The 41,477-nt window shown below is 39.7% G+C and carries 45 protein-coding genes; 12 read left to right on the top strand and 33 right to left on the bottom strand.

The genetic code is table 11. The features are described from left to right. Positions 1-197: 197 nt before the first annotated feature. Both recA and H4J63_RS11855 read right to left on the bottom strand, forming a co-directional pair. Positions 198-1,241: a recombinase RecA gene (recA, locus tag H4J63_RS11860; RefSeq protein WP_002958952.1), complete on the bottom strand. Its 1,044-nt coding sequence runs from the start codon at positions 1,239-1,241 to the stop codon at positions 198-200. 67 nt (positions 1,242-1,308) lie between these two features. Further along, complete coding sequence (locus H4J63_RS11855; protein WP_024597314.1) at positions 1,309-1,797, bottom strand: CinA family protein; 489 nt, start codon at positions 1,795-1,797, stop codon at positions 1,309-1,311. A gap of 21 nt (positions 1,798-1,818) precedes the next feature. Here H4J63_RS11855 and mutS point away from each other — a divergent pair, with 21 nt between their 5' ends. Further along, entirely contained in the window at positions 1,819-4,404 is a 2,586-nt protein-coding gene (mutS, locus tag H4J63_RS11850; protein ID WP_182196716.1) for a DNA mismatch repair protein MutS, read from the top strand. A gap of 91 nt (positions 4,405-4,495) precedes the next feature. Here the strand turns inward: mutS and rpoS are convergent, their stop codons facing one another. From rpoS to H4J63_RS11795, 11 genes are all read right to left on the bottom strand, one after another. Beyond that, the gene (gene rpoS, locus H4J63_RS11845; RefSeq protein WP_024604081.1) at positions 4,496-5,470 is read right to left on the bottom strand and encodes an RNA polymerase sigma factor RpoS; all 975 of its coding nucleotides are present in this window, start codon (positions 5,468-5,470) and stop codon (positions 4,496-4,498) included. Positions 5,471-5,505: 35 nt separating this feature from the next. After that, positions 5,506-6,330 carry a peptidoglycan DD-metalloendopeptidase family protein gene (locus H4J63_RS11840; protein ID WP_182196713.1) on the bottom strand — a complete coding sequence of 275 codons (825 nt, stop codon included), beginning with the start codon at positions 6,328-6,330 and terminating at the stop codon, positions 5,506-5,508. Between the two features lie 41 nt (positions 6,331-6,371). Beyond that, positions 6,372-6,950 (bottom strand): YqaA family protein, encoded by a 579-nt coding sequence (locus tag H4J63_RS11835; RefSeq protein WP_182196711.1) that lies wholly within the window; start codon positions 6,948-6,950, stop codon positions 6,372-6,374. A gap of 9 nt (positions 6,951-6,959) precedes the next feature. Continuing rightward, positions 6,960-7,598, bottom strand: coding sequence for a protein-L-isoaspartate(D-aspartate) O-methyltransferase (locus H4J63_RS11830; protein WP_002958958.1), 639 nt, complete (start codon positions 7,596-7,598; stop codon positions 6,960-6,962). After that, positions 7,588-8,352, bottom strand: a complete 765-nt coding sequence (gene surE, locus H4J63_RS11825; protein WP_024600608.1) for a 5'/3'-nucleotidase SurE — start codon at positions 8,350-8,352, stop codon at positions 7,588-7,590. Before surE ends, H4J63_RS11830 begins: the two co-directional genes overlap by 11 nt. Then, positions 8,333-9,385 carry a tRNA pseudouridine(13) synthase TruD gene (gene truD / locus H4J63_RS11820; RefSeq protein ID WP_182196708.1) on the bottom strand — a complete coding sequence of 351 codons (1,053 nt, stop codon included), beginning with the start codon at positions 9,383-9,385 and terminating at the stop codon, positions 8,333-8,335. The genes surE and truD overlap by 20 nt, the downstream gene beginning before the upstream one ends. Beyond that, positions 9,382-9,879 carry a 2-C-methyl-D-erythritol 2,4-cyclodiphosphate synthase gene (gene ispF / locus H4J63_RS11815; protein WP_182196705.1) on the bottom strand — a complete coding sequence of 166 codons (498 nt, stop codon included), beginning with the start codon at positions 9,877-9,879 and terminating at the stop codon, positions 9,382-9,384. The genes truD and ispF overlap by 4 nt, the downstream gene beginning before the upstream one ends. Next, positions 9,876-10,577 (bottom strand): 2-C-methyl-D-erythritol 4-phosphate cytidylyltransferase, encoded by a 702-nt coding sequence (gene ispD / locus H4J63_RS11810; protein WP_182196703.1) that lies wholly within the window; start codon positions 10,575-10,577, stop codon positions 9,876-9,878. The genes ispF and ispD overlap by 4 nt, the downstream gene beginning before the upstream one ends. After that, positions 10,567-10,854, bottom strand: coding sequence for a cell division protein FtsB (gene ftsB / locus H4J63_RS11805; RefSeq protein ID WP_002958963.1), 288 nt, complete (start codon positions 10,852-10,854; stop codon positions 10,567-10,569). The genes ispD and ftsB overlap by 11 nt, the downstream gene beginning before the upstream one ends. Before the next feature lie 37 nt (positions 10,855-10,891). Next, the gene (locus H4J63_RS11800; protein WP_002958964.1) at positions 10,892-11,527 is read right to left on the bottom strand and encodes a hypothetical protein; all 636 of its coding nucleotides are present in this window, start codon (positions 11,525-11,527) and stop codon (positions 10,892-10,894) included. A gap of 75 nt (positions 11,528-11,602) precedes the next feature. Then, positions 11,603-12,082, bottom strand: coding sequence for a DUF2947 domain-containing protein (locus H4J63_RS11795; protein ID WP_002958965.1), 480 nt, complete (start codon positions 12,080-12,082; stop codon positions 11,603-11,605). A 60-nt stretch (positions 12,083-12,142) separates the two neighbouring features. On the opposite strand from H4J63_RS11795, the gene H4J63_RS11790 reads away from it, so the two are divergent. From H4J63_RS11790 to H4J63_RS11780, 3 genes are all read left to right on the top strand, one after another. Further along, positions 12,143-12,382, top strand: a complete 240-nt coding sequence (locus H4J63_RS11790; RefSeq protein WP_039486721.1) for a DUF1653 domain-containing protein — start codon at positions 12,143-12,145, stop codon at positions 12,380-12,382. Between the two features lie 52 nt (positions 12,383-12,434). Then, the gene (locus H4J63_RS11785; RefSeq protein ID WP_010554437.1) at positions 12,435-13,283 is read left to right on the top strand and encodes a MoxR family ATPase; all 849 of its coding nucleotides are present in this window, start codon (positions 12,435-12,437) and stop codon (positions 13,281-13,283) included. Positions 13,284-13,549: 266 nt separating this feature from the next. Next, on the top strand, positions 13,550-14,737 hold the full coding sequence (locus H4J63_RS11780; RefSeq protein WP_182196700.1) for a VWA domain-containing protein: 1,188 nt from the start codon (positions 13,550-13,552) through the stop codon (positions 14,735-14,737). A gap of 79 nt (positions 14,738-14,816) precedes the next feature. Here H4J63_RS11780 and H4J63_RS11775 read toward each other — a convergent pair whose 3' ends face one another. The 7 genes from H4J63_RS11775 to tkt all read right to left on the bottom strand — a co-directional run bounded on the left by H4J63_RS11775 (position 14,817) and on the right by tkt (position 20,976). Then, positions 14,817-15,554 carry an HNH endonuclease signature motif containing protein gene (locus H4J63_RS11775; protein WP_182196698.1) on the bottom strand — a complete coding sequence of 246 codons (738 nt, stop codon included), beginning with the start codon at positions 15,552-15,554 and terminating at the stop codon, positions 14,817-14,819. Positions 15,555-15,666: 112 nt separating this feature from the next. Further along, entirely contained in the window at positions 15,667-16,029 is a 363-nt protein-coding gene (locus H4J63_RS11770; protein ID WP_259365629.1) for a GNAT family N-acetyltransferase, read from the bottom strand. A gap of 18 nt (positions 16,030-16,047) precedes the next feature. Further along, positions 16,048-16,503: a GNAT family N-acetyltransferase gene (locus H4J63_RS11765; protein ID WP_182196695.1), complete on the bottom strand. Its 456-nt coding sequence runs from the start codon at positions 16,501-16,503 to the stop codon at positions 16,048-16,050. A 71-nt stretch (positions 16,504-16,574) separates the two neighbouring features. Then, the gene (locus tag H4J63_RS11760) at positions 16,575-17,750 is read right to left on the bottom strand and encodes an NRAMP family divalent metal transporter (protein ID WP_165723901.1); all 1,176 of its coding nucleotides are present in this window, start codon (positions 17,748-17,750) and stop codon (positions 16,575-16,577) included. A gap of 202 nt (positions 17,751-17,952) precedes the next feature. Continuing rightward, on the bottom strand, positions 17,953-18,309 hold the full coding sequence (gene hpf / locus H4J63_RS11755; RefSeq protein WP_007376058.1) for a ribosome hibernation-promoting factor, HPF/YfiA family: 357 nt from the start codon (positions 18,307-18,309) through the stop codon (positions 17,953-17,955). Between the two features lie 177 nt (positions 18,310-18,486). Beyond that, a complete protein-coding gene (locus H4J63_RS11750; RefSeq protein ID WP_002958974.1) occupies positions 18,487-18,801 on the bottom strand; it encodes a pyrimidine/purine nucleoside phosphorylase in 315 nt (104 codons plus the stop codon). A 183-nt stretch (positions 18,802-18,984) separates the two neighbouring features. Beyond that, entirely contained in the window at positions 18,985-20,976 is a 1,992-nt protein-coding gene (gene tkt / locus H4J63_RS11745) for a transketolase (protein ID WP_182196692.1), read from the bottom strand. A gap of 304 nt (positions 20,977-21,280) precedes the next feature. Here tkt and metK point away from each other — a divergent pair, with 304 nt between their 5' ends. Beyond that, complete coding sequence (gene metK, locus H4J63_RS11740; protein ID WP_002958976.1) at positions 21,281-22,432, top strand: methionine adenosyltransferase; 1,152 nt, start codon at positions 21,281-21,283, stop codon at positions 22,430-22,432. A gap of 95 nt (positions 22,433-22,527) precedes the next feature. Here metK and H4J63_RS11735 read toward each other — a convergent pair whose 3' ends face one another. Further along, positions 22,528-24,516 carry an LTA synthase family protein gene (locus H4J63_RS11735; protein ID WP_182196690.1) on the bottom strand — a complete coding sequence of 663 codons (1,989 nt, stop codon included), beginning with the start codon at positions 24,514-24,516 and terminating at the stop codon, positions 22,528-22,530. A gap of 293 nt (positions 24,517-24,809) precedes the next feature. Between H4J63_RS11735 and H4J63_RS11730 the strand changes: the two genes are divergently transcribed. Genes H4J63_RS11730 through serA form a run of 4 tightly spaced genes read left to right on the top strand, consistent with a single transcriptional unit; the run spans position 24,810 to position 27,916 of the window. Further along, a complete protein-coding gene (locus H4J63_RS11730; protein WP_182196687.1) occupies positions 24,810-25,355 on the top strand; it encodes a hypothetical protein in 546 nt (181 codons plus the stop codon). Positions 25,356-25,373: 18 nt separating this feature from the next. Further along, complete coding sequence (locus tag H4J63_RS11725) at positions 25,374-25,970, top strand: 5-formyltetrahydrofolate cyclo-ligase (protein ID WP_101164181.1); 597 nt, start codon at positions 25,374-25,376, stop codon at positions 25,968-25,970. Positions 25,971-26,023: 53 nt separating this feature from the next. Then, positions 26,024-26,677 carry a ribose-5-phosphate isomerase RpiA gene (rpiA, locus tag H4J63_RS11720; RefSeq protein ID WP_182196684.1) on the top strand — a complete coding sequence of 218 codons (654 nt, stop codon included), beginning with the start codon at positions 26,024-26,026 and terminating at the stop codon, positions 26,675-26,677. Positions 26,678-26,686: 9 nt separating this feature from the next. Continuing rightward, on the top strand, positions 26,687-27,916 hold the full coding sequence (gene serA / locus H4J63_RS11715; protein ID WP_024600597.1) for a phosphoglycerate dehydrogenase: 1,230 nt from the start codon (positions 26,687-26,689) through the stop codon (positions 27,914-27,916). A 65-nt stretch (positions 27,917-27,981) separates the two neighbouring features. Here the strand turns inward: serA and panP are convergent, their stop codons facing one another. After that, positions 27,982-29,607, bottom strand: coding sequence for a pyridoxal-dependent aspartate 1-decarboxylase PanP (gene panP / locus H4J63_RS11710; RefSeq protein ID WP_182196682.1), 1,626 nt, complete (start codon positions 29,605-29,607; stop codon positions 27,982-27,984). 265 nt (positions 29,608-29,872) lie between these two features. On the opposite strand from panP, the gene H4J63_RS11705 reads away from it, so the two are divergent. After that, entirely contained in the window at positions 29,873-31,753 is a 1,881-nt protein-coding gene (locus tag H4J63_RS11705) for a GGDEF domain-containing protein (protein ID WP_024604062.1), read from the top strand. Between the two features lie 6 nt (positions 31,754-31,759). Here H4J63_RS11705 and H4J63_RS11700 read toward each other — a convergent pair whose 3' ends face one another. From H4J63_RS11700 to folB, 8 genes are all read right to left on the bottom strand, one after another. Continuing rightward, positions 31,760-32,431: a tRNA (guanosine(46)-N(7))-methyltransferase TrmB gene (locus H4J63_RS11700; RefSeq protein WP_170071966.1), complete on the bottom strand. Its 672-nt coding sequence runs from the start codon at positions 32,429-32,431 to the stop codon at positions 31,760-31,762. After that, the gene (locus tag H4J63_RS11695; protein ID WP_007584748.1) at positions 32,431-33,198 is read right to left on the bottom strand and encodes an ABC transporter permease; all 768 of its coding nucleotides are present in this window, start codon (positions 33,196-33,198) and stop codon (positions 32,431-32,433) included. The genes H4J63_RS11700 and H4J63_RS11695 overlap by 1 nt, the downstream gene beginning before the upstream one ends. Next, complete coding sequence (locus H4J63_RS11690; protein WP_182196679.1) at positions 33,199-34,128, bottom strand: ABC transporter ATP-binding protein; 930 nt, start codon at positions 34,126-34,128, stop codon at positions 33,199-33,201. It abuts the gene before it with no gap. Further along, a complete protein-coding gene (locus H4J63_RS11685; protein WP_024600592.1) occupies positions 34,128-34,748 on the bottom strand; it encodes a flavin prenyltransferase UbiX in 621 nt (206 codons plus the stop codon). Before H4J63_RS11685 ends, H4J63_RS11690 begins: the two co-directional genes overlap by 1 nt. A gap of 1 nt (position 34,749) precedes the next feature. Beyond that, complete coding sequence (mpl, locus tag H4J63_RS11680) at positions 34,750-36,105, bottom strand: UDP-N-acetylmuramate:L-alanyl-gamma-D-glutamyl-meso-diaminopimelate ligase (RefSeq protein ID WP_182196677.1); 1,356 nt, start codon at positions 36,103-36,105, stop codon at positions 34,750-34,752. A 175-nt stretch (positions 36,106-36,280) separates the two neighbouring features. Further along, positions 36,281-37,081: an undecaprenyl-diphosphate phosphatase gene (locus tag H4J63_RS11675; protein ID WP_182196674.1), complete on the bottom strand. Its 801-nt coding sequence runs from the start codon at positions 37,079-37,081 to the stop codon at positions 36,281-36,283. Beyond that, positions 37,078-37,566, bottom strand: a complete 489-nt coding sequence (folK, locus tag H4J63_RS11670; protein WP_182196672.1) for a 2-amino-4-hydroxy-6-hydroxymethyldihydropteridine diphosphokinase — start codon at positions 37,564-37,566, stop codon at positions 37,078-37,080. Before folK ends, H4J63_RS11675 begins: the two co-directional genes overlap by 4 nt. Next, complete coding sequence (gene folB / locus H4J63_RS11665) at positions 37,567-37,926, bottom strand: dihydroneopterin aldolase (protein ID WP_007584738.1); 360 nt, start codon at positions 37,924-37,926, stop codon at positions 37,567-37,569. A gap of 230 nt (positions 37,927-38,156) precedes the next feature. Here folB and plsY point away from each other — a divergent pair, with 230 nt between their 5' ends. After that, the gene (gene plsY / locus H4J63_RS11660) at positions 38,157-38,768 is read left to right on the top strand and encodes a glycerol-3-phosphate 1-O-acyltransferase PlsY (protein WP_024604055.1); all 612 of its coding nucleotides are present in this window, start codon (positions 38,157-38,159) and stop codon (positions 38,766-38,768) included. An 11-nt stretch (positions 38,769-38,779) separates the two neighbouring features. On the opposite strand, the gene tsaD is transcribed toward plsY, so the two are convergent. The 3 genes from tsaD to H4J63_RS11645 are packed head-to-tail and all read right to left on the bottom strand — an operon-like array spanning position 38,780 to position 40,768. After that, positions 38,780-39,793 (bottom strand): tRNA (adenosine(37)-N6)-threonylcarbamoyltransferase complex transferase subunit TsaD, encoded by a 1,014-nt coding sequence (tsaD, locus tag H4J63_RS11655; protein ID WP_182196669.1) that lies wholly within the window; start codon positions 39,791-39,793, stop codon positions 38,780-38,782. 38 nt (positions 39,794-39,831) lie between these two features. After that, positions 39,832-40,422: a YjaG family protein gene (locus tag H4J63_RS11650; RefSeq protein ID WP_002961040.1), complete on the bottom strand. Its 591-nt coding sequence runs from the start codon at positions 40,420-40,422 to the stop codon at positions 39,832-39,834. Beyond that, positions 40,415-40,768 (bottom strand): DUF2007 domain-containing protein, encoded by a 354-nt coding sequence (locus H4J63_RS11645; protein WP_165744225.1) that lies wholly within the window; start codon positions 40,766-40,768, stop codon positions 40,415-40,417. The genes H4J63_RS11650 and H4J63_RS11645 overlap by 8 nt, the downstream gene beginning before the upstream one ends. A gap of 83 nt (positions 40,769-40,851) precedes the next feature. Here H4J63_RS11645 and H4J63_RS11640 point away from each other — a divergent pair, with 83 nt between their 5' ends. Then, positions 40,852-41,274 carry a DUF2721 domain-containing protein gene (locus H4J63_RS11640; protein ID WP_002961042.1) on the top strand — a complete coding sequence of 141 codons (423 nt, stop codon included), beginning with the start codon at positions 40,852-40,854 and terminating at the stop codon, positions 41,272-41,274. Positions 41,275-41,477: the final 203 nt, after the last annotated feature.

The raw sequence follows: 41,477 nt of genomic DNA, 5'->3' as shown, positions 1-41,477 counted from the left end.
CTTCCTTCAGACCCCACCGTTGGCCAGTGACGCCCTTGCCATTCAGATTATCTTCCCCTTAGTCAGGGTGATAAGGCATCTTTCAGCCTATCGGGTTTGCCAGCTTCGCTGGGCAAACAAAAAAGCGCTAATCATTACTGATTAGCGCTTTTCAAAGCTCGGGTCAGATCAAGCTTAAAAACTCATTTGGGTGCAGTTTAAAGGTCTGGATCGTCGCCTAACTTATCTTCACCGTCTTCAGGTTCAATAGTTGCTTTTAGTAAAAGCATTTCGCGTAACTTACCTTCAATCTCATCTGCAATTTCTGGGTTTTCTTTCAAAAACTTAATTGAGTTAGATTTACCTTGGCCAACCTTGTTGCCACTGTAACTGTACCAAGCACCTGCTTTTTCAACAATTTTATGCTTAACACCTAAATCAATTAACTCGCCTTGCTTAGAAATACCTTCGCCATACATGATGATAAATTCAGCTTGTTTAAATGGCGGCGCTACTTTGTTTTTAACAATTTTAACGCGGGTTTCGTTACCAACAACTTCATCACCTTCTTTCACAGAACCAATACGACGAATATCAATACGTACCGATGCGTAAAACTTAAGTGCATTACCACCCGTTGTTGTTTCTGGGTTACCAAACATAACACCAATTTTCATACGGATTTGGTTAATGAAAATACATAACGTGTTAGAACGTTTAATATTACCAGTAAGCTTACGTAATGCCTGTGACATTAAACGTGCTTGTAAGCCCATGTGCGAGTCGCCCATGTCGCCTTCAATCTCAGCTTTTGGTGTAAGTGCAGCAACCGAGTCAATAATAACGACGTCTACTGCGCTTGAACGTACTAACATGTCACAAATTTCTAGTGCTTGCTCACCTGTATCAGGTTGAGATACAAAAAGGTCATCAATATTTACACCTAGTTTTTGTGCATATACAGGATCAAGAGCATGCTCAGCATCAATGAAGGCACATGTTTTACCTTCTTTTTGAGCTTCTGCGATAACTTGTAAAGTAAGCGTTGTTTTACCAGATGACTCAGGACCATACACTTCAACAATACGTCCCATAGGTAAGCCACCTATGCCTAAGGCAATATCAATACCTAGTGAACCTGTAGATACAGATTCAATGTTTAACGCTTTGTTGTCACCCAATTTCATAATTGAGCCTTTACCAAATTGACGTTCAATTTGTGATAGTGCTGCGTCTAACGCTTTTTGTTTGTTATCGTTCATTTTGTTCTCCAATCCAGCTAATGCGAACAAGTATACTGTATGAAATCACAGTATCAAGCTAATTTTTTCATTTTATCTCATCTATTACACTTTTTAATGCAAATACAATAGCTTGCAGTCTTACTTGAGCCCTATCACCAGTAAATATTTGTTTAAAGGTCAGTACTTTGTCATCAATTTGTATGCCAAACCATACAAGTCCAACAGGTTTACCTTCTGTCGCCCCGCCAGGCCCTGCAATGCCCGATACAGCTATAGATATATTAGCGTTTGTTGCTTTAATAGCACCTACTGCCATTTCATGGACTGTTTGCTCGCTCACAGCACCGTATTGATTTAATGTACTAGCGCTAACATTGAGCAAATCTTGCTTTGCTTGGTTACTATAAGTGACAAATGCACGGTCGATATAAGCTGAACTTCCAGGTGTATCGGTAAGCGCATAACTCACTCCGCCACCAGTACATGACTCAGCAGTAGTGATCCATAAGCATTTATCCGTTAAAATAGCGCCTAATTGCGCAGCAAGTGTTTTAATCTCTTGATGTAATTCCATATTCAGCCTTTGGGTAAATACATGTCGTTTGATCTTTATGCACCACACACTATAAAACAACAAACCCCTATGATGCAGCAGTATCTAAAAATAAAATCAGAGCATCGCGATATTTTATTGTTTTATCGTATGGGCGATTTTTACGAACTTTTTTTTGATGACGCTAAACGCGCCGCTCAATTACTCGATATTTCGCAAACTCATCGTGGTAAAGCTGGCGGCGATCCTATCCCTATGGCGGGCGTACCCTACCATGCGGTAGAAAACTACTTAGCACGTCTAGTCCAAATGGGTGAGTCAGTCGCTATCTGCGAACAAGTGGGAGACCCTGCAACCAGCAAAGGTCCTGTTGATCGAAAAGTAGTGCGTATAGTTACACCCGGTACAATTTCTGATGAAGCGCTTTTACAAGAACGACAAGACAATCTCCTTACCAGCGTTTGGCAAAGTAAAAAAGGTTTATACGGTATTGCTTATTTAGACATTAACTCTGGTCGTTTTAATATTGTCGAAGTAAATAGCGACGAAGCCTTTAGCTCAACTATTCAGCGCCTATCACCAGCCGAGCTTCTGTATAGCGAAAGCTTTGAAAACGTTCATTTAATTGAACATATAAAAGGTGCTCGCCGTCGCCCAGAGTGGGAATTCGACTTAGATACGGCTCAGCACTTATTATGCGATCAGTTTGGTACTAAAGATTTAGTTGGCTTTGGTATTGATAAAGCCCATAGCGCGCTTGTTGCTGCAGGTTGCCTAATGCAATACGTAAAAGATACACAACGTATTGCACTGCCACATATTCGTGCAATTACGCTTGAGTACAACGAACACGCTGTTATTTTAGATGCCGCTACCCGTAAAAATTTAGAATTAACTGTTAATTTATCGGGCGGGTTTGAAAATACACTTGCTCAAGTACTTGATAAAACAGCAACGCCAATGGGTTCTCGCTTACTTAAGCGCCGTATTCATACACCAATTCGTAATAAAGACGAGCTAAATTCACGTTTAAATGCAATTAGCGCTATTTTAGATGCGCAGCTTTGCGGTGAATTACACGAATCATTAAAAGAGATTGGTGATGTAGAGCGTGTTATTGCACGCCTAGCTTTATGTACTGCACGCCCGCGTGATTTAACTCGCCTGCGCAGTGCGCTACAAGCACTTGCACCACTGCATACTTTGTTAGCTGACGCTAACGATCCTCGTATAGCAGGTATCATCAAGCACTCGCCTGAACTCCCTGATTTACAAGCGTTATTAGAACGAGCTGTGATAGAAAACCCACCGGTACTTATTCGTGACGGTGGTGTTATTGCTCCAGGTTACAATAGTGAACTTGATGAGTGGCGTAACTTAAGCAAAGGTGCAACCGACGTACTTGAGCAATTAGAACTGCGAGAGCGCGAACGTACGGGCATTAGTACGCTTAAAATTGGTTATAACCGCGTACATGGCTTTTTTATTGAAGTAAGCCGCGCCAATGCTCACTTAGTGCCAGCCGACTACATTCGTCGCCAAACGCTTAAAAATAACGAACGCTACATTATTCCTGAGCTTAAAGAGCACGAGGATAAAGTACTCGGTAGCCAATCAAAAGCTCTCGCGCTTGAAAAACAACTATACGAGGAGCTGTTTAGATTTATTGCTCCACATATTGAGCAGTTGCAAATGATGGCAGCAGCATTGGCCGATTTAGACGTTTTAAACAATTTAGCTGAGCGTGCATTCGCAATCAATTATGCAAAACCAGAATTGTGCGATAACGACAATATAAGCATTAAGCAAGGTCGTCACCCTGTTGTTGAACAAGTAATGAAAGAACCGTTTATTGCTAACCCTGTTGAATTAAACAGCCAACGTAAAATGCTAATTATTACCGGTCCAAACATGGGCGGTAAATCAACCTATATGCGCCAAACGGCACTTATTGTTTTAATGGCTCACATTGGCAGTTATGTACCCGCTGACAGCGCTAAAATTGGTAATATCGACCGCATATTTACACGTATTGGTGCAAGCGATGATTTAGCATCAGGGCGTTCAACCTTCATGGTAGAAATGACCGAAACAGCAACTATTTTAAATAATGCCACGGCGCAGTCTTTAGTATTAATGGATGAGATTGGTCGCGGTACAAGTACTTACGATGGACTCTCTCTTGCGTATGCAACAGCCGATCATTTAGCATCAAAAATATCTGCTAAAACATTGTTTGCTACGCACTACTTTGAATTAACAGAACTTGCTGAGCAAACTACGGGCCTTGTAAACGTACACCTTGATGCAATAGAGCATAACGACACGATTGCGTTTATGCATACAGTTCTCGACGGTGCAGCAAGTAAAAGCTTTGGTTTACAAGTAGCCGCTCTTGCTGGAGTGCCAAAAGCTGTGATTGCACAAGCAAAGCAAAAACTTAAGTTGCTTGAAAATCATCAAAGCGTTACTGCACCAAATACAGAACAACAAGCCTTTACTTTTAATAACGAAATTGCACAAAGTACACCTTCAGAAGTTGAAGAGCAGTTAAGCGCAATCGACCCTGATAATTTATCGCCACGCCAAGCGCACGATTTGTTATATAAACTAAAAGCATTGCTGTAATTTATATCATCTAATTTACAAGCATAAAAAAAGCCGAAGAATAAACTCTTCGGCTTTTTAACACACATAGTCTCTTAAACTATTTAACTAGTTACGAAAACTGATTAAACAAGCTATCTGTACTTAAACCTTCTTGTTGCAAAATGTCTTTTAAACGACGTAATGCCTCTACCTGAATTTGTCTTACACGCTCACGTGTTAAGCCTATCTCACGACCTACATCTTCAAGTGTTGATGGCTCATAACCAAGCAATCCAAATCGACGTGCCAATACTTCACGTTGTTTAGGGTTTAATTCTCCTAACCAGTCTACAATATGTTTATTAATATCATTATTTTGTACTTCGCCTTCAGGGCCAGCACTTTTTTCATCTGGGATGATATCAAGTAGTACACTGTCGTTTTCGACACCAATAGGCATGTCTACTGATGCAATTCTTTCGTTTAAACGTAGCATTTTAGTAACGTCTTCAACGGGTCTATCTAGGCAAGCTGCAATTTCGTCAGCTGTTGGCTCATGGTCAAGCTTTTGAGTTAACTCACGTGCTGTACGCAGGTAAACATTAAGTTCTTTAACTACATGAATAGGTAAGCGAATGGTACGCGTTTGGTTCATAATGGCACGTTCAATTGTTTGACGTATCCACCATGTAGCGTAAGTAGAGAATCTAAATCCACGCTCAGGGTCAAATTTTTCAACTGCGCGAATTAAGCCTAAATTACCTTCTTCAATTAAATCGAGTAGAGCAAGGCCGCGATTATTGTAGCGACGTGCTATTTTAACAACCAAACGTAAATTACTTTCAATCATACGTTTACGTGAGGCTTCACAGCCTCGAAGTGATTTGCGAGAAAAAAACACTTCTTCTTCAGCACTAAGCAAAGGAGAAAAACCAATTTCGCCTAAATAAAGTTGAGTTGCGTCAAGATTTTTAGTTACTTCTTCTTTAGCAAAGATTTCATCGTCGTCCATTTTATCTAGTAGAGCGGTGCTTTCATCAACATCGATGTCACCGAATTTTTCGTCAGTCATAGTGTGTTTGTCAAGTTTTGCTGCGCTAGCCATGAGCCTTCTCCCGAGCAATTATCAATACCTGAAAATTAGGGTAGATACTTAGCAGGATTGACAGCTTGTCCTCGGTAGCGAATTTCAAAGCGAAGCGCGGTGACCGGAGATTCTGAATTACCAATTTCTGCTATTTTTTGTCCTGCCTTAACCTTCTGCTTTTCTTTAACAAGTAATTTCGAGTTATGTGCATAAGCACTTAGGTAATCATCATTATGTTTCAATATGATTAAACTACCATAACCTCGAAGGGCGTTACCCGCGTACACTACAGTTCCTTGTGCCGCAGCTAAGACTGAAGCCCCTTTGCGATTAGTAATCTGTAAACCTTTATAACCGTTTTCCTTATTAGAAAAGCGTTTGGTAATTTTGCCCTGTGCAGGCCAAAACCACTTAACTTTACTGCTCGACAAACGTTTAGTATTACTAATTTTGTTACTGGCTTGTTTCTGAACATACTCTCGTTGTTTTGGGGGATCAAGCTCTTTCTTTAAAATTTTGTTATTTTTTTGTGATTTTTTTATAGACTTTTTACTCGAATTCGTATAATTTGCATCCCTTTTTGTTTTTTCGGGCTTAGGGAGTAAGGAGATGTTTTGCCCAGGGAAAATTGTGTAAGGTGATGGAATTGAATTGTTTTTTGCAAGTAATCTAAAGTCTTGCCCAGCACTAAAGGCAATAGAGTAGAGCGTATCTCCTTTTTGTACTTTATAGCTAGTCCCATTAATGTTAACAGTATGACCTAAATCATTAACATTATTATTTAAGCTACTAACAGGTGCAGGAACATGGCGAGAAGAGCAACCAAAGAGAAAAATACTAATAAATATAGTTATATACAGTAAACACTGTTTATTCATTGTATTTTTCCCCTAAATTAGAAAATTGATATTTTTAACGCTTAACGCAATAAAAAGTAAGCTAGCGCAATTAATACCACTAATCCCCAACCAAGTATTTCAATATACTGACGTAATTTTCGCTCCATTTGAGCTCCGCCCCACTTCATTAAGGCTGAAACTAAAAAGAATCGCGCACCGCGCCCAATGGCTGATGCTATTAAAAATGGCAAAAATGCCATTTGTAAAACGCCTGCGCCAATCGTAAATACTTTATATGGTATAGGCGAAAAACCGGCTAAAAACACAACCCAAACACCGTAATCCTTAAACCAGTTTAGTGCTATATCAAACTTTTTTTGCCAGTGCATTTGTGCAATCAATGGCTCTACAACGGGTTCAAATAGCCAAAAACCAAGTAAGTAACCAACCACTCCACCAATAACCGATGCTATTGTGGCAAAGCTTGCAAATCGCCATGCTTTGTTTGGTTGCGCAAGCGACATAGGTGCAAGCATTACATCGGGTGGTATCGGGAAAAAAACTGATTCTGCAAAGCTCATAGCAGCTAAGTAACGTTCCGCATGACGGTGTTTTGCCCACACTAGGGCCATATCGTATAACTTGGTAAACAACTTCAAAATGAATTCCTATTCAATATCGCCAGGTACTAACGGCACAAATCTAACGGGAGCAATAACATGCTCTTTATAATTATCGCCTTTGCGGATAACCATTACTAATTTTTGATCGCTCTCACCAATTGGGGCTAATAACACGCCACCATCGGCCAACTGAGCAAGTAAGTCTTGCGGAACTTTAGAGGCCGCAGCAGTCACTATAATACCATCAAACGGCGCTTGTGATTGCCAGCCTTGCCAACCATCGCCATGCTTCATGGTTACATTATATAAATCGAGTTGCTGCAAACGTCTTTTTGCCTGCCACTGAAGTGTTTTAATACGCTCTACCGAGTAAACCTTTGTAAACGTTTTGGCCAATATTGCAGTTTGATACCCAGATCCTGTACCTATTTCTAGCACTTTATTGCGCACACCAGCTAAACGAAGTAGCTCTGTCATGCGCGCTACTATGTAAGGCTGAGAAATTGTTTGCCCTTGCCCAATAGGGAGCGCTGTATTTTCATAGGCTTTGTGTTTTAGCACATCATCTATAAAAATATGGCGCGGAATATCAGCTATAGCACTAAGTACTTGCGTATCTTCAACACCTTCACGCTTTAGTAAGTCAGAAAGCGCTTTAGCACTGCGGGTATAATTAGCGAGCACGATTAATCTCCAAATCGGCTAACCATTCTCCTACTGCCTTTAAGCTATCTTTAGCTGTCATATCAACACTCAGTGGCGTAACTGAGGCATAGCCATTATTGATTGCGTAAAAGTCGGTGCCTTCACCAGCATCGCTTTCGGTGCCAAGCGATCCGTACCAATAAATATCACGCCCCCAAGGATCGGTTTGTTTCGTCATCGTTTCAGCTTTATGACGAGCACCTAAACGTGTTACTTGCACCCCTTTTAATTCACTTAATGGAATATCTGGCACATTAATATTTATTATTTGATCTTTTGGAAGCGGATGCGAAGCCAAGCCTTTAATAATATTTACGGTAACAGCAGCGGCTGTTTCAAAATGATCGCCATTATGTGAGCAAAGCGATACCGCAATTGCAGGCAGACCTAAATGGCGACCTTCAGTTGCAGCGGCAACAGTACCGGAATAAAGCGTGTCATCACCCAAATTGGCACCATGGTTAATACCTGCAACAACAAGGTCGGGCTTTTCATCAGCTAACTGATTTACACCTAAATGTACACAATCAGTGGGTGTGCCATTAACTGACATAAAACCGTTTTCGAGTGTAGTTGCTCGTAGCGGGTTCATAAGTGTTAAAGAATTACTCGCGCCACTACAGTTGCGATCAGGTGCAACAAGGGTTACATCTGCAATTTGTATAAGCGCCTGATATAAAACCGCAATGCCTTTGGCATTTACGCCATCATCGTTACTTAACAGTATCTTCATTTATGCCATTATCCTTATCTTTGCGCTCTCGAGGGCTAGCATCAGTGTAATCCACCAGCTCACGTAATAATGCGGTTGCAAAACACCCTTTTGGCAAACCAAAGCTTAGTTTTAGTGTGGTTTCATCAAGTGTTTCAACAGTTAAGTTTTGTGGAATTAAGCGCAGCATTCGGCGCTCATTTTTAAGGCCTAACTCACCTAAACCATCACACCATGTTTGGAAAGGTTCGAGCCATACTTTTTCTTGCTCGGTTAGGCCTTTTTCACTTTTACCCACCATAGGTGCCGACATCATAATATCGCCAGTGGCTAATCGCTCTATGTTTTCGTCGTTAATTGCATCTTCAAAAAATGCATTACTGCCGCTGAGCATAAATACTTCACGGTGCATTGTTTTAGCTAAACCATGCTCTTTTACACGTAAGCTCACTAACTGATTAAATACATGCGATCGTGCTGCTGAAATAATAATACCGCGCAACTTTTTATCGCGAATACGCTCACCGGCAAACATTTTTTCAGCCATAACTAAGTTATGACCGCCATGCCCAAAGCGCTGTTCGCCAAAGTAATTAGGCACACCTGCGCGTACTGCGTTAATACGACATAAAATATCAAGAGGCTCAGTCACGTTACGAAGCGTAATAGTGAATTTATTACCCTTGTGGCAGCCCGTACGTAATTTACGATCGTGGCGCTGTTGCGACACAATAAAAATGCTCTCACTATTTAAATCACTAAAATCGATAGGCTTTTTAATCGGTACTTTCACACTAAACCACTGCGAGCACACACCGTGGCGATCTTTCATGCCAGCGTAACTTACGTCTCGTGGTGAAACACCCGCACGCTGCGCAATTAGCTTGGCAACATATTGCGTATTTTCGCCTTTTTTAACCACCTGCAAACACACATGTTCGCCACTACCAGTAAATTCTATACCAAGATCTTCATCAACCATAAAGTCTTCAGCAGTGGTTTTAAAATCAGCTTTAGAAAGCGGAGCACCGTATAAATAATTTAAATCGCTCATGCGTTTGTTGTACTCGCAAGATCTTTATTCATAATAACCACTGCATGGCTCGAAATACCTTCCCTGCGCCCTTCAAAGCCTAGTTTTTCGGTAGTAGTGGCTTTAACATTAATTTGCGAAAGGTCGCAATTTAAATCGCTGGCTAAATTAGCGCGCATAGCTTGAATATGTGGCAGGATTTTTGGCGCCTGTGCAACAATAGTCACATCGCCATTGCCAATTACATAACCTTGCTCTTTAGCTAAGCTCACCACATGGCGAAGTAAAATACGGCTGTCGATATTTTCATACTCGCTTGCCGTATCTGGAAAGTGCTTACCAATATCACCCATTGCAAGCGAGCCTAAAATAGCATCGCATAATGCATGAATAGCAACATCACCATCTGAGTGCGCTAAAAAGCCCTGTGGGTAATCAATTTTTTCACCACAAATAGTTAACGGGCCTTCGCCGCCAAATTTATGTACGTCAAAACCATAGCCAATTCGTATCATAATGCACTCTCGTTTTGTTGTTTGTGTAATAAAAACCCAGCCAAATCTAAATCCTCTGGCGTGGTTATTTTAATATTATCGCTGCGGCCTGCTACAAGCTTTACCGGTTTACCCGCCCATTCAATTGCACTTGCTTCGTCTGTAATAGTTACCCCACTTGCTAATGCGTTTTGAAGCGCACTTTTAAGCTCGTTATATTTAAAAAACTGGGGGGTAAGTGCTTGCCATAAATCGTCTCGTGGCACCGTTTGTTCGCTGTACTCGTGGCCGCGTTTTATAGTGTCTTTTACTTTGCTAGCTAAAATACCGCCTTCATCAGCGTTAATGCATTCATCAATTAAACGTTCTATATCACTGATATTAACTAATGGACGAGCAGCATCATGCACCAATACCCATGTTGGTGGGTTAGGCGCTAAAAAAAGCAAGCTATTGAGCACCGAGTCGGCTCGCTCTTTTCCGCCACTGGCTCGCACAATGCGATTATCAAGCAGTGGGAGTTCGTCAAAATAGGGGTCGCTGTCGCTAAGAGCAACAACAATAGTACGTAATTGAGATAATTGGGAAAGTTTAGCTAAGGTGTGTTCTAAAATAGTTTTACCGGCTAATTGTATATATTGCTTAGGCGCATTGTGCTGCATTCTACTGCCAACACCCGCTGCAGGTACAATTGCTGCAATAGTCTGTTTATTTGTCATATTGTTTGCCCGGTAAAACACGAATAAATGTTTCGTCCGGTTTAATCATTCCCAATTCGTTGCGTGCACGCTCTTCAATGCCTTCTTGGCCAAGCTTTAAGTCTTCAATATCTGCTTTAAGTACTTTATTACGTTTAATGAGTTTTTCGTTGGTTTGATGATGCGACGTTACTGCACCTTTTAGCCGTGTGTAGTCTTGTAAACCATTATGACCAAACCATAACCTGTATTGTACAAACAGTGCTAAGCACAGTAAGCCAACTTGAAAAATACGCATTTAACACTCCTTATTTTAAATTCCAAATACCTTAACTTTAATACGCTAAGGGGCGCTTTAAATTGCGCCAATTAATACTACCCGCTAAAAGCATTTCGCGTAGTGATAAAACACGCGGCATACAACGCTTCGAAAATTGCCACTGATGCCCGCAACATGCAGCGGTTAAACTCACTTTACTTGGCTTTATTAGCTGAGCATTTTGCTGCTCTAGTCCATTTCCTAAAAAATCAAACCATCCAAGCTCGTTACAATGCAGCTTATTTTCGCCTAACTGATCGATACTGTCTATTCTAAGACGCACCTGATCGTAGCCATGCAATATAACAGGCACTATAAGCCCCACTTTGGCATACGTTTGATAAAAAAGTTCATTAGCTTGAACATTCACATCGGGTGGGGTCGGTTTTTGCTTTTCAAGCCACGTACCATTTTGTGCATCAAGCGTAAAAGGCGTGTCACCATTGGCAACTAACGTTGCCGCTCGCTCAATATAATAAGGTAGGCTTTTTAACTGGCGGCGCAGTTTATCGGCATTAGGCTCTGCAACTAATCGCTGAACCTCACGCTGATAAAACGCATTGCACAATTGTGCATACAACACTTTTTGTGCATCAGTTTGCCAAATTTCAACTTGCTGTTGAGCACCAAGTGACTGATTTTTAGCGACCAAAAGCTGTACTCAAAAATATCCAGGTAAATGTTTTATAACACAGTATTGAATATTTTTTAAGCGCAGCGCACTATTTTAAGCGCTTGGCTTTTCACCTAATTTTGCTTTACCTGATTCTAAAAATTGCACAACCGTATTACGCTTTTTACCAATCAATAAACTGCCATCAGCTAAAAACATAAAGTTTTGCCAATTGCGTTTAAATACATCAAACGTCGTTTCGATAATATTATCGCGTGCCATACAAAAATAAACCGTGGTGTTAGCTTCCCAATCTAAAAACGTTAAGATTGCTTCTGGTGGTAACGCATCGCCATTTTCCCACGCATCTTGCCAATCTACTTCTTGGCTAAAGCTTTTTTCTTGACCACACCAATCGGTGTCTTCAAAAAAATCAGGGTGATCAAACTCACGGCTCACCATGGTTGTCCAAAGTACGGCTGCGCGCTCGTCGCTCATAGGCTTTATTTTTGCTGCGTCTTCATCAGATACAGGTAAATCTTTGTGGCGAAAAACCCACGCCTTTTTGTAATCATCTAAAGAAATATAGTTCATAGTATTGGCAAATTAGTTAACATTAAAAGTGCAAAGCCAAATTATACAAGAGATCAAAACATGACTACAGCAATAAAACCACTTTCCCTAAAACCAGGCATATACCAACACTACAAAGGCCCGCAATATAAAGTTATTCATGTTGCCACCCATAGCGAAACCGAGGAACAGCTTGTGATTTACCAAGCACTTTATGGTGAATTTGGTATATGGGCGCGCCCACTTAGTATGTTTTTAGAAACTGTTGAAAAAGAAGGTGAGGTCATACAGCGTTTTGCTTATATTGGACCTGCTGCTTAACTATGGCATTATAACAAAATAACTTACTGCTCAGACCAGACAAGGGTACACCGTGCAATTTAATTCAACTGACAATTACATAGCGAGTAGCGCGCTTAAACAAGCTGTAAATGCTGCCATTATGCTCGAAAAACCACTTTTAATTAAAGGCGAACCTGGCACAGGTAAAACCATGCTGGCTGAGGAGTTGGCTAAAAGCTTAGATACCACGCTTATTCAGTGGCATATAAAATCGACTACTAAAGCGCAGCAAGGTTTATACGAGTACGACGCGGTTTCGCGCCTGCGCGACAGCCAATTAGGTGACGAGCGTGTACACAATATTGGCAACTACATCGTTAAAGGTAAGCTTTGGCAGGCATTTACATATGCAGAGCTCAACGGTAAACGCCCAGTGCTTTTGATTGATGAAATAGACAAAGCCGACATAGAGTTCCCAAACGACTTACTACTTGAGCTTGATAAAATGGAGTTTCATGTTTATGAGACTAACGAGCGCATTGTCGCAAAAGAGCGCCCTATTGTAATCATCACATCAAATAACGAAAAAGAATTGCCGGACGCATTTTTACGCCGCTGCTTTTTTCATTATATTGATTTTCCTAGCAGCGACGAAATGCAGCAAATTATTGACGTGCACTACCCTAACGTTAAACAGGATTTAGTACGCCAAGCACTTGAAGTGTTTTTTAACCTGCGCGAAGCAAACGGCCTTAAAAAGAAACCTTCCACCAGCGAATTACTCGACTGGTTAAAGCTTTTAATGGCTGAAGACATAGACGCTAAAACACTGCACGACAAAGCTAAAAAAGGCGGTTTAATGCCCATGTTTGGCGCATTACTCAAAAATGAGCAAGACATCAGCCTAATCGAAAAACTCGCGTTTATGAGCCGTCGCTAGGGCCTGTTGACCTTTCAGGATTAAAATTTGTTCTAACTAGGGACGATTTAATCGTGGCGCGAGGTTTGTAACCTAGTGGGCTAAGTAAAAGCCGAGCAACAAAGAGTTAATCGTCCCTAGGACGAACCTTCAGGCAGCGCGTGTTTGGTATTTATGCTGTGTTATCGCCTATTTATGGGGAACAACCACACTACATAGGCTCTGCCTTGCCTAAATACCAAACACACTGCTGCAAATTTAACCTCGAAAGATAAACAGGCCCAAACATGTTAGTACAGTTTTTTTTCACGCTGCGTAAATACCGTTTACCGGTAAGCCTGCGCGAGTTACTCGACTTAATTAACGCCTTAAAAAAAGGCGTTATATTTGCCGACGTAGACGCCTTTTACCATTTAGCACGCACCATAATGGTAAAAGACGAAACCCATTTTGATAGGTTTGACAAAGCCTTTAGCGACTATTTTAGTGGTATTGCCGATCTTGATTTGCTCGAGAGCTTAAAGCAGCAACACAACTTGCCTGAAGACTGGCTACGTAAAGAGTTTGAAAAAAACCTAAGCGATGAAGAAAAAGCCCAACTTAAAGCCATGGGCGGGCTCGACGAGCTTATGAAAACCTTAAAAGAGCGTTTAGAAGAGCAACAAAAACGCCACGCTGGCGGTAATAAATGGGTAGGTACTGGCGGCACATCACCTTTTGGGGCATACGGCTATAACCCAGAAGGTGTGCGTATAGGGCAAGACGGCAATCGTAACCGCCAAGCAGTAAAAGTGTGGGATAAACGAGAATACAAAAACCTCGACACCGACAGAGAAATTAGTTCGCGCACAGTTAAACTCGCCCTTAAAAAGTTACGTAAGTTTGCCCGCACAGGCGCAAGCGACACGCTTGATTTAAACGAGACTATTCGCGCTACTGCAAAACAAGGCGGCATGCTTGATGTAAAAATGGCACCCGAACGCCACAATGCAGTAAAAGTATTGATGCTGTTTGATATTGGCGGCTCAATGGATGACTACATCCACACCTGCGAAGAATTATTTAGCGCAGCCCACAGCGAATTTAAACACCTAGAGTTTTACTACTTTCATAACTGTTTATACGAGCACGTTTGGCAAGACAACGCGCGCCGCCATTCAAACGTAATAGACACCATGACACTGATTAATAAATTTACCAGCGACTATAAAGTAATATTTGTTGGCGATGCCACTATGGGACCTTACGAAATAGCCTACCCTGGCGGCTCCGTAGAACACTACAACGAAGAGCCCGGCAGTGCCTGGTTACAACGTATAACAAACCACTTTGATAAAGTCGCCTGGCTCAACCCACAACCCGTTGAACACTGGCCTTACTATCAATCAATTGGCTTTATAAAAGAGCTAATGAACAACCGCATGTATGCGCTGAGTTTAGATGGGATAAGTAGAGCGATAAAAGAGCTGAGTTAAAGTTTGACTCAGCTATATTTGTATTAGAGTAGTTTGAATCATCAATTTAAAAAAGTAATAGTAGCTTTAGTTATTTACATCAAAAAGAAATACCAACATTACAATTATCTGCAACACATCCAGATAACTCTGAAGAACCTCCATCAGGAAAGGTTACTTTTAAATAATCACCATTAGCTTCAAAATAGAAGCCTGCAAAAACCATATCCAGACGCGAAACCAAAATATCACACTGCTCAGTGATAGTTAGTACAAGATGTATTTTTCGATGTCTTTCTCTAATAGTTATACAAGGGCCTTTAACTTCTACATCCCAGAGAGAAGAATTAGCTTTCCACTCATTATCTTTAATTTCTAGTGAGACTTCTCCATTAGAGTCTGTAAATAGACCAGATAGCAAAAATGGTTGACCTAAGTACTCTGGTTTTTTTAATTGAAATAATGGGTAATTTGCAACTTGAATAGGGATTTTACAGTTGCTTAACTTTACACCACCAAAAATTAAAGAAGGATTACGCTCTGGGAAATCAAAAAACTCATTAGAGTAACCTTGTTGTAAACACTTTGGCATCCGCATTGCTAATTTTACACGTGACTTTGACCACATTTTTGTAGTTACCTTTGAATGGCATTGTGGACATAGGAGGGTCATATTAGCCGGGTCATGTTTTTTTGCATCTTTAAACTCAGGATCTACATGTTCATATTGAATTATTCCTAATCCACAAATAACACACCCGAACCCACATTGCTGACGAATCTCTCGCTTTATTTCTGCTGGAATTACTCTACTCAAACCAAATTTATTAACTTCCATATTATTCTGATCCAGTTAAATTATTATATTAAAGACATTTTATTTTTTCTGTAGAATTTTATTTACTTAATAAACTTACACATTCCTAATCCTAAAACATCTCCATCACGCTTTACATAACCATATTGTGTATAAAACTTTCTTTACCGTGAGCACTTAATAAAGCTATTGTCGCGCCATTAGAGCAGGTGTTGTTTAGGTAGTTTTCAATGTGGGTCATAACTAAATGACCTATGCCTTGTTTTTGATAACTTGGCGCAACAATTACATCTTGAATATAAAAATACATTGCGCCATCACCGATTATTCTACCAGTGCCTATTAACTTATCAGTATCGTATACGGCAACCCAAAAAAGTGAGTTTTCAATGCTTGCTTTTAATGTTTTATCGTCAGGGTTTTGCCACTTTGCTTGTGCGCGTAAATTAGTAAATGCATCTAATCCTGGAGCTGTATGTCCAATTTTGTATTTCATAATCTCCCTTACTCACTTTTAAAGCGCTTTACTCATAAACAAGCTGTACGGATCTAACTCATAATCACCAAATGGTTCGCATTCTTTAAAACCAAATTGAGCGTAAAGCTTTTGTGCGGGCAAAAATGCCTCGGCAGTGCCTGTTTCTAAACTTAACTTTTTATAACCTCGCAAGGTCGCTTGCTCAATAATATGCATGAGCAATTTAGCAGCGATGCCTTGGCGTAAATAGTTGCTTGATGTGCGCATTGATTTAATTTCGCCATGCGTTGTATTTAGTGCTTTTAAAGCGCCAACACCCGCTAAATTATTATCAATCCATAAGCTATAAAAAGTTATATCGGGCTGAGTGAGTTTACTCACATCAAGTGCATGTACGCTCTCAACGGGCGAGTGTTTTAACATATCGTTATGATGCGCTTGTAGTAACTTTATAACGTGTGGGTTTGAAAGCTCACCTATTCTAATATCCATTTATACCTCGTTTAATCCTAGAATTTAATGCTTGAGGGCTTTAATTAAAACCCTAAAGTAAGTGGCTCTATTTAGGCTGCTAGTTTCCATACTACAAACGCAACAGCAAAGCCTACTAAATACACTAGCCCTAACCACGTTAAGCTGCGTAATAGCACGCTGTGCTTTATAGCAGGCTCGGAGCGCACAAGGCTAAAGTTAAGCCATGCAAAAACAGGCGTTGTTACAAATGAAAGTGTCATTGCAAAGGTAAGCATGGGGCCAAGGGCTGATTTAAAAAATAAAATAACGGCCATACCGGCAAGAGCTTGTAGTATTAACCAAATATTTAGACTGTGTTTTGATTGCCCAAAGCCAAGTAGTTTATGGGATTCGTTAAGCGTACGCGCGTAGCCATCAAGCACGGTAAGTGTAGTGCCAAACATACATAAAAAAGCGATTGCTGATACAAGCGGCCTTGCCCACTCGCCTATTGTTAATGCGTACATATCAATAAGCTGCTTGGCAAACGCGACACCGCCGAGTTCTATACTACTGGTTTGCCCGTACTGCACTAATACACCTAAGCTAAAAAATACCAAGGCTAAGCCAGCTGTAAGCCAGTAACCTACGTTAAAATCGAACAAGCCTTGGCTTTTAGAAACTGTTTGCTGCGCTTGCTTTTCTTTTAGCCATAAAGAACTTAATGCAGATATTTCGATAGGTGCTGGCATCCAGCCCATTAAAGCCACCATAAAGCTAAGCATGGCAAGTTCATACGGTGAAGGTCCCACATAATCAGCAGGTGCCATTGGGCCGTTACTAAATGCAATGGCAAGGGCAATCAAAGTAGCGAGCGTAAGCAGCCCCATAATGCCTTTGGCAACGTTATCTAGCGCTTTAAAGTGTCCAAGTAGTAATATAACTAAACATACACCCAGCAGCATCCAACAAAGTAAGGTTACTTCGATAACCACAGGTAAGGCGTAATGCAGTAAGCTTGCGGTAAGCAGTAATACGCCAGCGGTATTAACAACAGCGGCTACAATGTTTAAGCCAATAAAGCTGTAAAAATAAAACGGGCCTTTACTCTTATAGCCCTCCACTAGGCTATTTTTAGTCGCGAGTGTGTATTCCATACCAAAGCGAAAAAACGGATATTTTAAAACATTAACAACGAGGATAAGCCAAAATAGTTGCCAACCAAATATTGCTCCAGCTTGCGTAGAGGCAACTAGGTGAGATCCGCCAATAGCGGCTGTTGCCATGAGTATTCCAGGTCCAAGCGCACCTAGTCGAGACTTCCATACTGCTTTTGTTGTGTGCATTAATTTCTCAAAATATGTGTGTTATACGCTGCTTTTATTAATTTTTTTGATTAATAAACTGCAAGAACGCATAACTTACCTAAATTACAGGCAATAAAAAAGAGCCATACGGCTCTTTTTTACAATACTTTGGAACTAAATTTTATTTAAGATCCATCTCTTGGATGATCTCGTGTGCTATTTCAGGTGTAGTGCTAACAGGCTTTTCGTGTAAGTTTGCTTTTATCTGCCCTTTTCGATGTTTTAGTGCCGCATCGAGTTTTTTAGCTGCGCTTGCAATGGCTGGGTACATAACTTCGTTTTCCCCTTTTACCGATATGCGCGTGCCTTCGTAATTAGTGCTAATTTCAGCTTGGATTTTATGATGCTCTTTTGACAAAATAATATCGAGTGCAATAAGCGATGGAAAGTGGCTCTCGATTTTTGAAAATTTTTCGTTGATGTGCTCTCTAATAGAGTCAGTAACTTCAACATGGTGACCAGAAAGATTAATTTTCATAGGGTATCCTTTTATTTGTTACCTCATAAATAGTATTGGGGGCTATTTAGATTAACACAAGGAAAAAAGAGAGATATTTGAGGTTTATTTGCGGTTTTTGGTGATTTAAATCATGCGTTGTGCAAAGTTTATGCAAAGCCCATAGTGCATGGGCTTTCAGACGTCTAGCTGTATTGATTAATCTGTGTACGAACAACAGTAGTCAGCAAAATCAGATACTTTTACTTTAAAGCTTACATTTGCATCAACATTAAACGATTCACCCGCGTTAAATGTTTTCCACTCACTTGCCCCTGGTAATAAAATATCCCATTGGCCAGCTAAAAGCTCCATGCACTCTTTTTGGTTTGTATCAAAAACAAACTCACCAGGTTGCATAAAGCCTAACGTTTTCGCTTCGCCATCACCTAAAATAACGGTACGGCTCGACACTTTTCCGTCAAAATATACATTGGCTTTTTTTACTACACTCACGTTATCGAACTTCGGCATTTTTAGCTCCTGCTATTAATTTAAGATTTTTATTTATAAATTTTATCGCACTACCTTGCCTGATAGCTTACTTTCTTACAAGGAAAGCAGCATTGTTCAAGGTGAAGTTGCTTCATGTAAGGGCATAAAAAACCCGCAGCATGTGCGGGTTTTTCAATTACTTACTTTATTTAATCAAAGCGATTAAAAAAGCTCGTTTGCTTTGCTTACAATGTTTGCCACTGTAAAACCAAAGTGCTCAAACAACTCGCCTGCAGGCGCTGACTCACCAAAGGTAGTCATACCTACTACTGCGCCATTTAGACCTACGTACTTGTACCAGTAGTCAGCAATACCTGCTTCTACTGCTACGCGGCGTGTAACAGATGCCGGTAATACGCTTTCTTTATACTCTGCGCTTTGATCTTCAAAGGCATCAGTACATGGCATAGATACAACACGTACCTTTTTACCTTGGCTGCGTAGCTCAGTTGCTGAATCTTGTGCTAGTTGCACTTCAGAACCCGTTGCAATTAAAATAATTTCAGGATTGCCGTCACAGCTAAGGATGTAACCACCCTTTTTAACGTCTGCTAATTGCTGTGCGTCACGCGCTTGTTGCTCAAGACCTTGGCGAGTAAAAATTAACGATGTAGGACCGTCTTTACGCTCAATAGCTTGTTGCCATGCAATTGCCGACTCAACTTGGTCACATGGGCGCCAGTTGTATAAGTTAGGCGTTAAACGCATGCTTGCAATTTGCTCTACTGGTTGGTGAGTTGGACCATCTTCACCTAAACCGATTGAATCGTGCGTGTATACAAAAATGCTTGGTTGCTTCATTAATGCAGCCATACGTACGGCATTTTTTGCATATTCAACAAACATTAAGAACGTAGCACCGTAAGGAATAAAGCCTTTATGAAGGGCAATACCATTCATAATTGCCGACATACCAAACTCACGTACACCGTAGTAAATGTAGTTACCGCTTGCATCGTCGTGTGTTAAACCTTTAGAGCCATCCCAAATTGTTAAGTTTGAGCCTGCTAAATCGGCTGAGCCACCCATAAATTCTGGTAATAACGGACCAAATGCGTTTAATGCATTTTGCGATGCTTTACGAGACGCTGGGTTTGCAGGGTTTGCTTGTAATTGCTCAATGTACGCTTGAGATTTTTCAGCCCAATCGCCAGGCAGTTCGTTATTAATACGACGCTTATATTCAGCTGCAAGCTCTGGGTATGCTTTTGCGTATGCTGCAAATTTTTCGTCCCAGCTTGATTCAAGCTGCTGACCTTTTTCTTTGCTATCCCATTGTGCGTAAATATCATCAGGAATTTCGAACGCATCGCCAGTCCAACCTAAGAATTCGCGAGACGCTTTAATTTCGTCATCACCTAGTGGAGCACCGTGACAATCGTGGCTACCAGATTTATTAGGTGAGCCGTAACCAATAATTGTTTTACAACAAATTAGTGATGGTTTATCGGTAACACTTTTAGCTTCTGCAATTGCAGCACTTATAGCATCGCTGTCGTGGCCATCAACACCACTAATTACATGCCAACCGTATGCTTTAAAGCGAGCTGGCGTGTCATCTGTAAACCAACCTTCTACTTCACCATCGATTGAAATGCCGTTGTCATCCCAAAATGCAACAAGTTTACCCAGACCTAATGTGCCTGCAAGTGAACCAGCTTCATGAGAAATACCTTCCATAAGGCAGCCATCGCCCATAAATGCATAGGTAAAGTGATCAACAATATCGTGACCTTCGCGGTTAAACTGTGCAGCTAGCGCTTTTTCAGCAATTGCCATACCTACGGCATTTGTGATCCCTTGACCTAATGGACCCGTAGTAGTTTCGATTCCTGGTGCATAGCCATATTCAGGGTGACCTGGTGTTTTAGAATGCATTTGACGGAAGTTTTTAATTTCGTCCAGTGGTAAGTCGTAACCACTTAGATGCAATAGAGAATAGATAAGCATTGAACCGTGGCCGTTTGAAAGAATAAATCTGTCACGGTCAGCCCACTCTGGATTTGTTGGGTTGTGTTTTAGATAATCGCGCCATAATACTTCTGCGATATCAGCCATGCCCATAGGGGCTCCAGGGTGACCAGATTTGGCCTTTTGTACTGCGTCCATTGACAAGACGCGAATAGCATTTGCAAGTTCTTTGCGAGATGGCATGAATTCTCCTACCTTTATGTGTATTTGCGCGGGTATTTATGTGTTTGTTTATGCACCCAAGTAACTTGGGTTTGTTTATATCGACCATTCTTACTTATTGTGGGGGCTGTGTGCAATTAAAAACCCTATAAAAGTGAGGCATTATGAATATTTTTTAAGACCAAAAAGTTATTAGTAATTTTATTTAGACGTCTAGGCGTAAAAACACTATGCAAGGTGTTTTGTTTTCGATAAAATACGCCCCTTAATTTTTTAGCGCTAATACCGACGTTTGTGAAGCGCAATATTTGTGAGCAGAATTACAATGGCAAAACATTTATTTACTTCTGAATCAGTTTCTGAAGGTCATCCGGATAAAATCGCCGATCAAATCTCTGATGCGGTACTTGATGCTATCCTAGAGCAAGACTCTCATGCCCGTGTTGCGTGCGAAACTTACGTAAAAACAGGTATGGTTATGGTTGGTGGTGAAATCACTACTAGCGCATGGGTTGATATTGAAGAAATTACACGTAAAACAGTACGTGAAATTGGCTACACGCATTCAGACATGGGTTTCGATGCAGATTCATGTGCAATTTTAAACACTATTGGTAAACAGTCTCCTGACATTAACCAAGGTGTTGACCGTACTAGCCCAGAAGAACAAGGTGCTGGCGACCAAGGTCTTATGTTTGGTTACGCATGTAACGAAACAGAAGTACTAATGCCTGCGCCAATTACTTACTCACACCGTTTAGTACAGCGCCAAGCGCAAGTACGTAAAAGCGGCGAGCTTAACTGGTTACGTCCAGATGCAAAATCTCAAGTTACTTTTGCATACGAAAATGGTAAGCCAGTAGGTATTGATGCAGTAGTACTATCTACTCAGCACAGCGAAGACATTTCGCAAAAAGATTTAGTAGAAGCGGTGATGGAGACTATCATCAAGCCGGTACTTCCTGCAGAGCTTATTACAAGCGCGACTAAATTTTTCATTAACCCAACGGGTCGCTTTGTAATTGGCGGACCAATGGGCGATTGTGGTTTAACAGGTCGTAAAATCATCGTTGATACATACGGTGGTATGGCTCGTCACGGTGGTGGTGCTTTCTCTGGTAAAGATCCATCAAAAGTTGACCGCTCAGCTGCATACGCTGCACGTTACGTTGCTAAAAACGTAGTTGCGGCTGGCCTTGCTGATAAATGTGAATTACAAGTTTCTTACGCAATCGGTGTTGCAGAGCCTACATCTATCAGCGTTGAAACATTTGGTACAAGCAAGCTAGAAGAAAGCCGTTTAATCGAGCTTATTCGTGAACACTTTGACCTACGCCCTTACGGCTTAATTCAAATGCTTGATTTAGAGCGCCCTATCTACCTGCCTACAGCGGCTTACGGCCACTTTGGTCGTGACGAATTCCCTTGGGAACGTACAGATAAAGCAGACGCACTTCGCGCAGCTGCTGGCCTTTGATTGGCTAAGTAAATATAAAAAAAGCGCCAATTGGCGCTTTTTTTATATGTAAACTAATTGAGCAAAAGCAGCTTTAAAAGCTACTTTTAAATCTATTAATCCATTCCTTTAGTAAGTAACTGCCACGCTGTAGCCATATACTTATTATAAGCTTGCTCTGTTGCTACATCAATTGGTTCAAAAGGCTGCGGCTTAAGTGGTACTAAGTTAATCCGATCCTCTGGTTGAACTTTTTGATACTCATACATTGACGAAAAATCACCACGCCAAAGCTGTTCTGGTTTACGCACAGTTTGAAAACCAAATACAGTACGATCTTTAGGTTGATTTAATAGCGACTGGCCCATGCTATAAAATGTCGTATTTTGCGGTGCTATTAAGTTTAATAATGTAGGTGCAATATCCATATGGCTCGCTAATTGATCGCTCGATACCCAGTTTGGATTTACACCTTTACCATAAATAACAAGCGGTACATGTGTTAGTTCATATAGATCAGGGCGATGATGTAAATAACGGCGACTATAGTGATCACCTGTAATTACAAATAATGCATCTGGGTAGCGCTGCTCCATTTTACGAACAAATTGACCAAGCATTTTATCGGCATACCATAAATGCCCTAATACGTAAGGGTCTAATAAGTCATCATCTAAAGCTTGAATTTCCTTTGGATAGTCAGCAACTGATTTTAAAGGATACCCATACTTATCTAAATCTAAGTTAAATGGCCCGTGATAACTCCCACTCATGATTAAGTTAAAACTTTTTTCATCTGTTTTAGTATCGGCTAAATCAAATAACTGACCATCATCAATTCCCCACACACCAGCACTTCCTTTACCTCCAGTGTCTGCAGCCGAAAATACTTTATCAGCTCCTTGTGAAAGCACATATTCGCCTATATTTTGCCATGACAGCAAGCCGCCATAATAAAATCGACTTTGATAACCTAGTTGCTCAAGTTGATTAAATATTGATAACTTACTCGCTGGTTTTTGTGGTCCAATACGGCTCATGTTAACGCCCGAAAACGCTATACCAGACATAAGGCTAGATAGCGAATTCATAGTACTGCTTGCTGCAGGTAATACATTATTTAAATATATACCTTTACTAGCTAAATTACGTAGTTCATTAGTTAAATTGAGCGATGTATATTTTTGCTGTAACGGCCAAGCATCATAACTTTCCATAACAATAAAAAACACTTGTGAAGGTGCCGCTAACATTGGCGCACTGGTTTTTTTCTCAAGCGTCGCTAAAGGGTTATCTATGTCAGGTGCATTTTTTCGTAAGTAAGGATTGTGACCATTTAAACCAAAACTTTGTAAATCATTATAATCTTTAATGGCATATATAAAGCTTCGAAACGGGTTTATTACAAGATTATTTACAAAAGCATCTGTCGTTACTGCTGACCATTTTCGAGAAGCAGGACGAGTTTCAAATGATCCTCTTATTGCACAAACAAATAAAACAATAATCAATGCAACTAAAATCGTACGCTTTAATATATTCGTGGTGAAAAGATGATTGATAGCACTATAGCTTTTCCTATCAACTAGTTTATTTATTTTAAATGCTATCGCTAATAAAATAACTAAACTAAGCAGGCTCCCCCACGGTTTATATTGCTCGATTACAGTTAATGCAATAGCTTGTTGATCGTCATTTAGCCCTTCAAACATAAAAAAGTTAAACTGGCTTCCATATTCAGCAATGTAAGTAATACTCGTTATACATAGTATTGTTGACGTAATGAAAAATATTCGGCTTGTATATATACGTGCTTTTCTAACCCATCGTCCTAAACGCAGAGGCTGTAAAATACAGTTTAAAATAAAAACAATACTAAAACAGACTCCCGTCGCGGCAGAATCAAATGCTAGACCCGCTTTTAATGTCGCGATTATTGAATCAATATCTAGTTCGGAAGTAATACGATCACTAAAATGAATTAAAAAGAAAATCCGAAAACCCATAAAAAGTAGTACACCAGCAAACCAAAGAGTAGCGATACGTCCGCTTTCTTTTACAAATTCTAGCCAGCGACTAGATGGAAGTGTGTGTGTGTTTAGCAAAATCCTGTACCTAATATATTATACCCCTAGGAAAACAATTTTACTTGTTTAAGCTATTTCAACAAGGAAATAGCTGTAATCACTTGTAATTAAAGAAAAAATTTTACATATAAAATATTCCATTCACATTTAATTGCAAGTAATGGAATATTCTATTGAAATACTAATCAACTTTTTCTATAAGTAATCTTTTGGGAAATAGATACGTTTAACAATTTTATTTTACATAGAGATACATTTATAAAGGGGTTCGGTTTATACTCGCTTCATTATAAAGCTTTAGGGATAGTTAAATGGCCGATAACTTTCGCGTTATATTTGCAGGACTTGCCGATAACGTTGACATAAAAACAGCATGTACAAATTTAGCTACAAAATTAAAAACGTCAGATGAAAAAGTAGCTCTTTTTTTTAAAGGTAAGCCACTGTTTGCGCCAAGTAATAAAGACAAAGCATTAAAACAAGCTAAGTTACTAGCAAGCTTAGGCATTAAAAGTAAGCTTCAAGCTGTTTCAAACGCTATTCAAAATAGCTCTGCCCCTGCTGCAAACAACCAACGTGATGAACGTATTTTTGATGCACTCGATTACATCACTAGCAGCTTAATTCGCCTTGAAGAAAAGTTAGACGAGCTAGAGCAACGCCTTCCTGAAGCTCAATTAAAAGCACCAGACGAAAATGTTGACGAATGGCAAGATGACGACCTAATGCTAGATGAGGATTTAGCGCCTCCTAAAAAACGCAGTAACTTACTTTTATATTCATTGATTGCAACTGCCACCATTTTGCTAGTAGTACTGGCTGTTTTTTTAATTTTTCCCGATTTATTCTCTTTTTAAGAATGGCTAATTAATTTAATGAGTAATAAACGCGCAAAAATAAGAGCAGAAATTCGTAACACCCGTAAAAACTTGTCAAATAATCAGCAAATAATTGCTGCGCAATCGCTAAAAATGAATTTTATTCAACATTTAAAAAGCGAAAAAACAACGAATTCAAAGCATATTGCCATTTACTTAAGTAACGATGGGGAGTTAGACACTTCATTGTTAATTAAAGAATTATGGAGTTTAAACCATACCGTTTACCTACCTATAATACACCCATTCAATGGCGCTAATTTACTCTTTCAGCGCTATGAGAAAAACTCACCCATGAGAGCAAATCGCTATGGTATCTTGGAGCCTAAGCTGAACTGCTCTCAAATATGCCCATTACCAGTGCTTGATTACCTCCTTATGCCATTAGTTGCATTTGATAAACAAGGTAATCGCCTAGGAATGGGAGGTGGGTTTTACGACCGGACTTTGGCGCGTTTACACGAACAAAATTGGCAAAAACCACAACTAATTGGCCTTGCACATGAATGCCAAAAAGTTGAGGCCCTACCAATCGAGTCGTGGGATGTACCACTTAAAACCATTATCACCCCAGATAAAACATACTGTTGGTAACAATTAAATTTGATTACTAACCGCATATTTCTGACATACATGAGCACAAAGCAATGACACAAGACGAATTAAAAAAAGCAGCTGCTTGGGCAGCACTCGAGTTTGTAAAAGAAAACACCATTGTAGGTGTGGGTACAGGCTCTACTGTTAATCACTTTATTGATGCCCTTGGCTCAGTAAAGGACACTATTGTAGGCGCTGTATCAAGCTCAGAAGCCTCAACCGCGCGCCTACAAGCGTTGGGTATTGAAGTATTTGAGCTTAATAACGTTGCTGCTTTAGATGTATACGTTGACGGCGCTGACGAAATAAACGCTCAAAACGAAATGATTAAAGGCGGCGGCGCAGCGCTAACACGTGAAAAAATAGTAGCGGCAGTTGCAAAACAATTTGTGTGTATTGTTGATGACACAAAACTGGTAGATACATTGGGCGACTTCCCGCTTCCGATAGAAGTTATTCCAATGGCGCGCAGCTACGTTGCACGAGAATTATTAAAACTTGGTGGTGACCCTGTTTATCGCCAAGGCGTAGTTACCGATAATGGTAACGTGATATTAGATGTATTTAACTTAAAAATTACCAATGCTAAACAACTTGAAGCACAAATAAATTCAATTGTTGGCGTAGTTACCAACGGCCTATTTGCGATGCGAGGTGCTGATAAAGTGATTATCGGTACCAAAAATGGGCCACAAATTAAATAGGATGAGGTTATGAGTAAGGTATCGTTAGCAAAAGACAAAATTAAAATTCTCTTGCTTGAAGGTGTTCACCAAAGCGCTGTTGAAACGCTAAAACGTAACGGTTACAGCAATATCGATTACGTTAAAACATCCTTACCTGAGGACGAGCTTAAAGAGCGCATTAAAGATGTTCACTTTGTAGGACTTCGTTCTCGTACTCATATTAACCAAGCCGTATTAGACTCAGCTGACAAACTAGTTGCTGTTGGGTGTTTTTGTATTGGTACAAACCAAGTTGATTTAGATGCAGCACGCGAACGCGGTATTGCTGTATTTAACGCACCATTTTCTAATACTCGCTCAGTTGCTGAACTTGTACTTGGTGAAATTCTACTTTTATTACGCGGTATTCCAGAGCGTAATGCAGCGGCTCATCGTGGTGGCTGGTTAAAAACAGCAAATGGTTCGTTTGAAGCACGTGGTAAAACTTTAGGTATTATTGGCTACGGTCACATTGGTACTCAGCTAGGTATTATGGCTGAAAATATCGGTATGAACGTTGAATATTACGATATCGAAGATAAGTTATCACTGGGTAATGCAACACAAGTTCATAACCTAACTCAGCTGTTACAACGCTCTGATATTATTAGCTTACATGTACCAGAAACACCGCAAACTAAAAACCTTATTGGTAGCGCAGAACTTGCTGTTATGAAGCAGGGGTCTATTTTGATCAATGCCTCACGCGGAACTGTGGTTGATATTGATGCTCTTGCAGAAGCGCTTACAGAGAAAAAACTAAGTGGTGCAGCAATCGATGTGTTCCCTACTGAGCCAAAATCTAACGATGAAGAATTTGTATCGCCACTGCGCCAATTCGACAATGTTATTTTAACGCCGCACATTGGTGGTTCTACACAAGAAGCACAAGAAAACATTGGTATTGAAGTAGCGGGTAAACTGGCTAAATACTCAGATAATGGCTCAACTATTACTGCGGTTAACTTCCCTGAAGTATCGCTGCCTGAGCTTGCTAATCGTAGCCGTTTATTACACGTACACCACAACCGCCCTGGTGTACTAACGCAAATTAACCAAGCGTTTGCACAGCACGGTATTAATATTGCTGCGCAATACCTACAAACAGACGCATCTATTGGTTATGTAGTTATTGATGTAGATACAGATCAATCTGAAGTAGCACTTAAAGAACTAAGCGCTGTTGAGGGTACAATTAGAGCACGTATTCTGCATTAGTAATTAATCAACTATTCTAATATCAAAAAGGGTCACTTCAAAGTGACCCTTTTTTTGTATTTAGTTTACATGTACTTTCTCAAGTATTTTTTGAATACCGGATCTGTTGCAGCCAACTCTTTTTGCTCAGCCAATATATCTTTTAAAATAGCGCCTGAGGTAAGCGGGTTTGCAAGTACCACTCTAAATACAACGGTAGGTTGATTGTCGTATTTAGAAGGCGTTAAACGAGTACGTGATACAAATGAGCGACCAGACTCTCGCTGACGTTTTTGCATACTGGCAGTAAAACGATTCAATGAAGCAAAAATATCTAACCGAGTTGCAGCATCTGCATCGGCTATTGCTTGTTTAATTTGCTTAGGTACATAACGATACGTTAATAAGCACAATTCAGGTTCTGAAATAAGCTCAAAGTCTTCATCAGCTTTAATTAAATCAGCAAAGTAATGTGCTTTTTTGATGCTTCGATCAATCAGCATTTCGTAACCTTTACGACCAATAACACGTAAGCAAGCATGTACTAACATTGCCATACCAGGTCGGCTGCCTTCAAGCGTGTGGCTACCTAAGTCTTTTGAACCTTTACGTAATATGTACTCAGCGTGATGCTCTATTGCATCTGTGGCAGCGGGATCTTTAAATAAAACTAAGCCCGCTCCCATTGGTACATACATTTGTTTATGTGCATCGATGGTAATTGAATCTGCTCGCTCAATCCCTTTTAGTAAAGGGCGATGCGTGTTCGATAAAAGGGTCGCTCCTCCCCATGCAGCATCTACATGAAAATGGCAGTTAATGTCTTGTGCTAAGTCGGCCATTTCATCAAGTGGGTCAATATTACCGGTTTCGGTTGTACCCGCTACCCCAATAATCGCCATTACTTTAATGCCTTGCGATTCAAGCTCACGTGCTTTTTCGCGCATAGCTCCTACATCAACTTTATTCTTTTCGCAGGTTTTAATACCAATTAAGTTATCGCGACCAATACCGAGTAAATCAACTGATTTACCTAATGAGTAATGTCCGCGTTCTGATATTAATACTGCTAAACCTTTATAGCCGTAATGCAGCATACCGGCAATTAGGCCTTGTGCGCCAATACCTCTAAAATCACCATCGGGTTTTAATAAGCGGTTTCGCGCAATCCAAAGCGCAGTAATATTAGCAACCGTTCCACCTGAGCAAAATGCACCTAATGAGGTTTTAGCACTGTGCATCCATTTAGAATAAAACGAATCTTCTTGCCCATAAGCTAAATGATGCATCATTCCAAGCACTTGACGCTCAAGAGGCGTAAACGCTTTAGACGTTTCTATTTTTACTAGATTTTGATTTAGCCCTACCATCAATTTTGATAGCGGTAATAAAAAATGCGGCAAGGCAGAGGTCATATGACCAATAAAGCTAGGCGCAGCTGTATGCACAGAATGCGCAACAAGTTGCTCCATTATGTCTTGGGCATAAGCAGATACAAACGTTGGATCCTCTGGGATCACTGCCGACTGAAAATCTTTTTCGATTTCATGTAATGGTTTTTCAATTGCCGCTATATTTTCGTTTAGAAAACCTGCTAAATTACTCGAAATTTCAAGCTCGATTTTGCTTAAAGTTGAGTCTGGCGCTTCAGGTACAGTAAATATACGCTTAAGGCTTTCTTTAGAGGCGACGGCACAACGCTTTTGATCCATCTCAATACCTAGTGTGTGTAGCTAAAACACGCGCTTACCCATCAAAAACGCCTATTTTTTTAGGACATTTAGAGCAATCGTGTTTCTTTAAAAATTGCGCTAACTTTACTGCAATATAACTAAAATGTCTCGTTTAAACCTATAAAAGCAATCAAAGCGATGACAAAAAAATGATAATTTAATTAAAACTCTACCAAACCTAATTATTTATTGGGCATTTACTTATTTTGGGTATAATAAATTTGATAACAAAAAAGGGACACATATGCCAGAAGGAAGAGTCAAAGTTAGTTGGATAGTGGCAGGCTTTAGCTTGTTTTTAATAAGCTTGCTTACCTACGTTTACTACACTTACCAAACTACGCGTGCTGAAATAATGCAGTCGGTTGATAATCGCTTACTTAATGCCGCCACCAGCGTTAAACATATCTTAGGTGAAAATTACCTAAGTGCGGTTAATCAAGGCGACAACATAAGTTTTTCTTACTATCAAAATAAGAGTAAACAGCTCTCTGAGTTCGCTCAAGCACTTGATATTGCTTATGTGTATTCAATGATTTTAAAAGACGGAAAGGTTCTTTTTAGCTCATCAAGCTACACGCAAGACGATCAGAATAATGGCAAAGTAACTCAATTTTTAGATCTCTACCCTGAAGCTACCGATGCCAATATAAGTGCTTTTTATTCAACAGAACCTATATTTGAAATATCGAGCGATCAGTGGGGCCACTTTAAAACTATTTTTATTCCTTACGTTGACCCTATTAACGGCAATACCTATTTAACGGGTGCCGATATAACTATTTACAATTTAAACGAACAACTTAAAGAAAGTGTGTCGAAAGCTGCTGCAATGGCTAGCTTCTTCTTTTTTATCGCAATACTTGTTGCCGCTATATATATTTATTTACTAAAGCGCTCTTTAGCAACTGACTCTAGTACTGGTTTTTCAAATCATATTGCTCTTGAGTACTTTATTAAAAAAAGTAATGCACATCACATGCAGTTAGCCGTTATTTGGGTTAATGAAATAGAAGATATAAACAGTTTCTACGGCACTGAAGTGGGTGATAAAGTAATGAAAAACTTACTTATTCACTTTAAGCTCAGAAGCTCTGCGCATTGCCATATATACAGGCTAGCAACCAATAAAATAGTATTACTCGCGCCAAAAGAAATGAGTAATGACGAATTTACCGAGCTCGTAAAAACATATAACTTTAATACCCCAGTGTTAACTGATCCTTTTATTTATATAACCCTATGTGCAGGTATTGCCAGTGGTAATAAATCGCTACTACTTGAAAACGCTCATATAGCAGCGCTGCAAGCTAAACAAGGCAGGCATAATGTAGTTAACTACTCAAAAGCGCTACACGATGTAAAAACGCAATATCAATACAATGTAGAAATGGCTAAAGAGGTGCGTGAAGCGTTTGATAACAACCGTATAGTGCCTTACTTTCAACCCATTATTGATACTAATACCAATAAAGTTGTTCAATACGAATGTTTAGCTCGAATGGTAACAGCCCAAGGTGAAGTATTAAAACCTGATGCATTTTTAAATGTTGTTACTCGCTCAAGAATGGACGGCATACTGACCCGTACTATATTTTCACAATGTGTTAGTCGCTTTAGAAAAACAGATATTTGCTGGAGTTTAAATATAACTGCACAAGATATGCTCGACCCTAATTTAAGTGAGTTTATTGCGGACGAACTTAAGCGTTATCCGCATCCTGGTAATATCACACTAGAGCTTTTAGAAACCCAAGCTATTGCTAACTTTTCTGAAGTAAAAGCATTTATTGGAATGGTTAAAACGAAAGGCGTTAAGGTTATTATTGATGACTTTGGTAGTGGTTATTCAAATATATCAAACGTACTTAAGCTTGAAGTAGATGGTATTAAGCTCGATGGCGCACTAATAAAGCAAATAGTGAATGACAAAGACATCTACTTGTTTATTGAACATATAGCCAGTTTTGCTAATCAACTTGGTTTACAATTAATGGCAGAATCCGTAGAAAATGCAACCATAGTAACCGCACTTAAAAAGGCGAATGTGACACTAATGCAAGGCAACTATTTTGCCCACCCAGTGCCACATGTTAATACGGTTACAGAGGAATTAGCACTTTAACTTACTTTAGCAAGGTAAGTTTATAACGAGTCGGTGGCTTTGCTGGCCACTGGCCCAGTATTTACGCTCAAAAGGCGTAATTGCATCGTTTGACTCATAAAGTGTTACATCGCAAGGGTTGCCTGTTAATTCAAGCGCCCGAGCAAACTCCTTAACGTAAATATCCCAATTGCTGCGCACTTCTAATTTTCCACCTAACTTAACGATAAATGGAAAAATAGCTGCGCCATGCCAGCGCCTACGAATATGCTTAGATTTAGGCCACGGGTTTGGATACAACAAATAATGGTGCGTAGGTTGCCAATTAGCAGCAACCGCTAAACGCCAAAAGTCATTTAAGTCTGCTTGCACTAAGATGTACTGACCACTGTCGGTTTGCTTATATTCAACATCGTGCTTATCTAAGCGGTGCGACGATTTATCAATACCGATTACAAGTGCATCAGGATGGCGCTTAGCTAAGTTAGCTGAGCTTTCACCTACGCCACAACACGAATCTAAAATAAGCGGGCCACTAAAGGCTTGTACTTTGGCATTAACCTCGTCAAATGCGGCTTGGGTATGAGCTGCAATTGGCTTTTTAAATTCAGCATCTAAGTGCTTATTTACTATTTCATCAAGCTTTTCGTGAATACCCGCTTGATTAGATACAATACTACGTGAATTTGCATCACTCATTAGTGTCTTAGCCCCACACCTTTTTTGATCAATGTAAGCGCCAATGTAAATAACGCTGTTATAAATACTAAAATAACCCCAAGAGCCACGCTCAAATCAACATCCGACACACCTAAAAAGCCATAACGAAATGCGTTAACCATATAAATTATAGGGTTGATTTGTGATACATTCTGCCAAAACTCAGGCAGCAACGTAATTGAATAAAATACACCGCCTAAGTAAGTTAATGGCGTTAGTATAAAGGTGGGGATAATGCTTATATCGTCAAAACTATTTGCGTAAATTGCATTAATTAAACCACCTAAAGCAAACACAGCTGAGGTTAAAATAACCGTCGCCATAATTACAAAAATATTATGAATTTGGATATCAACAAATAATAACGACACACAGGTCACTATAAAGCCCACCATAATACCGCGTGTCATACCGCCACCCATATAACCTAGAACAATGATGTAGTTAGGTACAGGTGCAACTAAAAGCTCTTCAATGCTTTTTTGAAACTTTGTTGAGTAAAAACTAGAGGCTACGTTGGAATAGGAATTAGTAATAACCGACATCATTATAAGGCCAGGTACAATAAACTCCATATAACTAAAGCCGCCCATATCACCAATACGTGAACCAATTAAGTTACCAAAAATAACAAAATATAAGCTCATCGTAATTGCTGGCGGTACTAAAGTTTGCACCCAAATACGTAAAAAACGGATACACTCTTTAATCCATAAACTCTTTAAGGCTACACCATATTTAAACATTTATTCGCCCCGCCCTTGCTCTAGTAATCCTACAAATAACTCTTCTAATCTGTTTGCTTTATTTCGCATACTCAACACAGTATTACCTTGAGCTGTTAATGCACTAAATACAGCATTTAGCCCTTGAGATTTAGCGACTTCCACTTCAACAGTATGATCGTCCGTCATCGTAAACTTATAACCTTCAAGCGTGACAGGGCTTGCTGGCACTTTTAAGTCTAAAATAAAGGTTTCTTTATCAAGTTTTGCAAGCAATGCTTTAATAGTAGTGTTTTCAACAATTCGGCCATTATCGATTATGGCGATGTTTTTACACAGTAACTCTGCTTCTTCAAGGTAGTGTGTAGTTAAAATAATAGTAACGCCTTGCTCATTTATTTGGCGTAAAAAATCCCACATTGAACGACGAAGTTCTATGTCTACCCCCGCTGTTGGCTCATCAAGTATAAGCAACTTAGGTTCGTGCATAAGGGCACGCGCAATCATTAATCGGCGTTTCATACCGCCTGAAAGCGTACGTGCTTGTTTGTCTTTTTTCTCAAGTAAGCCAAGCTGCGCTAAGTACTTATCAGCACGTTTGTGGGCTTCGCCACGTGGCACACCATAATAACCGGCTTGGTTAACAAGTATTTGGCTAAGTGTTTCAAACTGACTAAAGTTAAACTCTTGCGGCACTAAGCCTAAATGCGCTTTTGCAGCTTCTAAATCAGTATCAATATTACAACCAAATACTTCTACCTTGCCTTTTGTTTTATTAACAAGTGACGAAATAACACCAATAGTGGTTGATTTACCTGCTCCGTTTGGACCAAGTAGAGCGAAAAAGTCGCCCTCTTTAACTTGTAAATCAACGCCTTTAATAGCCTCAACACCATTTTTGTAAACCTTGGTAAGGCCTTCTATATTTAAAGCAATATTTTGCTTATTCATTACTTACCCTCACCATAACCCCAACGTTTTGTTAGGTTATGTTCAATGTTTAAATGATCTAAAATTCTTGCCACCATAAAATCGACTAAGTCTTCAATACTTTGTGGCTTATGATAAAAACCAGGCGCTGCTGGCATTATGGTCACACCTAAACGAGATAACTTAAGCATGTTTTCTAAATGAATTTCGTTAAATGGTGTTTCGCGCGGCACTAAAATTAACTGTCCGCGTTCTTTAATAACGACATCAGCGGCGCGCTCTAATAAGTTATCTGACGCCCCTACTGCAATTGCAGAAACCGACCCAGCACTGCATGGACATACCACCATTTTTTTAGGTGCAGCAGAGCCCGAAGCCACAGGGCTAAACCAGTTATCTTTACCGTATACTTTTAACTGCTCAGATTTAGCATTAAACAGCGTACTTAACTGCTCAGTGGCTTTATCTTCGTTACCAGAGAGCTTAATATTTGATTCTGTATCAAGCACCACTCGTGCTGCACTTGAGATAAGTACGTAAACTTGAAATTGCTGCTCAAGCAATACTTCAAGCAACCTTAAACCATAAGGTGCACCTGATGCACCGCTAAAAGCGAGCGTAATTCTATCTTTAAATTGCACACTATTCTCCGCTGTATTTATCAGCTAAACCATCAACAAGGTGTTGATGAAGGCCATTAAAACCACCATTGCTCATAATTAAAATATGTTGATTAGGCTCAATATTTTCAAGCACCGTATCAATAATTGTTTGTGTGCTGCTAAAGCACTGCATACCCGCTTTATCTGCTTGCTCTTTTAGCGACCAATTTAGATTCTCTGGTTCAAAAAGTAGTACGTCATCAGCATCACGCAGTGAATCTAATAATGTATATTGATGCACACCCATTTTCATGGTGTTTGAGCGCGGCTCTAAAATAGCGATAATTTTTTCATCGCCTACTTTCGCGCGCAGTCCTGCAAGCGTAGTTTTAATTGCTGTTGGGTGATGCGCAAAATCGTCATACACCTTAATATTATTTATATCAGCCTTTAGCTCCATACGCCTCTTAGGGCTAATAAACTCACTTAAGGCATCAATACTATGATCAACAGCTATACCCACATGGCGCGCTGCTGCGATAGTCATAATTGCATTTTTAACGTTATGTTCGCCTATTGCTTGCCAGCAAACAGTGCCCTGCTTTTCGTTATTTAAAAGTACATTAAACCCACTACCATCGGCTTTTATTAATTCATAGCTCCAATCATCGCCTAGCGTTTCGCTTTCGCTCCAAAGCCCTTGTGCTATTACGTCATTAAGCGCTACGTCTTGCTTAGGCCAAATTACCTTGCCGCTTTGAGGTAATGTACGCATTAAGTGATGAAATTGTTTTTTTATTGCGTTTAAATCTTCGAAAATATCAGCGTGATCGAATTCAAGATTATTTAAAATAAGTGTACGCGGAAGGTAATGGACAAACTTACTGCGCTTATCAAAAAAAGCAGTGTCGTATTCATCGGCTTCAATAACAAAAAATGGCGTTTCACCGACTTTGGCCGATACACCAAAATTTTGGACTATGCCGCCAATTAAAAACCCTGGTTTTAAACCTGCGTACTCTAACACCCAAGCAAGCATACTTGCTGTGGTTGTTTTACCATGCGTACCGGCGACAGCAAGTACCCACGAGTTTTGTAATAAATTATGTTTAAGCCATTCAGGGCCTGAGGTGTAAGGCAGACCTTTATCAAGCACATATTCTACGCACGGGTTACCACGGCTCATTGCATTACCGATTACTACCATATCTGGCTTTGGCTCTAATTGAGACACGTTGTAGCCTTGAGTCAGTTCAATGCCAAGCTCTTCAAGTTGCGTACTCATTGGTGGGTAAACGTTTTGATCAGAACCCGTTACTTTATGACCTAATGATTTAGCAATGGCTGCAATTCCACCCATAAACGTGCCACAAATGCCCAAAATATGTATATGCATATACTTTCCTTAAATCGTATGCTCACTTTACAGCTATGCAAAGTTTAGTGGCGCTATAATGCCAAAATTCGTGCTTAGTTACCATTACGAGTAAGCATTTCACTCGTGCCAAAATGACCACTTGATAATAAAAAAGCCTTCTTAATTAGAAGGCTTTTTTATTAGTCATTATTTGCTACATCATTAAAAATACTATTAAACCTACACCGAGCAATAAACGATATATCACAAATGGCAACATGCCCATTCGCTCTATTACTTTTAAAAACATAAATATACATGCATAAGCCGATAAGAACGATAGCACCACACCTAGTAATAATGTATTCCAATCAACCACATGGTCACCCAAAGCAAGCTCTGCAGTATAATAAAGCCCCATCATAGAAATAATTGGAATTGCCAGTAAGAACGAAAAACGCGCTGCGCTTTGCTTATTCATTCCAAGCATTAAACCAGCAGTCATCGTGATACCTGAGCGAGAAGTTCCCGGGATCATTGCAACAGCTTGTGCAAAACCAATAATAAGTGCTGTTTTCCAATTAAGCTGATAAATAGTTTTAATTTGTTTCCCTTTTGCATCCGCGTACCAAAGCAATAAACCAAATACAATGGTGGTAGTAGCAATAACCCAAGCGCTTCGCAGGTATAACTCAATAAAATCTTTTAAAAGTAAACCTAAAATAGCGGCAGGCACTGTACCTAAGATAATCCACCAGCCTAATTTACTGTCATCGGTAGTGCCTTGCTTACCAAAAGATTTAAACCATGCGCTTAGTATATCTACTACTTCTTTACGAAAATAAATAACGACGGCTATTAAAGTACCAACATGTACTGCTACGTCAAACGCAAGCCCTTGATCTTCCCAGCCTAAAATTTGCGATGGGAGAATTAAATGCGCAGAGCTCGATATTGGTAAAAACTCAGTAAATCCCTGTATGAGGGCTAAAATAATTATTTCGATAATACTCATAGGTTAGAAAACTCCACCTTCCATAGCTTTTGTTGAGGGTTATTATATCCATTCCATAACTGCGCAATCGTTTGCTTAGCTACAGGATGATAAAAATCTGGGGCAACCTCACTCAGAGGTTGTAATACAAATGCATTTTTAGTTATTTCATCACGTGGTAATTGCGCTGGGGAATCGCAAGTTACATCATCATAAAACAGTAAATCTAAATCGAGCGTTCGTGGACTGAATTTTTTATCGTTTGCTGTACGCCCATTATCACGTTCTATTTGTTTTAATAAAGCGCATACATCAGCAAGCGACATATCAGTTGTAGCGCCAACTACTGAATTATAAAAATTATTGCCAGCAAACCCAACTGCTTCACTTTCAAAAACAGACGAGTGCACAATGTGCTCAAAGTGCTGCTTAAGTGCAATTAATGCACATTGTATATAATGCGCTTTATTTATATTTGACCCTAGGCTGATATAAATTTGGGCCATTTAGTCAGTTGCCTTAACACGTGTAATTTCAACACCCACAGTTTGTGCTTGTGCTACTGCTGCAGGTTTACTTACTCTTATAGTAACTTGTGGCGTATTAAACTCGCTTAAAATAATCTCAGCCAACTGCTCAACCAAAGTTTCTAGCAACTCAACAGGTTTTGCAGTGCAGTGCTTAATAACGCGTTCGCTTACTTTTGAGTAATCCAGTGCTAAATTAATATCGTCATTTTCGGCTGCAGGCTTAATATCACTAAGCATTTCAATATCAAAATAAAGGCTCTGTTTACTTTCTTTTTCAAAGTCGTACACTCCAATAATAGTGTCGACGTGCAATTGAGATATAAAAACCTTATCCATTGATACTCCAAATAACAACAAACTACTAAGCAACTATACTAAGCATCAATAAAATTAATACTGTATATGGTTTAGCCAGTGTTTAAATATGTAAAAATAACTTCTACAATAGCAAAATAACTAAACTAGCTATTAAATAGCCTGTTAATAATTTTTACGATAAATTTTGCTGCCAATAATAGCCTAAAAGCACTATCAATTGGTATAGCAATTAAAAAATAAGGAAGCGCGTGTTAGCCACTATAATGTTTGTTTTAGCTTATTTACTTGGGTCGATTTCGTCGGCTATTTTAGTGTCGCGGTTGTTCAAACTCCCAGACCCTCGTAATAGTGGTTCTAATAACCCAGGAGCTACAAATGTTTATAGATTAGGCGGAGCATTTCCGGCTTGCTTGGTTCTAGTGTTTGATATTTTAAAAGGCACTATTCCGGTATGGGGGGCTTATTTTTTAGAAGTTGAACCTTTAGAGCTTGGTTTAGTCGCAGTAGCTGCTTGTTTAGGTCATATGTACCCACTGTTTTTTAGCTTCAAAGGCGGTAAAGCCGTAGCAACGGCATTTGGCTCATTATTACCTATTGGCTTATCATTGGCAGGTTTACTTGTGTGTACTTGGTTAGTTATAGTGGCAATAACACGCTATTCATCACTGGCGGCGCTTGTAGCTGTATCTTTAGCGCCCTTGTATACATGGCTAATAAAGCCACTTTATACTCTTCCCGTTACTTTTATCACGCTGTTAATTATATTTCGTCACCGTACTAATATTATTCGATTATTTAGTGGGGAAGAACCAAAAGTGGGTGCTAAAAAAGCACCCAACGATGAAAACAAAAATATCTAAAATATGAGTCATTAAATCGGCTCAAGGCTATCTATAGGCCAACGAGGTTTTGTTTTCATATCAAGCGTGGCAAATTGCCCTGCTTTTAAACGTTGCATTCCGGCATAAGCAATCATTGCACCGTTGTCGGTACAAAATTCAGTACGCGGATAAAAAACTTCGCCTTTCATACCTTTCATTACGCGTTCAAGCTGCAGTCGAAGCTGTGTATTTGCACTTACGCCACCGGCGATTACTAAACGCTTAATACCTGTTTGTTTAAGCGCTCGCTTGCACTTAATAACCAGCGTATCAATAACCGCTGTTTGAAATGCATGCGCTATATCAGCTTTAGTTTGATCGTCGTCGTCATTTTCACGAATCGTGATTGATGCCGCTGTTTTTAAACCACTAAAACTAAAATCAAGACCTGGCTTGTCGGTCATAGGGCGAGGAAATACAAAGCGCTTTGCTACGCCTTGTTCAGCCATTTTAGCTAAGCGCGGGCCACCGGGGTAATCAAGACCAAGTAACTTAGCCGTTTTATCAAAGGCCTCGCCTGCGGCATCATCAACTGACTCACCTAGTACTTCGTATTGTCCAATACCCGCTACTTTAACCATCATGGTATGACCGCCCGATACAAGCAATGCAATAAACGGAAACTCAGGGGTATTTTCCTCAAGCATCGGAGCAAGTAAATGCCCTTCCATGTGATGTACTGCTACCGCAGGTATATCCCAGCCGTATGCTAATGAGCGACCAATAGACGTACCTACCAATAATGCACCAACTAGACCTGGGCCTGCAGTATAAGCAATACCGTCTAAATCTTCAGGGCCACAACCTGCTAGTGCAAATGCTGCATCTATAAGTGGTAATGTTTTACGAACATGATCGCGCGATGCAAGTTCCGGCACTACACCGCCGTAATCAGCGTGTACTTTTACTTGGCTGTATAATTGATGAGCTAACAAGCCTTTTTCGTCGTCATATATTGCAATACCCGTTTCATCACATGACGATTCAATGCCTAAAATTCGCACTGTACTTCTCCTGCCTTTTAAATTCTACTTTGCTTCTTTTATAACGTAAGACCAATATTTGTTTGGCCATCTTCAAGGGCAAACTTTTTGAGTGCCTTTACGCTATCAGAGGTAATACGCCCCATATTTTCTACAAAATCAATTAGCTCACCTAATACTTCAATTTCGTACTGCATTAATGGGTGCTCTCTCACTGCTGTGTTATCAGCAATCTCACCTTCAACCGTCATTTGATATTCAATAAAGCGAGCCACTGTTGCTTGAGATATTTTGCTCACACTAATGAACTCTTGCTCATCTTGCGCCACTAAACCGTGCATTAAGCTAAGTAAAGACGTTGCAGCATCAATAGCAGGATAAGTACCAAACATATCAAAATCAGCAAGTTCAGGAACATTTGGCTCTATTTTTTCAACTTGTTTTTCGAGATCTATTTTACTTTTAGGCAGTAATATTTTTTCCCAACAAACATTAAGCGAATTACGTAATAAGGTTTCATCACCAAAACCTGTTGCTTCGCTAAATAAACCGTAATTTGGCAGCATTCGCTCTATTAAAGCACTTGCTAAAACAGCCTTTTGTAAATAGTTAAGCTCTCTAATACGCTGAAAATTATTTGCTTTAGTCATTCTTTAACGTCTCACACGACCAACAAAAATCAAATGTTGATCCATTATGCTCATTACAGTTAGGGCACACCCAATCTGGAGCGGATTGTTTTACTTGTTGATAGTTTACCAATATTTGGCGCGCATGGCGCTCTTTTATCGCATAAACCTGCACACTAACTTGCGCCTGATCAAATGGAATTTCTCCTAATGCGCCTTGGAGCATCTCGCCTTTTATTTTACATTCAATACCACCAGTTTGTATTAAACCTTTAATAATATTAGCTTCAAGGGTGTTTTCGGCTTTATAAATTGTGATCCACTGAAAAGAGCTATCTGTTGTGTTGTTATTATTAATATTTTGCAATACTCACCTCATTTATTTTGTGTTAACAATATCCTACGCTAAATTATTAGCATACTAACATGCTGCACTTTTAAGGAATCAACATGACACTAACAACTCCGGGCTTACTTTTTCCGGCCATATCGCTGCTATTACTTGCCTATACAAACCGATTTTTAGTTTTAGCGCAATTAATTAGGGAGCTAAATGCGCGTGAAGGTGAATCTATTCGGCCTGTTGTAGTGGCTCAAATCACTAACTTACGTAAACGTATTAAGCTAATTAGAACGATGCAAGTGTACGGGGTAGCCTCTTTTCTACTGTGTACACTATCAATGTTTGCATTATTTATTGAGTTTAATGCCACAGGAATTATTTTATTTGGCATTAGCTTAGCTTGCTTAAGTTTATCGTTATTAACGTCTTTATTTGAAATACATATTTCCTGTGATGCAATCGAGATAGAACTACAAAGCATTGAAAATAAACCGCTAAGCAGCCGAATAAATAGAAATTTTGTAAAATAGAGTCTTATAAATAAAACACTCTATTATTTGTCACAATCATGTTGTATGAACGCCCCTTTTTGGGGCGTACTTTTTTATTAATTAGGGCGTGTTGATCTTTGTGGTATGAAAAACAAACAGCATGAAGATAAGGTATAATTGAATTCGCCAGAAAACTTTACACCGAACCTACATGCCAAGATTAATGTTAACAGACGGGACAT

Source organism: Pseudoalteromonas sp. 5Ae-yellow (genome assembly GCF_014077565.1).
Classification (GTDB): domain Bacteria; phylum Pseudomonadota; class Gammaproteobacteria; order Enterobacterales; family Alteromonadaceae; genus Pseudoalteromonas.
Note: the sequence above shows the minus strand (reverse complement) of the source record. Positions and strands in the feature narration are given on the sequence as shown.

Excerpts from the sequence above, each read along its gene's own strand:
- recA (WP_002958952.1), bottom strand. The coding sequence starts at position 1,241 with ATGAACGATAACAAACAAAAAGCGTTAGACGCAGCACTATCACAAATT.
- H4J63_RS11855 (WP_024597314.1), bottom strand. The coding sequence starts at position 1,797 with ATGGAATTACATCAAGAGATTAAAACACTTGCTGCGCAATTAGGCGCT.
- mutS (WP_182196716.1), top strand. The coding sequence starts at position 1,819 with ATGTCGTTTGATCTTTATGCACCACACACTATAAAACAACAAACCCCT.
- rpoS (WP_024604081.1), bottom strand. The coding sequence starts at position 5,470 with ATGGCTAGCGCAGCAAAACTTGACAAACACACTATGACTGACGAAAAA.
- H4J63_RS11840 (WP_182196713.1), bottom strand. The coding sequence starts at position 6,330 with ATGAATAAACAGTGTTTACTGTATATAACTATATTTATTAGTATTTTT.
- surE (WP_024600608.1), bottom strand. The coding sequence starts at position 8,352 with ATGAAGATACTGTTAAGTAACGATGATGGCGTAAATGCCAAAGGCATT.
- truD (WP_182196708.1), bottom strand. The coding sequence starts at position 9,385 with ATGAGCGATTTAAATTATTTATACGGTGCTCCGCTTTCTAAAGCTGAT.
- ispF (WP_182196705.1), bottom strand. The coding sequence starts at position 9,879 with ATGATACGAATTGGCTATGGTTTTGACGTACATAAATTTGGCGGCGAA.
- ispD (WP_182196703.1), bottom strand. The coding sequence starts at position 10,577 with ATGACAAATAAACAGACTATTGCAGCAATTGTACCTGCAGCGGGTGTT.
- ftsB (WP_002958963.1), bottom strand. The coding sequence starts at position 10,854 with ATGCGTATTTTTCAAGTTGGCTTACTGTGCTTAGCACTGTTTGTACAA.
- H4J63_RS11795 (WP_002958965.1), bottom strand. The coding sequence starts at position 12,082 with ATGAACTATATTTCTTTAGATGATTACAAAAAGGCGTGGGTTTTTCGC.
- H4J63_RS11790 (WP_039486721.1), top strand. The coding sequence starts at position 12,143 with ATGACTACAGCAATAAAACCACTTTCCCTAAAACCAGGCATATACCAA.
- H4J63_RS11780 (WP_182196700.1), top strand. The coding sequence starts at position 13,550 with ATGTTAGTACAGTTTTTTTTCACGCTGCGTAAATACCGTTTACCGGTA.
- H4J63_RS11775 (WP_182196698.1), bottom strand. The coding sequence starts at position 15,554 with ATGGAAGTTAATAAATTTGGTTTGAGTAGAGTAATTCCAGCAGAAATA.
- H4J63_RS11770 (WP_259365629.1), bottom strand. The coding sequence starts at position 16,029 with ATGAAATACAAAATTGGACATACAGCTCCAGGATTAGATGCATTTACT.
- H4J63_RS11765 (WP_182196695.1), bottom strand. The coding sequence starts at position 16,503 with ATGGATATTAGAATAGGTGAGCTTTCAAACCCACACGTTATAAAGTTA.
- H4J63_RS11760 (WP_165723901.1), bottom strand. The coding sequence starts at position 17,750 with ATGGCAACAGCCGCTATTGGCGGATCTCACCTAGTTGCCTCTACGCAA.
- hpf (WP_007376058.1), bottom strand. The coding sequence starts at position 18,309 with ATGAAAATTAATCTTTCTGGTCACCATGTTGAAGTTACTGACTCTATT.
- H4J63_RS11750 (WP_002958974.1), bottom strand. The coding sequence starts at position 18,801 with ATGCCGAAGTTCGATAACGTGAGTGTAGTAAAAAAAGCCAATGTATAT.
- tkt (WP_182196692.1), bottom strand. The coding sequence starts at position 20,976 with ATGCCATCTCGCAAAGAACTTGCAAATGCTATTCGCGTCTTGTCAATG.
- metK (WP_002958976.1), top strand. The coding sequence starts at position 21,281 with ATGGCAAAACATTTATTTACTTCTGAATCAGTTTCTGAAGGTCATCCG.
- H4J63_RS11730 (WP_182196687.1), top strand. The coding sequence starts at position 24,810 with ATGGCCGATAACTTTCGCGTTATATTTGCAGGACTTGCCGATAACGTT.
- H4J63_RS11725 (WP_101164181.1), top strand. The coding sequence starts at position 25,374 with ATGAGTAATAAACGCGCAAAAATAAGAGCAGAAATTCGTAACACCCGT.
- rpiA (WP_182196684.1), top strand. The coding sequence starts at position 26,024 with ATGACACAAGACGAATTAAAAAAAGCAGCTGCTTGGGCAGCACTCGAG.
- serA (WP_024600597.1), top strand. The coding sequence starts at position 26,687 with ATGAGTAAGGTATCGTTAGCAAAAGACAAAATTAAAATTCTCTTGCTT.
- panP (WP_182196682.1), bottom strand. The coding sequence starts at position 29,607 with ATGGATCAAAAGCGTTGTGCCGTCGCCTCTAAAGAAAGCCTTAAGCGT.
- H4J63_RS11705 (WP_024604062.1), top strand. The coding sequence starts at position 29,873 with ATGCCAGAAGGAAGAGTCAAAGTTAGTTGGATAGTGGCAGGCTTTAGC.
- H4J63_RS11700 (WP_170071966.1), bottom strand. The coding sequence starts at position 32,431 with ATGAGTGATGCAAATTCACGTAGTATTGTATCTAATCAAGCGGGTATT.
- H4J63_RS11695 (WP_007584748.1), bottom strand. The coding sequence starts at position 33,198 with ATGTTTAAATATGGTGTAGCCTTAAAGAGTTTATGGATTAAAGAGTGT.
- H4J63_RS11690 (WP_182196679.1), bottom strand. The coding sequence starts at position 34,128 with ATGAATAAGCAAAATATTGCTTTAAATATAGAAGGCCTTACCAAGGTT.
- mpl (WP_182196677.1), bottom strand. The coding sequence starts at position 36,105 with ATGCATATACATATTTTGGGCATTTGTGGCACGTTTATGGGTGGAATT.
- H4J63_RS11675 (WP_182196674.1), bottom strand. The coding sequence starts at position 37,081 with ATGAGTATTATCGAAATAATTATTTTAGCCCTCATACAGGGATTTACT.
- folK (WP_182196672.1), bottom strand. The coding sequence starts at position 37,566 with ATGGCCCAAATTTATATCAGCCTAGGGTCAAATATAAATAAAGCGCAT.
- folB (WP_007584738.1), bottom strand. The coding sequence starts at position 37,926 with ATGGATAAGGTTTTTATATCTCAATTGCACGTCGACACTATTATTGGA.
- H4J63_RS11650 (WP_002961040.1), bottom strand. The coding sequence starts at position 40,422 with ATGACTAAAGCAAATAATTTTCAGCGTATTAGAGAGCTTAACTATTTA.
- H4J63_RS11640 (WP_002961042.1), top strand. The coding sequence starts at position 40,852 with ATGACACTAACAACTCCGGGCTTACTTTTTCCGGCCATATCGCTGCTA.